Source organism: Serratia proteamaculans (assembly GCF_949794035.1).
GTDB lineage: Bacteria > Pseudomonadota > Gammaproteobacteria > Enterobacterales > Enterobacteriaceae > Serratia > Serratia proteamaculans.
In genome coordinates, this window is the sequence record NZ_OX461105.1 from 859,885 (window position 1) to 916,774 (window position 56,890).

The 56,890-nt window shown below is 53.7% G+C and carries 55 protein-coding genes, 6 tRNA genes, 3 rRNA genes, 2 pseudogenes and 1 other annotated feature (2 of these 67 running past the window's edge); of the genes and pseudogenes, 35 read left to right on the top strand and 31 right to left on the bottom strand.

From position 1 onward, the window contains the following. A protein-coding gene (locus tag QOT07_RS03890) for an MFS transporter (RefSeq protein WP_099062798.1) crosses the window boundary here: on the bottom strand, positions 1–579 show its beginning. It extends 816 nt beyond the left edge of the window; the window shows 579 of its 1,395 coding nt (coding positions 1–579); its start codon is at positions 577–579; the stop codon falls past the left edge of the window. Positions 580–829: 250 nt separating this feature from the next. On the opposite strand from QOT07_RS03890, the gene pncC reads away from it, so the two are divergent. The 13 genes from pncC to luxS all read left to right on the top strand — a co-directional run bounded on the left by pncC (position 830) and on the right by luxS (position 10,501). Beyond that, positions 830–1,318, top strand: a complete 489-nt coding sequence (pncC, locus tag QOT07_RS03895) for a nicotinamide-nucleotide amidase (RefSeq protein ID WP_283602592.1) — start codon at positions 830–832, stop codon at positions 1,316–1,318. Between the two features lie 112 nt (positions 1,319–1,430). Continuing rightward, entirely contained in the window at positions 1,431–2,492 is a 1,062-nt protein-coding gene (recA, locus tag QOT07_RS03900) for a recombinase RecA (protein WP_085120306.1), read from the top strand. A gap of 63 nt (positions 2,493–2,555) precedes the next feature. After that, a complete protein-coding gene (gene recX, locus QOT07_RS03905) occupies positions 2,556–3,062 on the top strand; it encodes a recombination regulator RecX (RefSeq protein ID WP_099062800.1) in 507 nt (168 codons plus the stop codon). Between the two features lie 132 nt (positions 3,063–3,194). Continuing rightward, on the top strand, positions 3,195–5,822 hold the full coding sequence (gene alaS, locus QOT07_RS03910; RefSeq protein WP_099062801.1) for an alanine--tRNA ligase: 2,628 nt from the start codon (positions 3,195–3,197) through the stop codon (positions 5,820–5,822). 252 nt (positions 5,823–6,074) lie between these two features. Beyond that, the gene (gene csrA / locus QOT07_RS03915; RefSeq protein WP_004950328.1) at positions 6,075–6,260 is read left to right on the top strand and encodes a carbon storage regulator CsrA; all 186 of its coding nucleotides are present in this window, start codon (positions 6,075–6,077) and stop codon (positions 6,258–6,260) included. A 310-nt stretch (positions 6,261–6,570) separates the two neighbouring features. Next, a tRNA-Ser gene (locus QOT07_RS03920) sits at positions 6,571–6,663 on the top strand. 3 nt (positions 6,664–6,666) lie between these two features. Further along, positions 6,667–6,743 (top strand) — tRNA-Arg (locus tag QOT07_RS03925). Between the two features lie 61 nt (positions 6,744–6,804). After that, a tRNA-Arg gene (locus QOT07_RS03930) sits at positions 6,805–6,881 on the top strand. A 50-nt stretch (positions 6,882–6,931) separates the two neighbouring features. Then, positions 6,932–7,008: transfer RNA gene (locus tag QOT07_RS03935), tRNA-Arg, on the top strand. 174 nt (positions 7,009–7,182) lie between these two features. Further along, a complete protein-coding gene (gene yqaB, locus QOT07_RS03940; RefSeq protein WP_099062803.1) occupies positions 7,183–7,749 on the top strand; it encodes a fructose-1-phosphate/6-phosphogluconate phosphatase in 567 nt (188 codons plus the stop codon). Continuing rightward, complete coding sequence (locus QOT07_RS03945; protein ID WP_012005293.1) at positions 7,746–8,174, top strand: YqaA family protein; 429 nt, start codon at positions 7,746–7,748, stop codon at positions 8,172–8,174. Before yqaB ends, QOT07_RS03945 begins: the two co-directional genes overlap by 4 nt. An 82-nt stretch (positions 8,175–8,256) precedes the next feature. Then, on the top strand, positions 8,257–9,819 hold the full coding sequence (gshA, locus tag QOT07_RS03950; RefSeq protein WP_099062804.1) for a glutamate--cysteine ligase: 1,563 nt from the start codon (positions 8,257–8,259) through the stop codon (positions 9,817–9,819). Positions 9,820–9,985: 166 nt separating this feature from the next. Further along, complete coding sequence (gene luxS, locus QOT07_RS03955; protein ID WP_004950350.1) at positions 9,986–10,501, top strand: S-ribosylhomocysteine lyase; 516 nt, start codon at positions 9,986–9,988, stop codon at positions 10,499–10,501. Between the two features lie 68 nt (positions 10,502–10,569). Here the strand turns inward: luxS and QOT07_RS03960 are convergent, their stop codons facing one another. Continuing rightward, on the bottom strand, positions 10,570–11,859 hold the full coding sequence (locus tag QOT07_RS03960) for an HlyC/CorC family transporter (RefSeq protein ID WP_219015433.1): 1,290 nt from the start codon (positions 11,857–11,859) through the stop codon (positions 10,570–10,572). A 40-nt stretch (positions 11,860–11,899) separates the two neighbouring features. Continuing rightward, the gene (locus QOT07_RS03965; protein ID WP_017891659.1) at positions 11,900–12,691 is read right to left on the bottom strand and encodes a cytochrome C assembly family protein; all 792 of its coding nucleotides are present in this window, start codon (positions 12,689–12,691) and stop codon (positions 11,900–11,902) included. A 169-nt stretch (positions 12,692–12,860) separates the two neighbouring features. On the opposite strand from QOT07_RS03965, the gene ffh reads away from it, so the two are divergent. The 5 genes and pseudogenes from ffh (at position 12,861) to rplS (ending at position 16,485) form a co-directional block, all read left to right on the top strand. Beyond that, complete coding sequence (gene ffh, locus QOT07_RS03970) at positions 12,861–14,222, top strand: signal recognition particle protein (RefSeq protein WP_283602593.1); 1,362 nt, start codon at positions 12,861–12,863, stop codon at positions 14,220–14,222. Positions 14,223–14,438: 216 nt separating this feature from the next. Then, positions 14,439–14,687, top strand: coding sequence for a 30S ribosomal protein S16 (rpsP, locus tag QOT07_RS03975; RefSeq protein ID WP_004932501.1), 249 nt, complete (start codon positions 14,439–14,441; stop codon positions 14,685–14,687). 18 nt (positions 14,688–14,705) lie between these two features. Continuing rightward, positions 14,706–15,254: a ribosome maturation factor RimM gene (gene rimM / locus QOT07_RS03980; protein ID WP_099062806.1), complete on the top strand. Its 549-nt coding sequence runs from the start codon at positions 14,706–14,708 to the stop codon at positions 15,252–15,254. Between the two features lie 38 nt (positions 15,255–15,292). After that, positions 15,293–16,050: pseudogene (trmD, locus tag QOT07_RS03985) on the top strand (tRNA (guanosine(37)-N1)-methyltransferase TrmD). A 78-nt stretch (positions 16,051–16,128) separates the two neighbouring features. Beyond that, positions 16,129–16,485, top strand: coding sequence for a 50S ribosomal protein L19 (rplS, locus tag QOT07_RS03990; RefSeq protein WP_012005300.1), 357 nt, complete (start codon positions 16,129–16,131; stop codon positions 16,483–16,485). A gap of 156 nt (positions 16,486–16,641) precedes the next feature. Here rplS and QOT07_RS03995 read toward each other — a convergent pair whose 3' ends face one another. The 22 genes and pseudogenes from QOT07_RS03995 to QOT07_RS04100 all read right to left on the bottom strand — a co-directional run bounded on the left by QOT07_RS03995 (position 16,642) and on the right by QOT07_RS04100 (position 34,889). Then, positions 16,642–16,860, bottom strand: a complete 219-nt coding sequence (locus QOT07_RS03995; RefSeq protein WP_017891661.1) for an ogr/Delta-like zinc finger family protein — start codon at positions 16,858–16,860, stop codon at positions 16,642–16,644. A gap of 88 nt (positions 16,861–16,948) precedes the next feature. After that, the gene (locus QOT07_RS04000; RefSeq protein ID WP_283602594.1) at positions 16,949–18,040 is read right to left on the bottom strand and encodes a phage late control D family protein; all 1,092 of its coding nucleotides are present in this window, start codon (positions 18,038–18,040) and stop codon (positions 16,949–16,951) included. Further along, positions 18,037–18,510 carry a phage tail protein gene (locus tag QOT07_RS04005; RefSeq protein WP_261097044.1) on the bottom strand — a complete coding sequence of 158 codons (474 nt, stop codon included), beginning with the start codon at positions 18,508–18,510 and terminating at the stop codon, positions 18,037–18,039. The genes QOT07_RS04000 and QOT07_RS04005 overlap by 4 nt, the downstream gene beginning before the upstream one ends. A 16-nt stretch (positions 18,511–18,526) precedes the next feature. Continuing rightward, positions 18,527–20,548: a phage tail tape measure protein gene (locus QOT07_RS04010; protein ID WP_283602595.1), complete on the bottom strand. Its 2,022-nt coding sequence runs from the start codon at positions 20,546–20,548 to the stop codon at positions 18,527–18,529. Positions 20,549–20,624: 76 nt separating this feature from the next. Beyond that, positions 20,625–20,759 (bottom strand): GpE family phage tail protein, encoded by a 135-nt coding sequence (locus tag QOT07_RS04015; protein ID WP_099062810.1) that lies wholly within the window; start codon positions 20,757–20,759, stop codon positions 20,625–20,627. 20 nt (positions 20,760–20,779) lie between these two features. Then, on the bottom strand, positions 20,780–21,067 hold the full coding sequence (locus tag QOT07_RS04020) for a phage tail assembly protein (protein ID WP_017891666.1): 288 nt from the start codon (positions 21,065–21,067) through the stop codon (positions 20,780–20,782). Positions 21,068–21,131: 64 nt separating this feature from the next. Continuing rightward, positions 21,132–21,641, bottom strand: a complete 510-nt coding sequence (locus QOT07_RS04025) for a phage major tail tube protein (protein ID WP_085120322.1) — start codon at positions 21,639–21,641, stop codon at positions 21,132–21,134. Between the two features lie 13 nt (positions 21,642–21,654). Next, positions 21,655–22,824, bottom strand: coding sequence for a phage tail sheath protein (locus QOT07_RS04030; RefSeq protein ID WP_283602596.1), 1,170 nt, complete (start codon positions 22,822–22,824; stop codon positions 21,655–21,657). A gap of 143 nt (positions 22,825–22,967) precedes the next feature. After that, positions 22,968–23,396, bottom strand: coding sequence for a tail fiber assembly protein (locus QOT07_RS04035; RefSeq protein WP_283602597.1), 429 nt, complete (start codon positions 23,394–23,396; stop codon positions 22,968–22,970). Continuing rightward, positions 23,396–25,048: a phage tail protein gene (locus QOT07_RS04040; protein ID WP_261427586.1), complete on the bottom strand. Its 1,653-nt coding sequence runs from the start codon at positions 25,046–25,048 to the stop codon at positions 23,396–23,398. The genes QOT07_RS04035 and QOT07_RS04040 overlap by 1 nt, the downstream gene beginning before the upstream one ends. A gap of 2,768 nt (positions 25,049–27,816) precedes the next feature. Then, positions 27,817–28,338, bottom strand: a pseudogene (locus QOT07_RS25850) (phage tail protein I); the annotation flags it as partial. Then, positions 28,331–29,239 carry a baseplate assembly protein gene (locus tag QOT07_RS04050; RefSeq protein ID WP_207979204.1) on the bottom strand — a complete coding sequence of 303 codons (909 nt, stop codon included), beginning with the start codon at positions 29,237–29,239 and terminating at the stop codon, positions 28,331–28,333. The gene QOT07_RS04050 and the pseudogene QOT07_RS25850, both read right to left, overlap by 8 nt. Positions 29,240–29,243: 4 nt before the next feature. Next, positions 29,244–29,594, bottom strand: a complete 351-nt coding sequence (locus QOT07_RS04055; protein WP_085120328.1) for a GPW/gp25 family protein — start codon at positions 29,592–29,594, stop codon at positions 29,244–29,246. Continuing rightward, positions 29,591–30,226 (bottom strand): phage baseplate assembly protein V, encoded by a 636-nt coding sequence (locus tag QOT07_RS04060; protein WP_261416021.1) that lies wholly within the window; start codon positions 30,224–30,226, stop codon positions 29,591–29,593. Before QOT07_RS04060 ends, QOT07_RS04055 begins: the two co-directional genes overlap by 4 nt. Before the next feature lie 88 nt (positions 30,227–30,314). Continuing rightward, entirely contained in the window at positions 30,315–30,779 is a 465-nt protein-coding gene (locus tag QOT07_RS04065; RefSeq protein ID WP_099062817.1) for a phage tail protein, read from the bottom strand. A 57-nt stretch (positions 30,780–30,836) separates the two neighbouring features. After that, positions 30,837–31,349, bottom strand: coding sequence for a lysozyme (locus QOT07_RS04070; RefSeq protein WP_283602600.1), 513 nt, complete (start codon positions 31,347–31,349; stop codon positions 30,837–30,839). Continuing rightward, complete coding sequence (locus tag QOT07_RS04075; RefSeq protein ID WP_012005317.1) at positions 31,333–31,551, bottom strand: HP1 family phage holin; 219 nt, start codon at positions 31,549–31,551, stop codon at positions 31,333–31,335. The genes QOT07_RS04070 and QOT07_RS04075 overlap by 17 nt, the downstream gene beginning before the upstream one ends. Positions 31,552–31,554: 3 nt before the next feature. Then, positions 31,555–31,758 (bottom strand): tail protein X, encoded by a 204-nt coding sequence (locus tag QOT07_RS04080; RefSeq protein WP_099062820.1) that lies wholly within the window; start codon positions 31,756–31,758, stop codon positions 31,555–31,557. 204 nt (positions 31,759–31,962) lie between these two features. Next, complete coding sequence (locus QOT07_RS04085) at positions 31,963–32,157, bottom strand: hypothetical protein (protein WP_099062821.1); 195 nt, start codon at positions 32,155–32,157, stop codon at positions 31,963–31,965. Between the two features lie 63 nt (positions 32,158–32,220). Next, complete coding sequence (locus tag QOT07_RS04090) at positions 32,221–34,284, bottom strand: replication endonuclease (RefSeq protein WP_283602601.1); 2,064 nt, start codon at positions 34,282–34,284, stop codon at positions 32,221–32,223. A 3-nt stretch (positions 34,285–34,287) separates the two neighbouring features. Then, positions 34,288–34,509 carry a TraR/DksA C4-type zinc finger protein gene (locus tag QOT07_RS04095; protein ID WP_283602602.1) on the bottom strand — a complete coding sequence of 74 codons (222 nt, stop codon included), beginning with the start codon at positions 34,507–34,509 and terminating at the stop codon, positions 34,288–34,290. 74 nt (positions 34,510–34,583) lie between these two features. Beyond that, positions 34,584–34,889, bottom strand: a complete 306-nt coding sequence (locus QOT07_RS04100) for a hypothetical protein (protein ID WP_099062823.1) — start codon at positions 34,887–34,889, stop codon at positions 34,584–34,586. 247 nt (positions 34,890–35,136) lie between these two features. On the opposite strand from QOT07_RS04100, the gene QOT07_RS04105 reads away from it, so the two are divergent. Then, the gene (locus QOT07_RS04105) at positions 35,137–36,033 is read left to right on the top strand and encodes a helix-turn-helix domain-containing protein (protein WP_099062824.1); all 897 of its coding nucleotides are present in this window, start codon (positions 35,137–35,139) and stop codon (positions 36,031–36,033) included. A 54-nt stretch (positions 36,034–36,087) separates the two neighbouring features. Here the strand turns inward: QOT07_RS04105 and QOT07_RS04110 are convergent, their stop codons facing one another. After that, positions 36,088–36,852, bottom strand: coding sequence for a DUF481 domain-containing protein (locus QOT07_RS04110; RefSeq protein WP_146751348.1), 765 nt, complete (start codon positions 36,850–36,852; stop codon positions 36,088–36,090). Positions 36,853–37,435: 583 nt separating this feature from the next. On the opposite strand from QOT07_RS04110, the gene QOT07_RS04115 reads away from it, so the two are divergent. Together QOT07_RS04115 and tyrA are read left to right on the top strand one after the other, a co-directional pair. Then, on the top strand, positions 37,436–38,509 hold the full coding sequence (locus QOT07_RS04115; RefSeq protein WP_099062825.1) for a 3-deoxy-7-phosphoheptulonate synthase: 1,074 nt from the start codon (positions 37,436–37,438) through the stop codon (positions 38,507–38,509). Between the two features lie 6 nt (positions 38,510–38,515). Further along, positions 38,516–39,637 (top strand): bifunctional chorismate mutase/prephenate dehydrogenase, encoded by a 1,122-nt coding sequence (tyrA, locus tag QOT07_RS04120; protein WP_283602603.1) that lies wholly within the window; start codon positions 38,516–38,518, stop codon positions 39,635–39,637. Positions 39,638–39,680: 43 nt separating this feature from the next. Here the strand turns inward: tyrA and pheA are convergent, their stop codons facing one another. From pheA to bamD, 4 genes are all read right to left on the bottom strand, one after another. Beyond that, the gene (gene pheA, locus QOT07_RS04125; RefSeq protein WP_099062827.1) at positions 39,681–40,838 is read right to left on the bottom strand and encodes a bifunctional chorismate mutase/prephenate dehydratase; all 1,158 of its coding nucleotides are present in this window, start codon (positions 40,836–40,838) and stop codon (positions 39,681–39,683) included. 42 nt (positions 40,839–40,880) lie between these two features. Then, positions 40,881–41,007 (bottom strand) — a sequence feature (Phe leader region). Continuing rightward, complete coding sequence (locus QOT07_RS04130; protein ID WP_197724615.1) at positions 40,959–41,006, bottom strand: hypothetical protein; 48 nt, start codon at positions 41,004–41,006, stop codon at positions 40,959–40,961. It overlaps the preceding feature by 48 nt. Positions 41,008–41,129: 122 nt before the next feature. Then, on the bottom strand, positions 41,130–41,471 hold the full coding sequence (gene raiA / locus QOT07_RS04135; protein ID WP_012005327.1) for a ribosome-associated translation inhibitor RaiA: 342 nt from the start codon (positions 41,469–41,471) through the stop codon (positions 41,130–41,132). 312 nt (positions 41,472–41,783) lie between these two features. Further along, on the bottom strand, positions 41,784–42,515 hold the full coding sequence (gene bamD, locus QOT07_RS04140) for an outer membrane protein assembly factor BamD (RefSeq protein ID WP_099062828.1): 732 nt from the start codon (positions 42,513–42,515) through the stop codon (positions 41,784–41,786). 131 nt (positions 42,516–42,646) lie between these two features. On the opposite strand from bamD, the gene rluD reads away from it, so the two are divergent. The 8 genes from rluD to QOT07_RS04180 all read left to right on the top strand — a co-directional run bounded on the left by rluD (position 42,647) and on the right by QOT07_RS04180 (position 52,934). Beyond that, a complete protein-coding gene (gene rluD / locus QOT07_RS04145) occupies positions 42,647–43,624 on the top strand; it encodes a 23S rRNA pseudouridine(1911/1915/1917) synthase RluD (protein WP_099062829.1) in 978 nt (325 codons plus the stop codon). Beyond that, entirely contained in the window at positions 43,624–44,355 is a 732-nt protein-coding gene (gene yfiH, locus QOT07_RS04150) for a purine nucleoside phosphorylase YfiH (RefSeq protein WP_099062830.1), read from the top strand. Before rluD ends, yfiH begins: the two co-directional genes overlap by 1 nt. Positions 44,356–44,486: 131 nt before the next feature. After that, a complete protein-coding gene (clpB, locus tag QOT07_RS04155) occupies positions 44,487–47,060 on the top strand; it encodes an ATP-dependent chaperone ClpB (protein WP_085120345.1) in 2,574 nt (857 codons plus the stop codon). A gap of 579 nt (positions 47,061–47,639) precedes the next feature. Beyond that, positions 47,640–49,182 (top strand): 16S ribosomal RNA (locus QOT07_RS04160). A gap of 145 nt (positions 49,183–49,327) precedes the next feature. Beyond that, a tRNA-Glu gene (locus tag QOT07_RS04165) sits at positions 49,328–49,403 on the top strand. Positions 49,404–49,637: 234 nt separating this feature from the next. Then, positions 49,638–52,547 (top strand): 23S ribosomal RNA (locus QOT07_RS04170). Positions 52,548–52,647: 100 nt separating this feature from the next. Next, a 5S ribosomal RNA gene (rrf, locus tag QOT07_RS04175) occupies positions 52,648–52,763 on the top strand. Together the 16S, 23S and 5S rRNA genes with 2 tRNA genes alongside form the textbook arrangement of a ribosomal RNA operon. A 94-nt stretch (positions 52,764–52,857) precedes the next feature. After that, positions 52,858–52,934: transfer RNA gene (locus tag QOT07_RS04180), tRNA-Asp, on the top strand. Between the two features lie 189 nt (positions 52,935–53,123). Here QOT07_RS04180 and QOT07_RS04185 read toward each other — a convergent pair. Then, the gene (locus tag QOT07_RS04185; RefSeq protein ID WP_207976460.1) at positions 53,124–53,513 is read right to left on the bottom strand and encodes a hypothetical protein; all 390 of its coding nucleotides are present in this window, start codon (positions 53,511–53,513) and stop codon (positions 53,124–53,126) included. A 286-nt stretch (positions 53,514–53,799) separates the two neighbouring features. On the opposite strand from QOT07_RS04185, the gene QOT07_RS04190 reads away from it, so the two are divergent. The 6 genes in view from QOT07_RS04190 to QOT07_RS04215 are tightly spaced (at most 42 nt apart) and all read left to right on the top strand, a layout consistent with a single transcriptional unit that may run on beyond the window. Beyond that, a complete protein-coding gene (locus QOT07_RS04190) occupies positions 53,800–54,516 on the top strand; it encodes a beta-ketoacyl synthase chain length factor (RefSeq protein ID WP_283602604.1) in 717 nt (238 codons plus the stop codon). After that, a complete protein-coding gene (locus QOT07_RS04195) occupies positions 54,516–55,334 on the top strand; it encodes a lysophospholipid acyltransferase family protein (RefSeq protein ID WP_085115276.1) in 819 nt (272 codons plus the stop codon). The genes QOT07_RS04190 and QOT07_RS04195 overlap by 1 nt, the downstream gene beginning before the upstream one ends. 4 nt (positions 55,335–55,338) lie before the next feature. Then, complete coding sequence (locus QOT07_RS04200; RefSeq protein WP_017891685.1) at positions 55,339–55,599, top strand: phosphopantetheine-binding protein; 261 nt, start codon at positions 55,339–55,341, stop codon at positions 55,597–55,599. A gap of 9 nt (positions 55,600–55,608) precedes the next feature. Beyond that, the gene (locus QOT07_RS04205; RefSeq protein WP_012005336.1) at positions 55,609–55,860 is read left to right on the top strand and encodes an acyl carrier protein; all 252 of its coding nucleotides are present in this window, start codon (positions 55,609–55,611) and stop codon (positions 55,858–55,860) included. A 42-nt stretch (positions 55,861–55,902) separates the two neighbouring features. Further along, positions 55,903–56,460 (top strand): COG4648 family protein, encoded by a 558-nt coding sequence (locus QOT07_RS04210; protein WP_283604293.1) that lies wholly within the window; start codon positions 55,903–55,905, stop codon positions 56,458–56,460. Continuing rightward, positions 56,427–56,890 carry the start of an AMP-binding protein gene (locus tag QOT07_RS04215; RefSeq protein WP_283602605.1) on the top strand. Its footprint extends 910 nt past the window's final position, so the window shows 464 of its 1,374 coding nt (coding positions 1–464); it begins with the start codon at positions 56,427–56,429; the stop codon falls past the right edge of the window. The genes QOT07_RS04210 and QOT07_RS04215 overlap by 34 nt, the downstream gene beginning before the upstream one ends.

Below are 56,890 nucleotides of genomic sequence, written 5' to 3' on the forward strand. Positions count from 1 at the left end.
TAGCTCCATTGGAGCCGGTGACATATGGCGTGCATTGGTGCGGGTGGTGAGGGCGATAGGTACCAGGCAGAGTGCAAAGCACAGGGCGATCACCAGCAGGGTGGTGATGCCGAGATTGCTTTGCAGCATTAACACCACCTGACCCAATGACATACCCAGATAGGTGGCCGCCATATAAAAGCCGAAAACCGTTCCGCGCTGATTGGATTCCGCCTGATCGTTCAGCCAGCTTTCCAGCACCATGAATTGACACATCATGCACATGCCGATAATCAGCCGCAGCACCACCCACACGGGAATATATTCCGTCAGGCCATGTCCCAACACCGCGGCGGTGATAATACCGGCGCAGGAAACGTAGGCGCGGATATGACCGACGCGGGCAATCAGAAAATGGCCGACTTTGCCGCCGATCACCAGGCCGATGTAGTTGGCGGCGATAATGGCGCCGATCAGCGCACCGGTCACGTGGATAGAGGTTAAACGCAGGGAGACGTAAGTGGTGAGCAACCCTGAACCCAGCAGCATCAGCAGGGTGGTGGTATACAACGGAAAGAAGACGCCTAACGTTTTTTTCACTCTATCATCCTAATCTTTTATCCTGGTTTGCCCTGGGGCTGACCCTGCCGGTGGCAAACGCAACCCGGTGAGATCCCTCGTGCAAAACACCGCCCGTTAACCCGAGCATTACATTCGATACTAGCAGTTTGGTTTGCCGCTTAACACCGCCTCGCCTGCGAAGCGCCGCGCATTTCTGTCATCACGCCGTCAGGCAAGCTTGATAAATGCTACTATCGGGCGCATATACCTGATTCGCTAAGGAGAGGTTATGAGTGAAAATCAACTGCGTAAACTCAGCATTGCGGTGGGCGAAAAACTGAAGGCCAACGGCCAGTGGATCACCTGCGCAGAGTCCTGCACTGGCGGCGGCATTGCCAAAGCCATCACCGACATTGCCGGGAGTTCTGCCTATTTCGACCGTGGCTTTGTCACCTACAGCAATACGGCGAAACATGAATTGTTGGGCGTGGCAGAAGCCACCCTGACAGCCCATGGTGCAGTGAGCGAAGAGGTGGTGCGTGAGATGGCTCAGGGGGCATTACACGCCGCACGGGCCAGCCTGGCGCTGTCGGTGAGCGGCATTGCCGGGCCAGACGGCGAGAGTACGGAAAAACCGGTGGGCACCGTTTGGTTTGGCTTTGCCGACCGCTCCGGAAGGGTAGTGGCGCACAAGAAGCAATTTAGCGGCGATCGCGATGCAGTGCGGCTTCAGGCGACGATTTTTGCGCTGCAAACCGCGCTTGATGATTTTTTGTAAAATTAGGCTTGATACTGTATGACCATACAGTATAATTAGTGGCATTTCCTGCACAACATACAATCAGTGGCAGTGTGGGGTAACACCGACATTGCGTAACGAAGGAGCAAAAATGGCTATTGATGAGAACAAGCAAAAGGCGCTAGCTGCGGCACTGGGCCAGATTGAGAAACAGTTCGGCAAAGGCTCCATCATGCGTCTGGGTGAAGACCGTTCTATGGACGTAGAAACGATCTCCACCGGCTCACTGTCACTGGATATCGCACTGGGTGCGGGCGGCCTGCCAATGGGCCGTATCGTTGAGATTTATGGCCCGGAGTCTTCAGGTAAAACTACCCTGACGCTGCAGGTTATCGCTTCGGCACAGCGCCAGGGTAAAACCTGTGCGTTCATCGATGCCGAACACGCGCTGGATCCGATTTATGCGAAAAAGCTGGGTGTTGATATCGACAACCTGCTGTGTTCTCAGCCGGACACCGGTGAGCAAGCGCTGGAAATCTGTGATGCCTTAACCCGCTCTGGCGCGGTTGACGTGATCATCGTTGACTCCGTAGCGGCGCTGACGCCAAAAGCGGAAATCGAAGGTGAAATCGGTGACTCACATATGGGCCTGGCGGCGCGTATGATGAGCCAGGCGATGCGTAAGCTGGCGGGTAACCTGAAAAACGCCAACACGCTGCTGATCTTCATCAACCAGATCCGTATGAAAATCGGTGTGATGTTCGGTAACCCGGAAACCACCACTGGCGGTAACGCACTGAAATTCTACGCTTCTGTTCGTCTGGATATCCGCCGTATCGGCGCGGTAAAAGAAGGCGATGAAGTGGTCGGCAGCGAAACCCGCGTAAAAGTGGTAAAAAACAAAATCGCTGCGCCGTTCAAGCAGGCCGAGTTCCAAATCCTGTACGGTGAAGGCATCAACAGCCGCGGTGAACTGGTTGATCTGGGCGTTAAGCACAAGATGATCGAGAAAGCCGGCGCCTGGTACAGCTACAACGGCGACAAAATCGGTCAGGGTAAGGCGAACGCCTGTAACTTCCTGAAAGAAAACCCGGCGGTGGCTGCTGAGTTGGATAAACGACTGCGTGAACTGCTGCTGCACAGCAACGGCGAACTGGTCGCTGCCACCAACGAAGGCTTCGATGATGAAGCTGAAACCAGCGAAGAGTTTTAATCGCTGCTGACGTTCGTGAGCACCATTGAGGGTTCACGAACGTTAATTAATCAGGCTTGAATAATGAATGATTTGCTAAGCCGCGCCATGCGCCTGCTGTCGCAACGCGATCATAGTGAAGCTGAACTGCGCCGCAAACTTGCGGCGCAGCCATTTATGGCGAAAGCCAGATTTGGCACCAAAACTCCCTCGTCCTCTGCTCCGCCCCCTGAAGAACCCATCGATCCTGCCGTTATCGAGCAGGTGATTGCCTATTGCTACCAGCATAACTGGCTGGACGATGAGCGCTTTGCCCGCAGCTACATCGGTAGCCGCAGCCGTAAAGGCTATGGTGCGCAGCGCATCCGATCTGAACTGATGCAAAAAGGCGTGGATAAAGAGCTGACACAGGCAGCGTTGGCGGACTGTGAGATTGACTGGTGTGAACAGGCCAAACAGGTGGCACAGCGTAAATTTGGCGACTCATTGCCTACGGACTGGAAAGAAAAAGCCAAAGTGCAGCGTTATCTGCTCTATCGTGGCTTTTTCCAGGAAGAAATTCAGTCAATTTTCCGTGATTTTGCGCAATGAACGCACACGGGGTTTTACTTCCCTCTGAAGAAAATTTATCTTATCCCCACTTTTTGTTCGTGAGTTAGATGCATCGTCAGGATGTCGCGTATCTTGCTCACGTGTCGTTATTCTAGCCTTTCCGGGAAAATTATGAGCAAGAGCACCGCTGAGATCCGTCAAGCGTTTCTCGATTTCTTTCATAGTAAGGGCCATCAGGTTGTAGCAAGCAGCTCCCTGGTGCCTGACAATGATCCGACATTGTTGTTTACCAATGCCGGCATGAACCAATTTAAAGATGTTTTCCTGGGGCTGGACAAGCGCGCCTATTCCCGAGCCACTACCTCACAGCGTTGCGTACGTGCGGGCGGCAAGCATAACGATCTGGAAAACGTCGGTTATACCGCACGTCACCACACCTTCTTCGAAATGCTGGGTAACTTCAGCTTCGGCGACTACTTCAAACACGATGCCATCAGCTACGCGTGGGAACTGTTGACCGGTGAAAACTGGTTTAACCTGCCGAAAGACCGGCTGTGGGTGACCGTCTATGAAACCGATGACGAAGCCTTCGACATCTGGCAGAAGCAAATTGGCGTACCGGCAGAGCGTATTATCCGCATTGGCGACAATAAAGGCGGCGCCTTTGCTTCCGACAACTTCTGGCAGATGGGCGATACCGGCCCATGTGGCCCGTGCACCGAGATTTTCTACGATCACGGCGATCATATCTGGGGTGGCCCACCGGGCAGCCCGGAAGAAGACGGCGATCGCTACATTGAGATCTGGAACCTCGTATTCATGCAGTTCAACCGTCAATCCGACGGTACCATGCTGCCACTGCCAAAACCTTCGGTAGATACCGGTATGGGACTGGAGCGTATTGCCGCAGTCTTGCAGCATGTGAACTCCAACTATGAAATCGACCTGTTCAGCAAGCTGATTGCCGCGGTGGCCAAGGTGACCGGCGCCACAGATTTGGATAACAAATCCCTGCGCGTTATTGCCGACCATATCCGTTCTTGCGCCTTCCTGGTGTCAGACGGTGTGACACCGTCAAACGAAGGCCGTGGTTATGTGCTGCGTCGCATCATTCGCCGCGCGGTTCGTCATGGCAACATGCTGGGTGCGAAAGACACCTTCTTCTACAAGCTGGTCGCACCATTGATCGAAGTGATGGGGCCGGCAGCCGATGAGCTGAAGCGCCAGCAGTCACTGGTTGAGCAAGTGCTGAAAACCGAAGAAGATCAGTTTGCCCGTACCCTGGAGCGTGGTTTGACGCTGCTGGATGAAGAACTGGCCAACTTGCAGGGCGATACCCTGGATGGTGAAACTGCATTCCGACTGTATGACACCTACGGTTTCCCGGTCGATCTGACGGCAGACGTGTGTCGTGAACGTGGCCTGAAAGTGGATGAAGCCGGTTTCGAACAGGCCATGGAAGCCCAGCGCCGTCGTGCGCGTGAGTCCAGCGGTTTCGGCGCAGACTACAACAGCATGATCCGTGTTGATGGTGCCAGCCAATTCAGCGGCTATGACCATGAACAACAGCAGTCCACCGTGACCGCGCTGTTCCGTGATGGTCAACCTGTGGACGAGATCCACGCCGGTGAAGAAGCCGTGGTGGTACTGGACGAGACCCCATTCTACGGTGAGTCCGGTGGCCAGGTCGGCGATAAAGGCGTGCTGAAAGCCGCCGGCGCTGATTTTGTGGTGAGCGATACCCAGAAATACGGTCAGGCGATCGGCCATCAGGGCAAGTTGTCTCAGGGTTCGCTGAAAGTGAATGACCGCGTTGATGCGCAAATCGACACTGTTCGCCGCAACCGCATTCGTCTGAACCACTCCGCGACCCACCTGCTGCACGCTGCACTGCGTCAGACGCTGGGCGAGCACGTGGCGCAGAAAGGCTCGTTGGTTAACGATAAATACCTGCGTTTTGACTTCTCGCATTTTGAAGCGATGAAGCCGGAGCAAATTCGCATTGTGGAAGACTTGGTAAACCAGCAGATACGTCGTAACCTGCCGGTGCAAACCGAGGTCATGGCGTTGGATGATGCCAAAGAGAAGGGCGCTATGGCGCTGTTCGGTGAGAAGTACGACGACAACGTGCGCGTACTGACCATGGGCGACTTCTCGACCGAGCTGTGTGGCGGCACCCATGCCAGCCGTACCGGCGATATCGGTCTGTTCCGCATTCTGAGTGAGTCTGGCACCGCCGCCGGTATCCGCCGTATTGAAGCGGTAACCGGTGAAGGGGCGATTGCTACCTTGCATCAGCAAAACGATCTGTTACAGGACGTTGCTCATCTGGTTAAGGGTGACAGCAATAACCTGACGGACAAAGTGCGAGCGGTGCTCGATCGTACCCGTGCCTTGGAAAAAGAGCTGCAGCAGTTGAAGGACCAGCAGGCGGCGCAAGAAAGCGCTTCATTGTCCAGCAAGGCGAAAATGGTTAACGGCGTACAGCTGTTGGTCAGCCAGTTGGATAACGTTGAGGCCAAAATGCTGCGAACCATGGTTGATGACCTGAAAAATCAACTGGGTTCTGCGATTATCGTGCTGGCCACCACGGCCGATGATAAGGTGAGCCTGATTGCCGGCGTGACCAAAGATTTGACCGACCGGGTGAAAGCCGGCGAGCTGATCGGTAACGTGGCGCAGCAGGTTGGCGGCAAAGGGGGCGGACGCCCTGATATGGCGCAGGCCGGGGGGACTGATGTCAGCGCCCTGCCAGCGGCATTAGACAGCGTAGAAGCCTGGGTGGCCTCGAAACTGTGAATATAAATAAATAGCACTTACAAACGCCATAACTCATTACTGATTATGGCGTTTTTAAACTGTGCTAACACAATTTGGTTACAATTACGGGAACAAAGTTTTTCAGGTCGGCTAAACTTATCATTATCTGAGGTGAGACCAAGTCTGCTTACATTTATTGTGGGTTACATGACTTACGTTTTCGCAGCATATGATGGATACTGACGGGGAAACTGAGAGACCCGACTCTTTTAATCTTTCAAGGAGCAAAGAATGTTAATTCTGACTCGTCGAGTTGGTGAAACCCTCATGATTGGCGATGAGGTCACTGTCACAGTGTTAGGGGTCAAAGGCAACCAGGTTCGTATTGGTGTGAATGCCCCTAAAGAGGTGTCAGTTCACCGCGAAGAAATCTATCAGCGCATTCAGGCCGAGAAGTCTCAACAGACGACTTTCTGATTTCGAAGCAGCGTCTCGTTGCTCAGCGAGACGCTACTGCGCTTTTTTGTGCCCGCCACCGACCTTTCCCAGACTTCCCCTGCAAAATCTTTCTGCCGCTTCTTTCGCTTTGTTTGCTAATTCACTGTTATTGCCTGTTGATAAAACACTCTTTTTGACGTGAAATCGCCCATGTTGAGCGTGAATTGTGCAAACACGCATGAGATGGGAAAAATTGTTTGACTTAAAAGTCGGAGAAAGTAATATGTGCGCCACGCAGTGCCGATGAGCTTCTCCAAAGCAAGTTAGGCACAATTCGCAAGAAGCGTATGGTGAGGTGGCCGAGAGGCTGAAGGCGCTCCCCTGCTAAGGGAGTATGCGGTCAAAAGCTGCATCCGGGGTTCGAATCCCCGCCTCACCGCCATTTGCATCCATAGCTCAGCTGGATAGAGTACTCGGCTACGAACCGAGCGGTCGGAGGTTCGAATCCTCCTGGATGCACCATATTTTGCAGTATGGTGGGGTAGTAACAACGTACCATACGGTATCAAAAAAGAATTCCTGTGCATCCATAGCTCAGCTGGATAGAGTACTCGGCTACGAACCGAGCGGTCGGAGGTTCGAATCCTCCTGGATGCACCATTCTTTCTGTCAAACTTGTTTCTTCAAGCAGACAAACCAAAAATAGTAATGCATCCATAGCTCAGCTGGATAGAGTACTCGGCTACGAACCGAGCGGTCGGAGGTTCGAATCCTCCTGGATGCACCATCTAAGAAAAACCCGCCTTGGCGGGTTTTTCGCTTTCTGGCATTCGGCGATACGCTACTGTAATCCCACCATCTTTACTCTTGCGCACAGCACATTCCGCTATTACGCGATCAGCGACAACCTTCCGGCTTTACGCTAAAGTAGTTTTCTTTCCACAACGATCATGGAGTAACGATGTACGACCGCTATCAGGGTCTTATTTTCGACATGGACGGCACCATTCTCGATACTGAGCCGACGCACCGTAAGGCGTGGCGTGAAGTGTTGTCCCGTTACGGTATGACGTTTGATGAGCCAGCGGTGATGGCGTTGAGCGGTTCTCCGACCTGGCGCATTGCCCAGGCGATTATTGCCAGCCATCAGGCCGATCTTGATCCTCACCATCTGGCTGCAGAGAAAACCCGTGCGGTAGAAGCAATGCTGCTGGACAGCGTACAGCCCTTGCCATTGATCGAGGTGGTGAAAGCCTACCATGGCCGCCGCCCGATGGCAGTGGGTACCGGCAGTGAGCATCGTATGGCCGAAACCCTGCTGCGTCATCTGGGCCTGTTCCACTGTTTTGATGCGATCGTGGGTGCTGACGACGTGCAGCGTCACAAGCCGGAGCCGGACACCTTCCTGCGTTGCGCCGAACTGATTGGCGTACCGCCAGAGAAATGTGTGGTGTTTGAGGACGCAGATTTCGGCATCCAGGCGGCGAAAAGCGCCAATATGGCTGTGGTAGATGTCCGCACGCTGTGAGTAGTACGCTGGCCGTGATGTCGTTATTCGGCGGCAGCTTTCTCAGTGCGACGTTGTTGCCGGGAAATTCAGAAATTATTTTGGTCGCCTTGCTGACCAACAGTCGTGTCTCACCGGAATTGCTGGTGCTGGCCGCGACGTTGGGCAATACGCTTGGTGGGCTGACCAATGTCATTATCGGGCGCCTGTTACCGGCGTTGAAACCACAGCGAGGGCTGGATACAGCACTGGGGTGGATGCAACGCTTTGGCCCGGCTGCGCTGTTGCTCAGTTGGGTGCCGGTGGTGGGCGATTTGTTGTGCGTGTTGGCAGGCTGGCTGCGCATGCCCTGGGGCCCTGTCGCGCTGTTTCTGTGTATCGGAAAGGCGCTGCGTTACATCATTTTGACTATGATAACGTTACAGGGAATGGCCTGGTGGCATTAACGACGTGAATATAACTCAATATTCTCTCGGGTGCAGATTCAGTATGCTTACGAGTTCTTGTTTTTAGAAGCGGGAGGTCAATTTGATCCCGGACGTATCCCAGGCGCTTTCTTGGTTGGAAGCCCATCCCCATGCATTAAAAGGCATTCGTCGCGGCATTGAGCGTGAAACGCTGCGTGTCACCGAAGACGGAAAGCTTGCAACAACCGGACATCCGGAGAAGTTGGGGGCGGCATTAACGCACCACTGGATAACCACAGACTTTGCCGAGGCGCTGTTAGAGTTTATTACGCCGGTTGACGACAACCTCGATCACCTGCTGACGTTCTTGCGTGATATTCATCGTCACGTAGCGCGTAATCTGGGCGAGGAGCGCATGTGGCCGCTCAGTATGCCGTGCTTTATTGAAGCCGAGCAGGACATTGAGCTGGCGCAGTTCGGCTCGTCGAATATTGGCCGCATGAAGACGTTGTACCGTGAGGGGTTGAAGAACCGCTACGGCGCGCTGATGCAGACCATTTCCGGCGTGCACTACAATTTCTCCCTGCCGCTGGAATTCTGGCAAGCATGGGCTGGTGTTAAAGATGCCGAAAGCGGTAAGGAGCAGATTTCAGCGGGCTACTTCCGTCTGATCCGTAACTATTATCGTTTTGGCTGGGTGATCCCGTATCTGTTCGGCGCATCGCCGGCGATCTGTTCTTCGTTCCTGAAAGGGCGTGAAACTGCGTTGCCGTTTGAGCGTACCGAACAGGGTATGTGCTATCTGCCGTATGCCACTTCACTACGCTTGAGCGATCTGGGTTACACCAATAAATCGCAAAGTAATCTGGGCATCACCTTCAACGATCTGCAAAGCTATGTTGAAGGCCTGAAGCGGGCGATTGTCACGCCTTCAGAAGAGTTTGCCAAGTTGGGTGTGAAAGACGGTGATCGTCATCTGCAGTTGAACAGTAACGTACTGCAGATCGAAAACGAACTCTATGCGCCGATCCGGCCGAAGCGTGTGACTAAAAGCGGTGAGACACCGTCAGATGCGCTGCTACGGGGCGGTATCGAATACATTGAAGTTCGCTCGCTGGATATCAACCCGTTCTCGCCAATCGGCGTAGATGCGGTGCAGGCGCGTTTCCTGGACCTGTTCCTGGTGTGGTGTGTACTGGCCGATGCGCCGGAGATGAGCAGCGATGAATTGCTGTGTACGCGCAAAAACTGGAACCGGGTGATCCTCGAAGGGCGTAAACCGGGTCAGACCATTGGCATCGGTTGTGATGACAGCCGTGAGCCGTTGGCAAAAGTAGGCAAAGCGCTGTTTGACGATTTGCGCCGCGTGGCGGAAGTGTTGGATAGTGAAGCCGGCGATCGCCAGTACCAGCAGGTGTGTGACGAACTGGTCGCGGCATTTGACGATCCGGAACTGACATTCTCTGCCCGTATTCTGAAAGCGATGAAGGAAGAGGGGACTGGTCGTGTAGGCCTGCAACTGGCTGAGCAATACCGTCAGATGCTGATGGAAGAGCCGTTGGAAATCCTGACTGAAGCCGAACTGGCGAAGGAGCAGGAAGCCTCATGGCAGCGTCAACGCAACATAGAAGCCAGTGATACGCTAAGCTTTGAAGAGTTCCTGAAGCAACATGGCGGGAGCTGAAAAAGAAAAAGGCCACATCAATGTGGCCAAATATGCATCTCTGATGACAGGGATGATGATAACAAATGCGCGTCTTTCACATATTCAGACTCGCTGAGTTGGAAAAGGTTTCCTGGATAGATAAAAAAGTTTCGAAATAAATACACTTTTACGAGGAGGTAACGAAATGCCACTGCTGGATAGCTTCACCGTAGACCATACCCGCATGGCAGCCCCGGCTGTCCGCGTTGCGAAAACCATGAAAACTCCTCATGGCGATACCATCACCGTATTCGATCTGCGCTTCTGCCGTCCGAATCTGGAAGTGATGCCTGAACGCGGCATTCATACGCTGGAACACCTGTTTGCCGGCTTTATGCGTGACCATCTGAATGGCCAGGGCGTTGAGATTATCGATATCTCCCCAATGGGATGCCGTACCGGCTTCTACATGAGCCTGATTGGCGTGCCGGAAGAGCAGCGTGTTGCCGATGCCTGGAAAGCCGCGATGAGTGACGTGCTGAAAGTGACCGATCAGCGCAAAATTCCTGAGCTGAATGAGTTCCAGTGCGGGACTTACCACATGCACTCGCTGGAAGAAGCACAGGAAATCGCCAAGCACATTCTTGATCACGACGTGGTAGTGAACCACAACGAAGAGCTGGCGTTGCCGAAAGAGAAATTGCAGGAACTGCACATCTAGTTCGTCACCTGGCTACAGCGATAAAAAAAGACGCGATGTTCGCGTCTTTTTTCCTTTCGGGCAGGCGGTCAGTGTTGCTGGACGCTGGATTGCAGCGATTTTATTGGCGTGACCCGCACCTGTTTGATCATATTGTCCTGCACGTCGAGGATATCAACGTCGTAATGGCCTACCCGAACCCGGGTGCCAATCTCAGGGATCTCTTCCAGCTCTTCCAACAGCATGCCGTTAATGGTGCGTGCATCGGTGGCCGGCAGTGTCCAGTTGAATGCCTTGTTCAACTCGCGCACGTTGGCGGTGCCGTCGATCAGGACCGAGCCATCGCTCTGCGGATTGACCTCTTCCGCCAGCGTTGGCGACATCGAGGTAGTGAAATCACCGACGATCTCTTCCAGGATATCTTCGACCGTCACCAAGCCCTGAATATCGCCGTATTCGTCTACCACGATGCTGACTTTCTCTTTGTTGCGCTGAAATTTCACCAGTTGGACGTTCAGCGGCGTGCCTTCCGGCACGTAGTAAATCTCATCGGCGGCGCGCAACAGGTTCTCTTTGTTGAACTCTTTTTTCTCGGTCATCAGGCGGTAGGCTTCACGCACCCGCAGCATGCCGATGGCATCGTCCAGCGACCCGCGATACAGCACGATGCGGCCGTGTGGTGAGTGGGTGAGCTGACGCATGATCGACTTCCAGTCATCGTTTACATCGATGCCGACGATCTCGTTGCGGGGCACCATGATGTCGTCAACCGTCACCTTCTCCAGATCCAGCACTGAAATCAACATGTCCTGATTGCGACGAGAAATCTGCGAGTGGGATTCATTCACGATAGTGCGTAGCTCGTCTTTGCTGACGGCGTCGCTGACGCGCACGTTGGTATGGATGCCAAACAGGCGCAAGACCAGCGTGGTGATGCCGTTGAGCAGCCATACCAGTGGGAACATGACCTTCTGCAGCGGTGCCAGCAGAACGCTGCTGGGGAATGCGATGCGCTCTGGATAAAGTGCGGCGAAGGTTTTTGGCAGCACTTCGGCGAACAGCAGCACGGCAAACGTCAGGATACCGGTGGCGATGGCTACGCCGAGATCGCCATACAGACGCATACCGACGATGGTTGCCAGCGCGGAGGCCAGAATGTTGACCAGGTTATTGCCGATCAGCACCAGGCCAATCAACCGATCCGGTTTTTTCAGTAGCCTCTCGACCCGGCGGGCAGAGCGGTTGCCCTGCTTGGAAAGATGACGGAGACGATAGCGGTTTAGCGTCATCATGCCGGTTTCGGATGCTGAAAAGTAAGCGGAAACCACGATCATAACCACCAGGACAATGATCAGGGTTCCTGTCGAAACGTGCTCCAACGCGGTATTCCTTATGTATGGAGAAAGATAGCCTGAGGGCTTAGCGAACCATCACTTGTTGGATCAGACGGCTGCCGAAGTAGGCCAGCGTCAGCAGAAAGGCGCCGGCAAAGCTGAACCACACGACACGGCGGCCACGCCAGCCTTCATGGTAATGGCCCCACAACAGAACGATATAGACAAACCATGCCATGATCGACAGGACGGCTTTGTGCACGTTTTCTTTGCTGAACAGGTTATCCATATACAGCAGGCCGGTGCACAGCGTGAGCGTGAGCAGCACGACACCGATCTGGGTGATGTGGAACATTTTACGTTCGATGCTCATTAACGGCGGCATGTCGGCGCTGAACGACAGCTTTTTGTTTTTCAGCAGATAGTCCAGCCAGGCCAGTTGCAGCGCATACAGCGCGGCAATAATCAGCGTGGCGTAGGAAAACAACGCCAGGCCAATGTGCACCATCAGTTCCGGGCTGGCTTCCAGATGGGTAATAAATTCACCTGGCATAAAGCTGGCGAAGGCCAGATTGATCATCGCGAAGCTGTAAACAATGGGCAGCAGGAACCAGCCGCGGTCACGTGAAGCAACGAAGGTCATGACCGAACAGATGATCAGGCTGACTATCGAGCCGATGTTCAGCAAGCTGAGGTTTTGCCCGGCGCTGACATCAAAAATACGTTGCTGCAGTGCGATGGCGTGGCAAACCAGCGCCACCACTGCTGAGACGAGAGCAAGCCGACGGTATGCGCTATTCTTCCGCAACAAGCTGGGAATAATCAGTCCAAGGCTGAGCAGGTAGGCGATCAAAGCCACAATGGAGAAAACTGGCATAGCGTTTAATTTTGCTTCGGCGTGGTGAATGGGATTGTCAGTATAGCGTCGAGCGCGTCCCACTCCAACCGATCTCCAACGCTGAGGCAGAGATCCTTTTCGCTTCGTGTTATCATCGCCGTAATTATGTCGCCAGAGCGGCCTGTTATTACACGTTGAGCAAGAGACGATGTTTGAAAATTTAACCGATCGTTTGTCGCGCACCCTGCGCAATATCAGCGGCCGTGGGCGGCTGACCGAAGAAAATATCAAAGAAACCCTGCGTGAAGTGCGTATGGCATTGCTGGAAGCGGACGTTGCGCTGCCGGTGGTGCGGGACTTTATCAACTGCGTAAAAGAGAGCGCGGTAGGTCATGAAGTCAACAAAAGCCTGACGCCGGGGCAAGAGTTCGTCAAAATCGTCAAGAACGAGCTGATTGCCGCGATGGGCGAAGTGAACACCGAGCTGAACCTGGCGGCACAACCGCCGGCCGTGGTGCTGATGGCGGGCCTGCAGGGCGCCGGTAAAACCACCAGCGTCGCCAAGCTCGGCAAGTTCCTGAAAGAAAAACAGAAGAAAAAAGTGTTGGTGGTTTCTGCCGACGTTTATCGCCCAGCGGCGATCAAACAGTTGGAAACGTTGGCGGAGAGTGTCGGCATCGACTTTTTCCCGTCCGATGTTAAAGAAAAGCCGATCGATATCGTTAACCGTGCGCTGCAACAGGCCAAGCTGAAGTTCTACGATGTGCTGATCGTCGATACCGCCGGCCGTTTGCACGTTGATGAAGCGATGATGGACGAGATCAAGCAGGTGCACGCGGCGATTAAGCCGGTGGAAACCCTGTTTGTGGTCGACGCCATGACCGGCCAGGATGCGGCCAACACCGCCAAGGCCTTTAACGAAGCGCTGCCGCTGACCGGTGTGGTGCTGACCAAAGTGGACGGTGATGCGCGCGGCGGTGCTGCGTTATCCATCCGTCACATTACCGGCAAGCCGATCAAGTTCCTCGGTGTCGGCGAGAAAACCGAAGCGCTGGAGCCATTCCATCCGGACCGCGTAGCATCGCGTATTCTCGGCATGGGCGACGTGCTGTCGCTGATCGAAGATATCGAAAGCAAAGTTGACCGTGAACAGGCGGAAAAACTGGCTAACAAGCTGAAGAAGGGTGACGGTTTCGATCTGACCGACTTCCTGGAGCAGCTGAAGCAGATGCGTAACATGGGCGGCATGGCCAACATGCTGAGTAAACTGCCCGGTGCCGGCCAACTGCCGGACAATGTGAAATCGCAGATGGACGACAAGGTTTTGGTGCGTATGGAGGCGATGATCAACTCGATGACGCTCAAAGAGCGCGCCAAACCGGAAATCATCAAAGGTTCGCGCAAGCGTCGTATTGCGGTGGGTTCCGGCATGCAGGTGCAAGATGTTAACCGCTTGTTAAAGCAGTTCGACGATATGCAACGCATGATGAAAAAGATGAAGAAAGGCGGAATGGCGAAGATGATGCGCGGCATGAAAGGTATGATGCCGCCGGGCTTCCCAGGCCGCTGACAGCCGCTTGCCCTCTGGGGTGAGCGCGTTTAAGCATTTGCCGTTCGCGGTGAAAACCGCCCGAAATATTACTGGCTATAAAAAGTAGTTGACGACGATCTACGCTTTCGATTGCTTTTTGCGCCAAAATGAGTAAAATTTTCGGGCTTTTTATATTGCAACCGGGCCCCGTTCCCTCAATGGGGCCCGGCTGTTTTATTAACTAAAGAGGATGTTATGGTAACAATTCGTTTGGCACGTGGCGGCGCAAAAAAGCGTCCGTTCTATCAAGTAGTAGTGACCGACAGCCGCAATGCTCGTGATGGTCGTTTCATCGAGCGCGTAGGCTTCTTCAACCCGATCGCATCTGGTCAGGCTGAAGCACTGCGTCTGGACCTGGACCGCATCGAACATTGGGTCGGCCTGGGTGCAACTGTTTCTGATCGCGTTCACGCGCTGATCAAAGACGCTAAGAAAGCAGCTTAATCTGTCGCGGTGGTGGCAATGAGCAAGCAACTCAAACCGGTAGCACCTAAGCAGCCGATTGTACTCGGTAAAATGGGGTCTACTTACGGCATCCGTGGTTGGCTCAGAGTATTTTCATCCACCGAGAACGCCGAAAGCATTTTTGACTATCAGCCGTGGTTTATCCAGCAGGCGGGTCAATGGCAGCTTGTCGAGTTGGAAGACTGGAAGCGCCACAGTCAGGACCTGATCATCAAAGTCAAAGGCGTTGACGATCGGGATGCTGCGAATCTACTGACCAATCGCGAGATCCTGGTGGATTCGGAACAACTTCCTGAGTTGGTGGGTGATGATTACTACTGGAAAGACCTTATGGGCTGCCAGGTAGTCACAACCACCGGCTACGAACTGGGTAAAGTCATCGATATGATGGAAACCGGTTCGAACGATGTGTTGGTTGTTAAAGCTAACCTGAAAGATGCATTCGGCATGAAGGAGCGGTTGGTCCCGTTTCTTCATGGGCAGGTTATCAAGAAAGTCGATCTCACTGCTCGCGTGATTGAAGCAGATTGGGATCCTGGTTTTTGACCTCCGAATTAAACGGTCGAAACAAGTGGAATGACAGTATGGGGATTGGCTTGTGTTCATTGGTATTGTAAGCCTGTTTCCTGAGATGTTCCGCGCGATCACCGATTACGGGGTGACTGGCCGGGCAGTAAAAAATGGCCTGCTGAGCGTGCAGTGTTGGAGTCCACGTGACTTCACCTACGACCGGCATCGTACCGTGGACGAGCGCCCTTATGGCGGCGGCCCGGGAATGTTGATGATGGTGCAACCCTTGCGGGAAGCTATTCATGCAGCAAAAGCAGCGGCAGGCGAGGGAGCAAAGGTGATTTATCTGTCACCTCAGGGGCGCAAGCTGGATCAAACTGGCGTGTGCGAACTGGCGGCCAACCCGAAGATGATTCTGGTGTGCGGTCGCTATGAAGGGGTAGACGAGCGCGTAATCCAAACCGAAATTGATGAAGAATGGTCAATCGGCGATTACGTTCTCAGCGGCGGGGAACTGCCGGCAATGACCCTGATCGATTCAGTCGCCCGCTTTATACCGGGTGTGCTGGGCCATCAGGCTTCAGCAGAAGAGGATTCTTTTGCCGATGGATTGCTGGACTGCCCGCACTATACCCGTCCTGAGGTGTTGGAAGGGATGGAGGTTCCGCCAGTTCTACTGTCGGGCAACCATGCCGAGATACGTCGCTGGCGCTTAAAGCAGTCGCTGGGCCGTACCTGGCTTAGAAGACCTGAACTTCTGGAAAGCCTAGCTCTGACTGACGAGCAAGCGGTGTTGCTGGCTGAGTTCCAACGGGAACATCAGACCAAGTAGCAGGACTATGAAGGGAACGTCTGAGCAATTGGCTCGACGGGACCGATATATCAGTTTACCTAGGGTAAGAGACATATTATGAGCAACATTATTAAGCAAATTGAACAAGAGCAGATGAAGCAAGACGTACCTGCATTCCGTCCGGGTGATTCCGTGGAAGTGAAGGTATGGGTCGTTGAAGGTAGCAAAAAACGTCTGCAGGCATTCGAGGGCGTGGTTATCGCTATCCGTAACCGCGGTCTGCACTCTGCATTCACTGTTCGTAAGATTTCCAACGGCGAAGGTGTTGAGCGTGTATTCCAGACTCACTCACCAGTAATTGACAGCATTGCTGTTAAACGTCGTGGTGCCGTTCGTAAAGCCAAACTGTACTATCTGCGTGAGCGTACTGGTAAGTCTGCTCGTATCAAAGAGCGTCTGAACCGCGTCGGCTAACGCTGCATCCAAAAGTTAATAACTGTGAAGGGGTTGGCAATATGCCGACCCCTTTTTTTTATGCTTAAAATCCAATAGTCGTATTTGCAAGATTTTATTCTTGTAAAAGTAAGTTACGACAGGCATAAAAAAGCCTGCGGAGGCAGGCTCTTTGCATTACAGCGCGGCGGCGCGCGGCTTGGCTTTTTCCGGGTGCGGCTGAGCCGGAATAATATCGCCAGGCTTTACAATCACTCGCGCGACGGACTCATGCGTGGCGAAGGTGCAGCTACAGTTAATGTTCTGGCATTGGTGATAGCGCTCTTTGGTCGCTTCACTCAGGTACCGACTGGAGCGAGTATGGGCCACGCTACCGCAAAGTGGACAGTGCATCATAGTTGAATCCCTCTTTCGACTGCATCAAGTTATATGACTTATAATAGCTCAATAACTTGCAAAAGCAAGATTAAAACTCAAATGAAAATCAGGAATCGATGATGGCGAATTCAACCCGCTGAGTCAGCACATCAAGAGCGATTTTGGTGACATAACCACTGCCGTTTAACGTGTGAACTACCGTATTGATTATCCAGCTTTGCTGGTCGATGGCCTCTTTGAATCCACGTACCTGAATGGGCATCTCCGGATAAAGTTCGGGTCGCCCCATTGCCAGATTAATAGAAAACTGCACGCTTCCCTGCTGGATGCGTTCCCACTTTGCCTTTGCTGCCCGCATGGCGCTCTCTTTGTTGGCATAGACCCTGGGCAAGGTGAAAACGTTGTCGCTGTCCCCCTCAAGATAGCTGGAGCTCTCTGCGCCGTCGGCGGCACCATGTTGACGTTGTACCGTCAGCTGCTGCGGCTGGGCGTTCTCGGTATCCTGCCATTTGGCGCGAACGCCGGTGTAATTTCCGCGATCGGCCAGGTTAAAATAGTGCTGGTCGCCGTCGTTACGCTGCAGGATAAGCGGTGCTATGGGTTTGCCTGAAACTGTTTGCCCTGAGCCAGGGATGAGAAACAGCAGACGCTCATCCTTGATGGCTGCCACTGCGCCATTCATGGTGGCTAGTCGAGTCATAAATGCGGCATCTGTTTCTTGAGCCTGGTCTATGTGGGATATCTTTATTTCGGCCAGTCCCGCCGCCAGCGTATTGCCCATGCGGTTGCGATTCGCTATCTCATTGACGATTTCCCCCAGGGTTCTGTCATGGTAAGAACGATCGCGAGCGGTATTCATCGAACCTCTAAAGTCGACGCTGCGGGCGCGTAGGGTGAGTTTGTCCGGCGCACCCTGATGATCGACTTCATCAATGATGAACTTGCCCTTATTGACTAACCCCTGGCCCTTCCAGCCCAGCTTCAGGGTAATTACCTGATTACGCGCCGGCATCACCACCTGGCCATCGGCGTCGTCAAGCTCAAGAACCAGTTGGTCGGCAGTAAAGCCCCGATTATCAGTCAGAGTCAAAGATAGCAACCGGTGTCTGAAGGTTTCCGTCACGTCCTGCTGTTGCAGAAATAGGGCATAGTCCGGGGCGACTTGCGCCCCTATAGGTAATGGCGTTTGGGTGATCACGATAGCAGCCCTCCAATGCGTTGTATGCCATTCCCTGCCTTATCCGCCAAATCCAGCGCCTGCTGGCGCAGATCGCCAAACATACTGATCAGTGACTCATCAACGCGCATCAGGTTGATGGTGAACTCAATCTGCCGGGCGCTGCCGTTAGAGAAAAGCTGGGTTTTGGTTTCAGCGATGCTCTCAATGACATACATGCCATAAATAGTGCCGCTGCCTTCAATTAGCGGCCAGGCTCGTCCCTGAGAAGCCATCAGTTGCAACGTCATCAACGACAGTGCTCCGCCGGTGACTTCCGGCATCAGCACCCCTGTCAGGGTGATTTTTTCGCTGTCGGCACCCAAAAACTGCGCGGAAGGGCGCTGGCCGATGCGTGCGTTGGTTGGCCAACGGAAACTGCTGCTGCGCTGCATGCTCTGGTAGGGCACGGTTTTTAGCATAAAAACAAACATGCCGAGGGTAAGCATCATGGTTTTTTCTCCTCAATTAACTCATTCGGCTGCGAGCATCTGCGGCCTGACGTCGCGTCAGCAACTCAAATTGCCGCGCGACTTCACGACCGATATCTTGCTCACTCTGGCCGGGGCTGGAGGTAACATTGATGGTGACTGACGGGATTTGGATCTGCGTTGTGGGTGAAACCGGTGTCGGTGAGGCCGCCATCACCGGGGCACTGAGCGACAGCAATGCCGCTGACATCGCTGCCGTACGGCGACGACTGGTCACCTGCACCGGACCACCGATCAGTTCCGGGCCGTTTTCACCCACAAGGCCAAATTGCCCGGCAGGAATACTCCCGCCGGAATCAAACTTGCCGGCGAACGAGAATCTATCGTCGTCATCTTGATTTTCGGTATAGCCTGCATCGCTGCTTTTATTGCCAAATGACATCCAGTCGGGGAGCATGTCAGTCAGCGACATGAATTTTTTTATCCAGCTATCAATGGTGTCCGTAATGTACTTCTCCATTGCTTTGCATCCAGCAGAGATGCTCTCCCACAGATTGCTAAAGAATGGTGCCAGCTTGTCCCAGTTTTCGATCACCGCAAAAGCCGCAATGGCAATCAAGCCGACAATGGCCAGCAATGGGTTGGCCATTGCCATGCGCCCCAGCCAAATCATGGCCTGCCCGGCTTTGAGGATTGCACCATTAATGATGGTGAACCCCTGGAGTACCTGAGTGGCGACCAGGCTGACGCCGCTAAGCCCACCAAGCAATAACGTGAGTCCGCCGGCGACCTGCAACAAGGTGCTGGCCAATGCGGGGTTACTGGTCACCCAGGAGTTCAGTTGCACCAACCATTGCGTCGCCGTTTGGGTCAGCTCCCGCAGGGCGGCGCTTTGGCCGGAAAACAAATTGATCCGCAGGCTGTCCCAGGAGGCAAACAACTTTTGGATGTCCCCATCCAAATTGTCGCCTTTGACGGTGACCAAATGCTGCGCGGCACCGCCAACCTGATTGGCCTGCAGTTTTTCCCTGCCTGCTGGGGCAATTTTTTGCGCAGCAGTGAACAGGTCGCTCCCTGGGCCTGCTTTGCCTTTCAAGGCTGCACCGATGGATTGTACCGACATACCATATTGGCTGCTGGCTAGTGCCAGCACATCGGCAATCCGATCGAACTGGTCGGCGGGCAGATTAAAAGCATTCTGCACCGCGGTCATCGCCTCCACAGTCTCATTGACGCCGCTGTCTGTGGCATTCGACAGCCTGAGCGCGGCAGGTGATGCCCCCATGATTTCATTGGCACCCAAGCCTTTTTTAGCTAGTGCCGTTTGCGCCTGGATTGTTTTATCCGGTGACGTGCCAGATTGGCCAATATTGCGTGCCTGCTGACTCAGTGCGGCAAGTTGCGGATCGGATTTATCCAGCTTTAGTTGCACCTGCAATTGAGAAAGCTGTTTTTCGAAATTAACACCTGGCGCCAGCAGCCTGGCTCCGCCGACGGAGGCTGTTTTGGCTATGTTGAAGCCTGCGGCGCTAGCGTTGTTTATTTTGCTGAGGTTTTCACGACGTGTCTGATTGGCGGCATGTGCAGTGCTGAATCTCTGGCCGGTCATCACCTGCCGTTGGTTTTTCATCGAGACAATAGCGGCATTGGCATTGATTTTTTTGTCGCGAAGCTGTCGTTGCTCGTTGCTGAGTGACTTAAGATTAATGCCTTGCCTGGTCAGGCTATCGCGCTGGTTACGATCGATGGTTTTGAGCAGTCCGTGCTTTTTCTCCAAAGCGCTAATGGTTTCCGCCACCAGCGCAACTTCGTTATTCATCTGTTGGGAATGTTGACCCGGCGAGCTACCTTTTGCCAACGTTTCAAGTACGGAATATTTTTTCCGCGATTCTGTTAATAATTTATTGGTTCTAACCAGTTCCTGATTATTTTTCCTAAATGAATCGATGCCATTTTCCTGCTGATGCAGGATTTTCAGGTTTTTCTCCGCACGTCGAATATCATTACCCAGCATGTTGTATAGACTTTTATTACCAAGGGGTTGACGCAACTGCTTCATCAGAGCGTTGGTCTGTTTTTCGATCGCTTCGAGCCCTTTAATTATCTCGTTTTGTGACTCCAGTTCCTGCCCGTTGCTACTCATCTGTTTTTACTCCACTACGTTGAAGGGCCTTATAGCGCCAGTCCATCAGCTCGGTCAGCGTCATGCCGTTCATCTCCGATGGCGGCCAGTGAAAAATCACTGCGATGTCCGCCATCAGGTCGTCCACGGTCAGAACGGGGTCGATGTTTACTCGGCCGATTTCGGTGACAAAAAACCGATCACCTGGCCGGCCAGCGCAATCAGGTCCGGCAGTTCCAGGCGCGCGCACTCTTCTTTGGTCAGGTTTGGATAGGTCACGCGCGGCAGGATGGTGATCAGGGCGTCGACGTCGGCGTTGGCCAGTGCCGCCAGGCCGATGCCGCGCAGGCTGCCGGCGTTCGGTTTGGTGACCTGCACTTCACGGATCTCGCTGTCGCCGCGTTTGATCGGGGTTTCCAGCATTACGGTGTTTTCTGGGGAGGCATTCAATTCCATGGGATATCCAATGATTGTCAGGGGAAACAGGGCCAGCACTGCGGCTGGCCATTGAAGTGATAAATTACAGACCGATAGCGCGGCGATGGGCCGCCAGTAGATCCACGCCGTCGACTTTTTCGATCATGTTGACGGTATCGATCTCGATCAGCTCTTTGCCGTCGATGCTCAGCTTGAAGTAGGTACAGTCGGTAGAAACCTTGGTCTCGGTGTCTTCGCCTTGCTTAAAGTCGCCGCTGTCGATTTCTTTGTGGCGACCGCGCATGACCACTTCGAGCGCCGATACTTCACCGGTGTCGTCACGTTGGAAAGAGCCGGTGAAGCGCAGTGGTACCGCATCGACGCGGCCCCATTGTTTCAGCACCAGTTCATCGATGCCGCCCATGGTCCATTCGACCACCAGCGCATCGTCGTCCAGGCCGAAGTCGACCGACGCTGCGCCGTTCATGCCGCCGCCACGGAATTTTTCCAGTTTGCGAGTCAGTTTTGGCAGGGTCATGGCCGAGACCACGCCCATATAATTGAAGCCGTCATTAAACAGGTTCAGGTATTTCAGTTTTTTTGGCAGTGCCATGATTCGGGTCTCCTTAGCTGTTCACGGACGCGGCGAAATTCGCCAGGTAACGGTCGGTGATGCGCTGGCGCAGGGTTAAATCTTCCAGCGGCGGTACTGGGGTGTAGTCGTAATCGATAAACAGCTTGCCGGCCTTCAGGGTCTCTTTATCGTTGGCGCTCTCGTCATACCAGCAGTCGCCGTCAATGATCAGCCCGGCGGATTTCAGCTCGCGGAACTTGGCTTTGATGCCGTCGATCATGTCGCGGATCAGCGTTGGCGTAACCGGGCGGTCAACTGCCCACAGATGAGCTTCAGCCATGGTGTCAGCCAATACCTGCGCGGTGCGGGTATAGTTTTCGAACTGGAATAATGGATCGTCGGAACAGGTGCGTGAGCCCCAGAACTTGAAGCCATCTTTGCGGATCAGGGTGGTGACGCAGGCTTCGTTCAGCAGGTCAGCATCGGTACCGACGGTTTGCAGATCCCAAAATACGCTGGCTGAAATACCGCTGACGCCGTTGACGCCGACGTTGGACAGGGTTTTATGCCAGCCAGTATCCTGGTCAATCTTGGCGCGCAGACCGAGTGCACGAGCGGTGGCATATGCGATGTCGCTGCTGTTGGTGGTGGTGTTCCAGTTAACAAAGTCCGGCCAGATCAGCATCAGTTCGCGTTGGCTGAAGCCTGCGCGGTACTTGATGGCGTCGGAGACGGTCTTGCAACCGTAAGCGCTGATATAACCAAAGGCGCGCAGTTGTTGGCAGATACCGGCCAGTGCGGTTGCCACCTCCAGATTGTCGTGGCCCGGTACACCCAGGATACGTGGCTTCACGCCCAGTTCGGCCTGTGCCGCCAGCAAGGCTTTCATGCCGGTGTATTTACCGTTTTCATCGGCGCCGCCAATGATATTGGAGGTGGTTTCAGCCTCGTCTTTGCCTTCTGCCACACGTACCACGACGGTGACCGGTTTGGCCTGCTCAGCGATCGCCAGCAGCGAGCGTGCCAGGGTGCCATTTTTGCCGGCCTTGCCGCTGGCGGCCAGAACGTCAGTGATCAACACCGGAGTGTTGAGAGGGAACAGGCTTGCATCGGCATCTTCTGCAGTACAAACCATGCCAATAATCGCCGTCGAGACGGTGGAAATTACGCGGGTGCCTTCATTGATTTCGAGGACACGCACGCCGTGGTGATAATCACCCATAGCATTACTCCGTTTGTGGTTGGTAACAACAGAATGCCCTTCGCGATGGGGTCGCGCATCTCATTGGGTATGTATGAGAACTGGTACAACAGCAGGAAAATCAAGATAAAAAAAACGCCCCGGGCGGGGCGCTGATAATGCGATTATTGCGGTGGCTGCGGCCAGTCGATGTCTGGGGCATCTTCTGTCTTTATCCGACTGAGTTGCACGGAGTATTTCTCCCAGGCGATAAGTTTTGTTTTTTCATCCTGGGTCGCTTCATTGTATTTAACTGCACGTGATAATGGGGCAATAATGGCTTCAGCTTTTTCAACTTGCAGGTGTTTTCTGGTTATAGCCATCATTATTAACTGCTCCTGAGTGGGCTGAGGCGCCTCGACCCAAGCGGGGAGACCCGATTTATCGGCTCCCCTAATTTTGCCTTCAGGGGGAGACAACACGAACGTGTTATAGACTTCATTATCTACGCTTACCAAATCGTCAGGTAAGGTGCCTGCTTTGCGGTAATCATCCAACATTTCTGCAGGGTAGAAGCTGCTTGTTGTAGAACTGAATTTATATGTAGTCATCATTAGTATCCTACGGCCATCCAATAGACATCGCGCTCGGCGGCTCCATGGAACCAGGTAAAAGCATCTCGTGCTCCGCTTAAATCACTCACTTGTGGGTTCCAGGTGGTTTGATACCCCTGTGCAAAGTTCTTGATAGTGACTGAAACATGCAGCAGGCGATTAGGAACGGAGATATTTAAGGCGATCCGATAGGCTTCTCCACTATCAGTATTATTACCGATCGCGTGCCCACCTTGAAAATAGATGCCTGTGCGGTGATCTTTGTACCACCAGTTGTCGCCGTTAACTGACAGTTGACCACTTTCACGTACCCGATCGTTGATCCAGTTGTTCAGATAACCTCCCCAAACGGGGCCGCCAATATTGCCATCTGTCTGGAATGTAGTGCCACCAACATACAAATTAGCGCCTAAGTGACTTTCTCCTGCGACATATAATGTGCGATCAATGTAAGCATCAACACCGACAGAAAGATTTTCATTGGCTCGAACGGTTTTAGCTCCCAGAGTGAGCTGCCCTTGTTTTTCGTTGATAATACGGACGTCATAATCCGTATTGGTATTGCCGTAATGAAAATCAATAAAAGGGGATGCTCCGAACAGTTCGACACCGGCTTTAGCTGTCAGTTGACCTGAAATAACCGAGTTACCATTCACCGATAATGACGGAGTGGTCAGCCCAGATTTTGTTTCGATGGCGCCATTCACCGTCAAACCACCGATAATGGTGTCGCCGCTCTGTTTGACAAACCTGCCGTCGGCCTCGGGCTTACTGTAGGCGCCAACATCCGCCGCCGTAGGTTTATAACCCGTGTGAAAAAACGTATAAGGCTTACCGGCTACCAGTGTTTGTGGATTGGTTTGCGATATGATAATTGAAGGTACGTTGCTGCCTCCCAATAAAACGGCATTCGGATAGGTTTGATTGCCAAGCATGACCATATTATTCTGAGCTCCGGCTGCATCCAGTCCATAGATGCCGGTTTTATAGCTCATTCTTACCAAGCCGGTTAGATCACCCCCGCTCAGTGGCAGACGTTTTTTGACTTCATCATTCACCACCTTCAGCGCTTTTGGCGTCGCCGCCAGGGTTTCGCTGTTGCTGTTGATGTCGCTGCTCAGTTGGGTGAAACCTTTGGCCAGCAGGGTGGCATCTGGGTGGTTACGTGAGCGCGCATGCTCGGCGATAGCGGCATCCAGCGTATCGCGGGAAACCAGTACGGCGGTTTTGTCCGCCACAATCACCGCGCTGGCATCGCCTTTGACCAGCAGGACCATACGTACCACCTGGGTGCGGCCGGCCCCTTCGGCCAGTAGCGGTTTGTAGGTGTCTGGCGTATTGGCCACGGCCACCAGTACACCGTTTTTATCATACAACCCCAGTTCGCGGATCCACCAGCCGCCGGTATCTTCCGGGATCACCTGCTCGGCGATCACCTGATTGCTGCTGTTAGCGTCAACCTGTAGGGAGTTCAGCGCGGCGCGTCGCTTTTCGTTCACCAACCTGGTCTGGCTTTCGCTGGGCAGGGTGGCTGCACCGCCGCCGTCGCCGACGGCCATCTGGGTGATTTCCAGCTTCTGGCCGGTTGCCGCGGCGTTAGCCAGCAGCGCTTTGCCCTGATCGGTGAGCAGGGCGCGGTATTTTGCTGTCATGTCGTTGCTCTCTTTTGTTTGTCGGCCGGATAGTTGAGGCCGCTCTTGTACATCACATACAGGCTCAATCCGCGCAGGATTTCACCCGACCAAAAACCGAAGAACATCCCGTTGTCCGTGCCGGTACGCGGTGCCGGCGACCAGGCGCCATCCATCACATCCCCACCGGTGAGATAATTCTTCTGTAACTCTGTAACGCATTGTTCGATAAAGTGTTCTGTACCCACGACCTCACTGCCGGCCATTTTTGCCAGCACGGCGCCGGCCAGCCACAGACCACACATATGGCCGGTGAAGTCATGTTTGTCAGGTTGCGGGATCCCCGTCATCGGGAAATCGGTCGGCGTAATACCGCCGGAATCCTGGGTAAAACCGATCAGCCAGTGCAGCCAGTTTTCGACATAGCTGACCAATTTGGCAGGTGGTGTTTTACCCGCCAGTTTCAGCTCATGCCAGGCGCGTGCAGCGCCAAAGAAAGCTCGCGGTTGATAACCGGACCAGGCCGTCCCATCGCCCCAGTGGTACATGGTCCAACTGTCTGCTTTGCCATAGCTCAGGTTGTCCCAACGATTCCAGATATAGGCGGAAGCACCGGGCCCCAATACGCCAAACTGCTGCTGGTACCACTGTTGCGACTGCCATAAGAACTCGGTCATGTTGTTGAGCATCAGGCCGTCGGCATCGGCGTCGGCATGCACGAAAATGAAGGGGTATTGGTAGCCTGGATAAGGCATGCCGTGCCAGCCGTCGAATTGCTGGCTGTCCGCCTGATAGATATTGGAGAAAGGGATCACTCCAGGGGTACAGAACAGGTTGTCCTGGCGGTGGCCCAGCAGGGTGCAATCACCCAATAGTGCGGTATAAGGGTTTTCTGCCTGCAGTGTGACGCGGTATTTGATGGTGTAGCCGTCGTCGGCGCTGAAGGTTGGCGGTATATCATTCAGCACGTAGTAACTGAAGTTGGCGTTAGCCACATTCCCATCCTGCAGGATAGTGACCTGATCAACCGTACTGAAATTAGGACGGGCAGGTTTCTCATCAGTATCCTGATGGTCCGGTTGATAGCCGCTCAGCACCGCGGCAGCCGGGTCAAAGGTTGCCGACTTCCATTTACCCTCGGTGGCGGGCAGCATCCAGTACCAGCGCCATTTATCGTCGTCCTCAAGCCGCAGATTGAAGTCGGCATCAGCACGATAAACCAGTTGGTTTACCGGAAAACGTTCCTCTGTGGTTAGCCAGGCGCCGATCACCATGCCAGCGTCATCGTTGGGGTAGCTGGCGTTGATTACCGTTGCGCTGCGTTGATCGTAAACCTGTTCCTCAAACCGACTGCCAATCACGCAACCGCCGTAATCGGTCACCGCCCGCAGATCGGCCAGTAGATAATCGCTGCCATCCTCGCGAGTCAGTGCTGCCAGGCTGGTCAGTGCGATATCGTAAGTTTTTACCTGCGCCTGGGTAGACTGCGGCAGACCGATACCCCAGTCGGTGGCTTGTTCAGCATCCTTTTCAGGTGCTATGGCCAATTGTAGCCTGCAGGAAATAGGCTGGTTTTGATCATCAACACCACCGAAAGTGGTGCGAACTTTGGACTGATTGCTCACGCGGAACCACACCGATTGCTGTTCCAACGATTGTTGTGACGCAACGTCTTTGCGCAGTGTAATCATGCCTTCGGCATTGCGCGCATAGCTGACGGATGCATCGGCAGGATATGACCAGTCATAGGAGATGCCGTCGGTGAACGGCGTATTGGCATGCAGGCTCTGACGGAAAAATTTATCCTGCGCATCAATATCGGTGTATTCCATAGCGGTGAATTCAACGCTTTTCCAGGCATTGAAATAACGCTGCTCACCGGTGATTTTATACAGCAGGTAACAGGCATCGGCGAACCACAGCTCGGCGTCAGCCGCATTGCCCATGGCATTGTGCGGGACCGGCACGTGCAGTGGGCGGTTATGCTGGATCTGATTACGTTCAATCATGACTCCGCCGTGCTCGACGGGCTGACGATTGGCGAAGTTCAGTTTATGACTACCGCTGAGTGTGGTGTCTTTCAGTTGAACGGTACCAAACTGTGCGAGGGGCAGCCCTTTGGCCAGAATGTCACCGTCGGCGTTAATCTGATAACCCTGCCAGTTAATGATCCACTCGACGTCGTAGCGCTTGCCGTCACTGTTCCAGTCCACGTTGCCGGTGGCGTCGACCGCACGCACCTGCGCATTGATGGCGTCCCAGGCCAGAGTGCCGTCAAAGGCGAAAGTAGCGATATCCAGATACTCTCCCCAGTAAGGTGCACCCTGTGGGACCTGCGTCTTGCCTTTGGTGAAGGCCATCGGTACGCCTTTGAAACCGCTATGTGTAGGATCTTTGTTATCCACTGGCCAGTTGGCAGGTACCGGCTCCTTGGCGTTGACGATCCAGTTGGCGACCCACCGCTGAGGGGTTTCCGGAATAGGGGTAGCGTCGTAAAAATGAGTTACGTAAGCGTCAAAGCAGGCAATGGCCTGATCCAGATACTTCTGTTGTTGGGTCGCCAGATAGGCATGGGCATAACCGAGGATTTGTAACGCCTGTCCCTCGGTGGTGGCGTCATTGGGTAATCCCGCCATGCGGGAAAGCTCTCGTTCATGGCGCGAGTCGGCCAGTATATGTTCTTCATTGAGAACAAAATGCTGTTGGGTCGAATCCAGAGTGGTACCGGTATTACGTTGTAAAAATTGATAGTGGCCCTCCAGCATCTGGCGAGCAAACTCAACGTAATCCGGATATACGGTGGTGATCTCGGCGTCGTAATGGCCACCGGCCACCTCGATGCTGCCAGATGCCTCCAGGTTCAGCGCCAGGCCGGTCAAGTGGCGGCTGACCGGCTTGGCGTCGGCGATCATTCGTTCCATTTCCAGGTACATTTCTTCGGTGATGCCATTTTCCAGCACGCCGATATCCAGGGAAAAGGTGCCGGGTTCCGCGTTGGTTTCCCACCATTCACGCAGTTTGATCAGATAGCCCAACGGCTCTACCACGCGGCGGATGGCGCCAATAGTGCCTTTATGGCGATGCACGAAGAAGGCAGAGGAGACGACGCTGCGTTTGCTTTCTTCCGTCCAGCCCTCATCCCAATGATCGACTGAAAACGCCCAGGCCAGATACGGCAGCAGGTTGACCGGGCAGGTCGCGGGGTTCCACAACTCGCGCAGCGGTACCGGCATTGCAGCCAGCTCGGCGCAGGCGGCCGCTGCCGCAACCTCCAGAGGCGAAGAGCCGACTGGCAACAGACGGTTACTCATCGGAGCCTCCTACGGTCAGAAGATAACTGGCGCAGTACGAGGCCTGGGTTTTATCCAGCACGATATCGGCCTGTGGGCTTTTCAGTTCCACCCGCTGTACCCCTTCGGCATGCAGAGCGGCATAAATTGCCGACAAACGGATATCACGGCCCAGGCGGTGTTGTGCGCTGATGTAGCTTTTCAGCTTGGCTTCGGCAGCACGGCGGATTGGCTCGGCTTCCGGACCTGGGTAAAGATAAAGCAGCGCATCGATACTGTAATTGACGATAGTAGCGGAACGAACGATGACCCGATCCGCCACCGGGCGTACGTCTTCATCGTTCAATGCTTTATCGACAATCGCCACCAGTTCGGCGCTGGCGGTGCCATCACCTTCACGAGATAGCACGGAGATCAGTACGTTAGCCGGGCTGGGACTGGTGGCAGAAACGTCGGCCACCCGACCATCGGCGGAGCGGCCGTGGTATTCGTAGGAGCCACTGGAGCCGGCAACGCTCAGTCCTTCGAATGCCTGCTGGATGCGTACGCGGAAATCGCTGTCGGACTCCATAATTGCCGCTACCGGTGGAATGACCGTCGTGTCAGGTTGCTGAACCACCAGGCGTTCAACCTGGAAGTTACCGCCAAGCTGATCGAGATCGCTGCCACCGGCATAGCCGAGCATCACCGCCTGGGCGGCCTCGTTAATGCGCTGACGCAGGATCAGTTCGCGGTAAGCATTTTCCTGCAGTAGCTTGACGATCGGTTCCGATTCCAGCGTCAGCGTGCGTGCAATCGCTTCACGCTGCTCCTCCGGATAAAGGGAAATCAGCGTGGCCTTGCGATCGGCCAGCAGCGACTCGTAGTCGAGGGGATCGACTACCGTGGGGGCGGGTAATAAGCTCAGGTCAATGGTTGCCATGGTGTCAGCTCACTGAAACAGAAAGAGAAAAGGTATCCGGCGTATCGGTACGGTTGCCGGTAATGTCGACCACCATTTTTCCGTCGATGGTGGTGTTAAAGGTGATGCCGCTTAGTTGAATGCGTGGCTCCCACTGCAGCAGCGCGCTGTAGCAGGCGGCCATGATTTGCAGCCTCAGTACGTCGTTTTGCGGCTGATCCAGCAGTTCGGACAGCAGCGAACCGTAATTGCGGCGCATGATGCGTGAGCCGATCGGGGTGATTAAAATGTCACTTACCGATTGACGGATATGGTCAAGGTCGGTGATCGCGCGGCCGGAGCCGCGGTTCATGCCGAAATATTTCGCGTTATTCATGCTGGTTTATCCGTTTGGCCTCCGCCGTTTTGCACGCCGCCGTGGGTGTGGGTATGCACCACTACGCCGTTAGAACTGATGCTGCCGCCGGAGTGGTTGAGATCGCCGGTCATCGAGCCGCCTTGTCGGATGGCAATGGTGCCGGTGGTTAATAACTGGGTGCATTCCACTTCAGGGGCATCCAGCGTGATCTTGCTCGTTGCACGACAGGTGATGGCCGGTGCGGTGACGTTTACCTGCTCTGTGGCTTCAATGGTGGCACTTTTGATGCCCATGACTTTCAGCGCACCTTCTGCCGGTTCGTACTCGATCACTGCGCCGTCAGGGAAGGTGATGTGTGCCGCCTGGGCCGAGGTTGACGGCGCCGGATGGGCATCGGAAAAAATACCGGGTAGCACGAAGGCGGTGTCGAGCTCTCCCCCCAGCGACAGCACCAGCACCTGTTCGCCTACGCTGGGCGCCCACCAGCAACGAGCATCACCGGCGCGGCCGGTCAGCCAATTAAGCCAGTCGGTGAGGTTGCCACCGGTGGCTACGCGGCAGCGTCCGCGATCGAGGTCGACCTCGCTGATGGTGCCAATGCGTATCAGGTTGCGCACCAGGCGCTGAATATCGAAGTTGTCTGTGTTCATCTCTTAAGAATGCCGCCGTGTTAGGGGGGCGACAACGCGGCGGCGTTTAGCTGGCGCCAGCACAACCGAAGCCGTCCCGCAGGTCAGTTTATGGTTGCTGAAATTGGCTTATCAGCTCGCCGTGCAGGTAAACCTGGGTGAAACGAATGACGTTTTCCGGCAACGGTGGCTCGGTCAAGGGTGTGATATGCAACGCGCCGTCGCGCTGTTCCACCTGAATGCGTTCGGTCAGTTGCAACTGCAGATCAAGCTGGCCGGCGGCACTGATATCGCGTTTGAAGGTAAAGCCATTTTTTCGTTTTTCCGCGTTGGCGAGAATGTCGGGCTGGTGACTGCGCAGCCAGGCCAAGACGGTGACCATTACCAGATCTTCTTCATTGACCTGATCGCTCAGCGTCAGGTTGAGTTGGTATTGATATTCGAAAGACAGTGAAGGGCCTAATGTAGAGACCACGCGCCCGTTATCCAGGCTGATGTGTAGCTTATCGGGATGTGTCTGTAGGTCTGGTAGCGCGTTGGCCAGTGCAGTACGCAACTGCTCGGGTTTTAACATGATGTCTCTCCTGGCAGGCAGTGCCTGCTGAGTGGTTGAATTGAACAAACAGGGATATCAGCGCTGGACACCCTGCAGGCACAGTGCCTGTTCGGCATTGCGGCGGCGTTCAAGCCCTTGGTTTTTAACGCTGTTGACATAGACCCAGCGGGGGAGCTGATCGCAAGCTTCCTGCCATTGTTGGCGCTTGATAAAGGTGGCCAATGTGGAATTGCAGGCCGCGCTAACTCCTACGTTGAAAGCAAAGGCGCTGACTGCGTCATAAACCGGCTGCGGCATCTCTACCGCCATACAGCGGGCGATACCGCGTTCGACGGTGCGGACATCGTCGATCAGATTGGCGGCCGCCTGACGTTCGTTGATGACGGTGCCGGATTTCACCCCAGCGGTATGGCCGATGCCGTTGGTCCAGACGCCGGCACTGCACTGATAAGGTGAAAGCCGGCAGCCTTCGAAATCGGCAATCAGACGCAATCCCTGCTCAGAGGTGTGCAGGGTATTGAACTGTGGCAGCAGGGCGGCGAGGGCCAAAATAGCCGCCACGCTGCAGCGTTTAGCGAGTGAGCTCATCGTAGACTCCGCGTTTCAGACCGTTTTTTTTTAACGATTTCAACAGCTGGTAGCTTTTACGCCGGTAGTACCAATTCACCGCAAAAGTACCAACACCGACCGCAGCACCCACCAAAAGGGCAATGTCCTGTGTAGAGTGCCGCCCCATCCAGGCCAGGCAGGCCGCCGTGAGATAGGCAAGCGTTGAGGTGAGTTTCTCCATCGTTTAGTCCCACAGTTTGACGGTTTCTCGTTGAGCGGCCGCCGGCAGATCCGGCAGTTCGATCGGATGACCGTGGGGAAGAATTGGGCCTGCATCGGCCAGGCCGCGATTGGCGAGATAAACCTGCTCCACCAGACGCTGAGTGCTGCCGTAATAGCGCCAGCAAATTGCGTCGATGGTGTCGCCTTGTTGTGCATAAATTTTCATCATTAGGCTCCTGCTTGGGGGAAAGTGAGATGGGCGCGGGGGCCCTGGATATATCCCAGTTTCCCGTGCGAGGCAGGCGTCGGCAACGCGATGGGGTTGTGGATGCGCTGGCACAACGGAAGGGAGAAAATGCTGCTGGCAGAAACGAAAACACCCGCTGGTAGCGGGTGTTGGAAAAGGGGGTTAGCTTAAGCAAACGCTGATTTAGCGAGAGTCCTGTCGATCCGCCGGGTAAAATATTTCTTGATAATCATTGTCTGGCAGCACCTGGCTGGCCAGATCTGAAATCAGCGACATGGCGATCAGAAATTCGGCGGCATTGCACTGTGCGGCCTGCGAAACATCGGCGATGAACTGGATGCGGGACAGTGTTAGCTGTTGTTTATCCATAATTTCCACTGTTCTTGCCCTCTCTTAAGTATACTGTTTATTTATACAGTATTAAGCAAAACGCTAAAGGCGTCAATGGTTGGATTTATCATTTGTGCAGTAAAAATAGGGCCAGTCATTGATTAGCGGAAATTGTACAAGTTGTTCACCGAAGTGGATTTTGCCTCCCCTCACCAGCACTTCCAACTGCCAGCGTTCAGGATCGATGCCGATCTGCCGAAGATCGCAGGCAATCGTCAGGCAGCGCTGTTGTTGTGCCGGCGTCAGACGTGCGGAAGGCGCGGGTTTTGGGCGGTTAATCGACAGTAATCCACAGTTATTGGCAGAACTCCAAGGTGTTGCAGGCTCAGAGTTTTTAGCCACGATGCGCCACTGCAACGTACGGGTCCGGTATACCCGATCAGGGCCCAGGTGGGAGGCATAAATACCGACCACCTTTTGCACTCGTTCGTCATAGCTGTTCAATGTGGGTGCATCATCACGGGCTACACGCACCCACTGTTGGCTGCGCGGTACGTTGGCACCGCCCTGAGCGTTGATATAACCGGCAAAATCGCCAGCATCGGCCGCGGCGCGTACGGCTTCGGTTCGCTCATCGAACTGCTGCGACAGGCTATGTCCACGAATACGACGACATTCACGGTAGGCGCCTATGCTGGGTAGGCCAAAAGGGTGAAACTGCGGAATGCGCCAGGTACTGGCCCAGGCGCTGACCGCATTGGCGGTTTCGCTTAGTGGGGTGCCCGTCTCGTGATCCCGTTCTCCTTCCAGCGCATAGCCATCGAGGTTCTTGGCAACGTATTTGGCCATGTAAGCGGTCGCGCCTCCCCGATTCAGGTGCTTACAGTGGAGGCGATTCTCCTGCGCTCCGGGTTCCCCGGCATCTTGCTGCAGCGCATAGCGGCGCAGAATATTGATCACTTGCTGACGGTGGGGTTGGGGGGTAAACAGCATCAGGTGCCAATGCGGTGTGCCGTCGTGGTGCGGTTCGACCACTCGAACACCATAGACCTGCAACTGGTGATCTTTGAATGCGGTGCGCATTTTGCTCCATTGTTTCACCAGGTAGCCTTGGCCGTCTTTTGGGGTGAAATCTTCACGATCCCAGCGGTGATTAAAGCGTGCCTTGCCGTGGCCGCCGAAGGTACGAGTGGGATGAAAACGTGCGGGAGTCGTCAGGGTGATAAACAGACCGATGTGGCTGTTGTTTGCTGCGTAGGCTTCAATCCCTGTCAGAGTATTCATTAGTTCCATACGGCGAATGGCTGGATTGGCAATGCTGCCCAGCACTTTCTCCATCAGATCGATACGCTCCCCGGTAAGGGTATTCTCCAAATCGCAACGGCGCAGATAATCCAGGTTTGACTGGCGTCGAGCCTTCACGTCCCGAATGGCCTGTCGACTGGCATAGGGTGAAGTGTTGCGACTGACATTGCCGATGGCAATCAGTAGCGCCTCACGCCACTGCATGCGTTGCATTTTCAGGCGACGAAACCACCAGCGATCGCTGGTCAGTCTCGACAGTGCCGCTACCGCGCGGTGGCTGTCCAGCAGTCCCTTGCGGTAGCACTGCCAATGCATTGGCTGGATATTGAAAGCGCGTGCCATGCCGGCAATTTGGCCATACAGCCGTGATTGGAATTCGTTGCGTAGCAGTGCTGAAGTCTCTCCCGCATGTTTCACCAGTAGGGTGTCACACTCGCTTTGATAAAGCGCCAGTAACTGGCCGGCAATACGTTTTGCCAACTGTTCCAGCGCCTTGTCACCCAGCGTTGGCAGAGCATGATAGCTGTCTGCCTCATTGCCAAAGCGCATTGAGGCCTGCCGATTCAGGCCAAATTTGTCGTTCACTTGTTGAATACGCGGCCATATACGACGTTCGAAAACCAATACCAGATAGTGCCAGGCCGCTTTCGGGCCCTGCTGACTCAACAGATGTTGGTGGCGCTCGGTAAACTGTACGCGCAAATAATAGGGCAGGGTATTGACGCGCTGCAGCGCGGCCTGCCACTGGCGCAGCCGATCGCGGTTTAGCGTGGGTTCGCGGCCAATGGCTGGCCGCGGGATATTCCAGAGGTAGGCGCCTTCAAACAGGGGCGAGGGTTGGCGGCCTACATGATCGGGAGGAGCTGACATCGCTTAACGCCGGATGAAATGACGTTGCTGAGCCTCTGCGATCTCCTGGCAGGCCACGCAGCGGATTACGCCGGGAATAGCACGGCGCCGTACCTCCGGGATTGCCGCGTCACACTCGACGCAAAACAGCTCAGAGGCCTGGGTGATGACGGGTCTGGCGTGCGCGATTTGTTTCTCGAGCATCAGTGCCTGGCGCTCCTGCGCCATATCAATGGTATCAGCCATGGTGTGTTTTCCTGTTAGGGGGAATTTGGGCCGAACGGCATCCGGCGGGTTGCACGCCAGAAGTTGCAGAACGGCTATTTTTTATGATTCAGCAAGCAATCTTCTTCGCTGATATAGCGCGGCAGTGACTTGCCCAACTCAATGAATGCATTGAGCGCAGCGACAATTTGTTGTCGCTGGGGATAGCTCATTTCGTGGAACCGCAGCATCACGTGACGTTCGGTCAGGCCTGCATGAAAACAGAGCGTGTGACGTAGGTGCAGTGGAGCGGTGTTGTAGATCTCCTCGGCCTGATTTTTATTTTGGGCGAACAGCGTGCGGCGGATTTCACCAATGCGCCGTAGGCCGATAGCCCGTTGCTCTTCACTCGCCAGTAGCATGACAACCTCCCTGGATACGAATTGATGAGTAGGCTTGCAAAAGCGAGGTGGGTTCCTGGTCGGGTCACGGCCACTTTATAGGAGGCATGCCTGCTTTCTGTCAGGCGATTGTCGGTGTAACTCGCTATTGGATTACCATGGCGTTTGCATTTTCATCAATCATGTCGCATCATCTTAACTAAAGTGACATATGAGTCGCTTGTGCAACGTTGTGATGGCACTTTAGATCGCAAAATGCGACTTGTAAATGCAAATTTTGATTTTAATCGGTGATGATATGCGTGAAGAGACTGTGAACGATAACGCCTCCGTAGGCGCAGTGATTGAAAGGATCCTTTCATCTTATGGTGTTAGCACGCAAAAAGAACTGAGTGAAATCTTGGGGATAGCCCCTAATAACATCAGCAGCTGGCAACAACGCGGCAGTGTGCCTGGCTATGTGATTATCAGCTGCGCACTGGCGACGGGCGCTGATTTGGCCTGGTTGATGAGCGGTGAGCTTGCAAAAGCAAAAAATGAACGCAAGTCCATTCAACCCGCACAGGGCAAAGCGCTTTACGATCGGGTTCTGGCCTCTGGCGGTAAAGGCGTGCTACGCCGTATCCTAGATGCTTATGGTTTCAGTCTGCAGAAGGAACTCGGTGATTTGCTGGGCATTTCGTCAGGCACCATGAGTACCTGGGTTCGTCGTAACTATTTCCCAGGCGATATTGTGGTGACCTGTGCTCTGGATACCGGCGTCTCTCTGTTGTGGCTGGCAACCGGGCAGGGGGAGATGGGGAGTGGCAACACCACGGAGGCTGCTCCTGCGGGAGGACGTGCGTTGCCGAAGCACCGGCTCGTCGCCGGACAGTTGAAAGATGCGGGAGAATGGCTGGCGGACAGTTCACTGATCCCTGCTGGGGTCGCGAAGCCAGCTTACATTGATGGCGGCCGGCTATCCTGGCTGGTGGATTTGGCCGTGACTCACATTGCCAATGGCCGTTGGCTGATCGATATCGACGGCAATATCGATGTTTATGATATTGCGCGTTTACCGGGCAATCAGGTACAGGTCAGCGGGGGGAATGCAGACTTCCAGTGTTCTACCGATGCGCTGAAAGCCTTGGGCATGGTCTGGTTGACACTGACACCTCAGGCATAAAAAAAGCCCATCGATGATGGGCTTAGCGGCGTCATAAGTATTGGGACGGAAGGATTACAGGCCGTATACCAAACTGATTGAAGTGGTGGTGTCGGTGTTCTTCGGCGCTGACGCCGGCGGCTTGCTGTTGTAAGTCACGGTGTAAGCCAGACGCAGGGCGAACCTGTCGTTTATCGCAACGCTCAGCGCGGTTTCGGAGTTCAGCGTGGTTTCTTCGTTCGCCAGTGCGGAAACGCCTTCGGAGAACTTGGTATTATCGGTCAGCTGGTACGAATAGTTGGCTGCACCGTAAGCCAGTGCTTTGGTTGAGCGGCCACCGCCATGATACTCATCGTGACGCACACCTGGACCAAATTCGACCCGCAGATCGCTGAGTGGCCCGTTGAGAATTTGGCGACCATAACCGCCGGTCAGCGTGGAGCGAGAGTCATAACCGTTGAAGCGGTCGCTCAGCCAGCTTGCCTGACCGAACAGGTAGTTGCGATCGGACAGGTTATAACGGGTACGGCCACCGGCCTGATACTTTTCAGATGAGCGCACGTTGGAGGACGTGGTGTTGTTGGCGGCTCCCCACAGGCTGTAGGCGGCATCGCTGTTGAACCAGGTCATGCTGGTGTTGGCCAGCAGGGTCGAGCTTTGTGAGTTGCCAGACTGCGAGTTGTAACCTGCCTGGACGTTGCCTTCAAACGGCTTTTTAGCGGTGGCCGGATCGTCCATCGCGGTGAAAAGTGTATTGTCGGCAAGGGCTGAAACACTGGTGAAAGTCGTTAAGCAGCTAATGAACAGCGGAATAGCGCGGCGAGCGCGTAAAGAGAGCATTTTGGATCCAGTTGTTAAGAGTGATTATAAGTGATGTCAGTCACATTATATCGGTTCGTCATGGCGACCAAAATAGCTACGATTAGCTTAAGTTTTTAATTTCTCATCATCACTTATTCACTTTTCTTCTACTTAATTAACCCCTTCCTGCGGCATATCATGCTGAGTGTCCTTAGCGTTTGGCTGGGCTTTGGCTGCGGTTGTCGTTTGGTAGCAACAGTCGACAAAGATGCATGCCAGTTAATCCGGGTTCAACGGAGAGGCTTGCCCTAGTCTGGTGCACGGTTAAACAAAACAAGTGTACAGTTATGTTTACATTTTCTGGTGGCGGAGTGAATCAATCAAGATCAAAAAAGTTAAACGATATGTTTAATTCTTGATTGATTTTTGTAGTTATAAATCATGTTGTTGAGTTGTTTTATGCGTCTCCGTTCAAACTATTTTTTTGGGTCTCTAACGGATGGTAATTTTTTATTTACAGATATCGGATTGAAAACTTTACATCGCATGGTATGGTAAGGACCTGAAACGCTCAAGGTTGTATTAACGCTTACGCATAACGGCAAACGACAGGAACAGCATCATGCAAAAAGACGCGCTCAATAACGTTCATATCAGTGCAGAACAAATTCTGATCACTCCGGAAGAGCTGAAGAACCAGTTCCCGCTCAGCGGCAGCGATGAAAACGAAATCGCTACCGCGCGCAAAACCATCGCCGATATTTTACAGGGGCGCGATCATCGCCTGCTGGTGGTGTGCGGACCTTGTTCTATTCATGACCCGGATGCCGCGCTGGATTACGCCCGTCATTTGAAAACCCTGTCGGCTGAATTGAGCGATCAGCTGTATATCGTTATGCGTGTCTATTTTGAAAAACCACGAACCACGGTCGGCTGGAAAGGCCTGATTAACGATCCGTACATGGATGGTTCGTTTGATGTTGAAGCCGGTTTACACATCGCGCGTCGCCTGCTGCTGGATCTGGTGGGCATGGGCCTGCCGTTGGCCACCGAAGCCCTGGATCCGAACAGTCCGCAATACCTGGGCGATCTGTTCAGCTGGTCAGCGATTGGCGCGCGCACCACGGAATCACAAACTCACCGTGAGATGGCTTCAGGGTTGTCGATGCCGGTGGGCTTCAAAAATGGTACCGACGGCAGCCTGGGTACGGCAATCAATGCCATGCGTGCTGCGGCGATGCCACACCGTTTTGTCGGCATCAACCAGGCAGGGCAAGTATGCCTGCTGCAAACGCAGGGTAACCCGGATGGGCACGTGATCCTGCGCGGCGGTAAAACGCCGAACTACAGCGCCGAAGACGTTGCGGCTTGCGAAAAACAGATGCAGGAGGCGGGACTCCACCCGTCCTTGATGATAGATTGCAGCCATGGCAACTCGAACAAAGATTATCGCCGTCAGCCGGCGGTTGCCGAGTCCGTGGTAGAGCAGATTAAAGCGGGTAACCGTTCGATCACCGGCATCATGCTGGAAAGCCACCTGCACGAAGGCAGTCAGTCTTCTGAACAACCTCGTGCAGATATGCGCTACGGGGTTTCTGTTACTGACGCCTGCATTAACTGGGAAAGTACAGAGACGCTGCTGCGCCATATGCACCAGGAACTCGGCACTGCGCTGACGGCACGTACTGGAGAGTAGTAAGTTATGGTGGCTGAACTGACCGCGTTGCGCGATCAAATTGACGAAGTGGATAAGGCTCTGCTGGGGCTGCTGGCAAAACGCTTGCAACTGGTGGCGGAAGTGGGTGAGGTTAAAAGCCACCATGGTTTGCCGGTGTATGTTCCTGAGCGTGAGGCGGCGATGTTAGCCTCACGGCGTCAAGAAGCCGAGAAGCTTGGTGTGCCACCTGACCTGATCGAGGATGTACTACGTCGGGTGATGCGTGAGTCTTATGTCAGTGAGAACGACAAAGGCTTTAAAACCCTGCACCCACAGCTGCGTCCGATTGTCATTATCGGCGGTAACGGTCAAATGGGACGGTTGTTTAACCGCCTGCTGACGCTGTCCGGCTACCAGGTCAAGGTATTGGATCAGCAAGATTGGCCGCAGGCCGACACCTTGCTGGCCGACGCCGGCATGGTGATTGTCAGCGTGCCGATTCACGTGACAGAACAGGTCATTGAGCGGTTACCGCCACTGCCGGCGGACTGTATCCTGGTCGATCTGGCTTCAGTAAAAAATCGCCCACTGAATGCCATGCTGGCAGCACATCCAGGGCCTGTGGTAGGGCTGCATCCGATGTTTGGTCCGGACGTAGGCAGCGTGGCCAAGCAGGTAGTGGTCTACTGTGATGGCCGCCAACCGGAAGCTTACCAATGGTTGCTGGAGCAATTGCAGGTATGGGGCGCTCGTTTGCACGGTATCAGCGCGGTTGAACATGACCAGAACATGGCGTTCATTCAGGCATTACGCCATTTTGCGACCTTTGCCTACGGTCTGCATCTGGCGGAAGAAAACGTACAACTGGAACAGTTGCTGGCACTCTCCTCGCCAATCTACCGGCTGGAGCTGGCAATGGTCGGGCGGCTGTTTGCTCAGGATCCGCAGCTGTACGCCGATATCATCATGTCGTCGGAAGAGAACATTGCATTAATCAAACGCTACTACCAGCGGTTTGGCGAGGCAATAAAGCTGCTGGAGCAGGGCGATAAACAAGCGTTTATTCAGAGCTTCCAGAAGGTCGAGCATTGGTTTGGTGACTACGCACAGCGCTTCCTGGTGGAAAGCCGTTCTCTACTGCGTCAGGCGAACGACAGTCGGCAATAAAATATCCGGGTTCGGCAATGGCCGAACCCTTTTTTTATCTCAGTCAGGACGGATTAACCGGCACCACGTTGTCGCTTGGGTAGCAACCCAGTACTTTTAGCGAGCGGGTGATTGGCGTCAGATCCCTCAATGCTTTCTGCATTGATTCAGAACGCAGGTTTGCCTGCACATCGATATAAAACATTTCTTCCCACGGATTGCCGTTAATCGGGCGAGATTCCAGTTTGGTCATGATGATGCCGTTTTCGCGCAGCACCAACAGGGCTTCAACCAACGCACCTGACTGCTGGCCGGTCGCCATAATCAACGTGGTTTTAGCCGGAACCTGTTCGGACACTTCAATAGCCTTGCGCGCCAGTACGATGAAACGGGTGATATTCTGCTGCTGATTGGCCAGATTATGCTCCAGTACTTGCAGCCCGTAGAGGGCTCCACCGGCTTCGCTGCCTAGCGCTGCGGCTTTTGGCGAGTTCAATTTGGCCACTTTTTCCATCGCGGCGGCCGTGCTTTCACAGTATTCGATTTTCCAGTGTGGATAACGGTTAATGAACTGACTGCATTGCTGGAACGGCTGCGGGTGGCTATATACGGTTTCAATCTGGGCGAGATCGGTCTCACTGGCGACCAGGACACAGTGATCGATAGGGTTGGTCAACTCGCCGACGATCGACAGGCTGGTGTGTTGCAGCAGGTCGTAAACGTCGTTAATCGAACCGGAGCTGGTATTCTCGATCGGCAGGATGGCGTAATCCGCCTGGCCGGTTTCGACCTGGGTGAAGATGTCCTGGAATTTCTGGCAACCGCATTCGACCAACTGATCGAAGTGGCGAGCGGCATATTGGCGCGCGGCCAGATGTGAATAGGACCCCTTAGGGCCAAGGAAGGCGATGCGGGCGGAATGCTGGCTAACTTGATTGAGCTGGTTCTGCAGTAGTGACTGCTGGGTTAATACCGAGTCTTCGATAATCAGCTGGAACAGGCGGGTAACGTAAAAACCGTCCAGGTCGTAGGGTTTGGCGGCGGCGATCAGGGCGTCCAGCAGGTCGCGTTCGCGCTCTTTATCACGGATTGGCCGGTGAGAGTGCAGCTTGGTCTTTCCTACTTCTACCGCCAGCTCACGGCGTTCTGCCAGCAAGGACAGCAGTTTCAGATCCAGTGCGCTGATGCGTTTGCGCAGCACGAGTAACGGGTTGTCGGTCATAATCAGCTTCTGCCTTGTATTTTTATACGTCGTAAAATAGCCATAAAAAAAGCCCCCTGGTTTCAGGAGGCTTTGTTGTTCGTCTTCGCATTCTTTATCACACGACGAAACGCCTCCCAATCAGGGGAAGGTAAAAAAGAATGCGAAGAAAAACGGTTTACGGAACATGGGTTATCCAGAGTATGCATGAGACAGGTTTTAAAGTAACCGCAGGCCTTTATCTCGTCAATAAAAAAACCAGACAAAAAACGCGCCCTCAGGCGCGTTTGATGTGAAACAGCCGCTAAACGGTTATTCTTGTTCCGGCTCGACTTCTGGAATGATGTCTTTCACGCTGGTCGCGGCACGGCGTGCTTCGCCTTTGTGCTGCACCTTATTCAATTGGCGCTCCAGCTTGGCGATCAGATCGTTAACGGCGGTGTACATGTCTTCATGTTTTGCGCTGGCGACCAGCGGGCCGTTAGGGGTAGTAATGGTGGCATCGGCAACAAACCCTTTCGGCTCTTTGGATAAGACGATATGTGGGTTAATCAGTTGGGCCTGCCATTTTTCCAGTTTGGTGAGACGGTCTTCGACGTGACTGCGGATTGCGGGAGTGATATCCATTTGTTTGCTGGTAATGTTCAATGTCATATAACTTACCTCTCTGTCTTTCCGTCTTGGATGGATCCAGCATACCCCGCTTCTTGCTTAAATGCGTGATGAAAATCACGTATTTTTGTCACTTTTTGCAAAGTTAGTTCAATCTGTGATTCAGCATTTGAAATGGCTATCTAACGCTTGAGTCTTGTGAGCGGAACGCGCATGATTGAAAGGATAAGCGGTGGCGCAGTCTTGCTAACATCGTGTTTTTGCTTGTGTATTTATCCAGCCCTGGCTAAGTTCGCAGCAAATGAAAACGGCAGCCGAAGCTGCCGTTTTGTTTTTCTACCCTTGCCAATTCGGTTACGCCGGGTTGGCGGTAATCACTTTGGCCACTTTGTCGGCCTGACCGTTCAGTTGCAACTGCTTATATGCATTTTCCATCAGCGGCAGCGCGTCGCGCGTCGCTTGAGTATCTGGATATTCACGTAGCATCTGTTCGGCACGATTAACGACCGCGACGTAGGCACCGCGTTTAGTGTAGTATTCCACCACCGAAAGCTCATACTTGGCCAGGCGGTCTTTCAGATACACCAGACGCTTGTTGGCATCGGTCACATACTGGCTGTTCGGGTACTGCTGAATCAGCTGGCTGAAATCGCGAAACGCAGCGCGAGCATGCTGTGGATCGCGGTCTGAACGATCGACCCCGAAGAAGCCTTGCAATGCACTGTCATCCAACGCCATATCGGTCAGACCACGCATATACATCACGTAGTCGATGTTCGGGTGCGTAGGGTTCAGACGCATGAAACGATCGATAGACGCCTGAGCCAGCGGTAAATCGGCAGATTTGTAGTAGGCATAAATCAGGTCTAACTGAACCTGCTGGGAGTACGGCCCGAAAGGATAGCGGTTATCTAACGCTTCGAGTTGCGTAATCGCGCCCTTAAAGTTACCGTCCTGCAGTTTTTGCTGGGCAGTAGCATAGATTTCCGAAGGTGGGTTGTCGGGAACCGCATCCTTGGATGTGGAGCAACCTGCCAGCGCCAGGCTCAACGTGGCTGCCGCCACCAGATATTTCATACGCGTCATGACGTTTTGATTATCCTCAGGGTGTTATTCCGGGAGACTGTCCGTTAAGCTCCCGACAAAGACCAGTTACAATAGCACATTATATTAAACGGCATCGCCGTGAAAACCCAACGTTAACGAAGAAGCTGCATATGGCACAACAAGTACAACTCACCGCAACGGTGGCCGAATCTCAACTCGGACAACGTTTAGATCAGGCTTTGGCCGAATTGTTCCCTGATTATTCACGATCTCGCATAAAAGATTGGATCCTGGACAATCGGGTACAGGTTAATGGCAAAACGATAAACAAACCGAAAGAGAAGGTACTGGGGGGAGAGACGGTCGCCATTGATGCACAGATAGAAGAAGACGCCCGTTGGGAACCGCAGGACATCGCGCTGAATATCGTCTACGAAGACAGTGACATTCTGGTTATCAACAAGCCACGCGACCTGGTCGTGCACCCTGGCGCCGGTAACCCGGATGGCACGGTGCTCAATGCATTACTGCACTACTATCCTGAAATTGCCGATGTGCCGCGTGCCGGCATTGTGCACCGTCTGGACAAAGACACTACCGGCCTGATGGTCGTGGCAAAAACCGTTCCGGCGCAAACCCGGCTGGTCGAAGCGCTGCAGGCGCGTGATATCACCCGTGAATATGAAGCGGTTGCTATTGGTACCATGACCGCCGGTGGCACCGTCGAAGAGCCGATTTCGCGCCATTCGACCAAACGCACCCATATGGCAGTGCACCCGATGGGCAAACCGGCGGTGACCCATTACCGTATTATGGAGCACTTCCGCGCGCATACTCGTCTGCGTCTGCGTCTGGAAACCGGCCGTACTCACCAGATCCGCGTTCATATGTCACATATCAACCATCCTTTGGTGGGTGATCAACTGTACGGTGGCCGTCCACGTCCACCAAAAGGTGCGTCGGATGCATTTATTGCTGCGCTGCGCGGTTTCGATCGCCAGGCACTGCACGCCACCATGCTGCGTTTATATCATCCAATCAGCGGTATCCAGATGGAGTGGCATGCGCCGCTGCCACAGGATATGGTCGATCTGATTAACGCGCTGAAAGCTGATACCGAAGAATTCAAAGATCAGATGAACTGGTAATGGATCCGCTCATCCTGCCCGATTGGCCGTTGCCTGCGGGGGTAAAAGCCTGCAGCACCACTCGTCATGGCGGCGTTAGCCTGCCGCCGTATGACTCGCTCAACCTCGGAACCCATGTGGGTGATGAAGAGCGGGCGGTGGCGGATAATCGCCAACGGCTGGTGGTGGGTGCCAGCTTACCTCAGATGCCAGTTTGGCTGGAGCAGGTGCATGGTACCCGCGTAGTGCGGCTGGATGGGCAAACGCCAACCGATCTGCAAGCGGATGCGGTTTACAGCAATGTGCCGGGGCAGGTGTGTGCCGTGATGACGGCAGATTGCCTGCCTGTGCTGTTTTGCTCGCAGGCCGGTGATGAAGTTGCCGCAGCCCATGCCGGTTGGCGTGGGTTGTGCAATGGCGTGCTGGAACAGACTCTGGCCGCTTTTGCCGCCCAGCCAGGTAGCATCAGCGCCTGGCTGGGGCCGGCGATTGGCCCGCAGCAGTTTGAAGTCGGGCCTGAGGTCCGTGCGGCATTTATTGCTGTAGACGCCGTCGCAGCAGCGGCTTTTACCCCCCAGGGTGATAAATTCCTGGCCGATATCTATTTATTAGCTCGCCAACGCTTGCAACGTGCAGGCATTCACACTATCTACGGTGGCGATCGCTGTACGGTGAGCGAAATCAGTCATTTTTTCTCCTATCGTCGCGATGGAATAACCGGACGTCTGGCAAGTTTAATCTGGCTGATATAACCTATTGAATTAGGACGGTCCAAAGACGCATGATGTAGTACCGAAAATATACAGTCGAAATAACCTTGAATTTTTGAGGGATGACCTCATTTAATCTCCAGTAGCAATTTCGACCCAATCTTGGAGGTGTTATGCGTCTGGATCGTCTTACTAACAAATTCCAGCTTGCCCTCGCCGATGCCCAATCTTTAGCCCTTGGGCGCGACAACCAATTTATTGAACCGTTACATCTGATGAGCGCCTTGCTCAATCAGGAAGGGGGCACGGTTCGTCCACTCTTAACTTCTGCCGGTATCGATGCAGGGCGCGTGCGCACTGAAATCGAACAGGCACTGTCTCGTCAGCCTCAAGTCGAAGGCACCGGTGGCGACGTTCAACCGTCCCATGAACTGGTGCGTGTCCTTAACCTGTGCGACAAGCTGGCGCAAAAGCGGGCGGACAAATTCATTTCTTCCGAACTATTTGTGTTGGCGGTGCTTGAAGATCGCGGAACATTGACCGATCTGTTGAAAGCGGCCGGTGCGACTACCGATAAAATCAGCAAGGCGATTGAGCAAATGCGAGGTGGAGACAGCGTGGAAGATCAGGGTGCTGAAGACCAACGTCAGGCATTGAAGAAATACACTATTGATCTGACCGAACGTGCCGAACAGGGCAAACTTGACCCGGTTATCGGCCGTGACGAAGAGATCCGCCGTACCATTCAGGTATTGCAACGCCGTACCAAAAACAACCCGGTGTTAATCGGTGAGCCTGGCGTGGGTAAAACCGCCATCGTCGAAGGTTTGGCGCAGCGCATCATTAATGGTGAAGTACCGGAAGGCCTGAAGCATAAACGCGTGCTGTCCCTCGACATGGGGGCGCTGATCGCCGGTGCCAAGTACCGCGGTGAGTTCGAAGAGCGTCTGAAAGCGGTGCTGAGTGATTTGTCTAAACAGGAAGGCAGCGTCATTCTGTTTATTGATGAATTGCACACTATGGTCGGTGCGGGTAAAGCCGATGGCGCGATGGATGCCGGTAATATGTTGAAACCGGCGCTGGCACGTGGGGAACTACACTGCGTCGGTGCCACTACGCTGGACGAATACCGCCAGTATATAGAGAAGGATGCGGCGCTCGAACGTCGTTTCCAGAAAGTCTATGTGGCTGAACCCAGCGTTGAAGACACCATCGCAATTCTGCGCGGCCTGAAAGAACGTTATGAACTGCATCACCATGTGCAGATCACTGACCCGGCGATTGTTGCGGCGGCGACGTTGTCACACCGTTACATCTCCGATCGTCAATTGCCGGATAAGGCTATTGACCTGATCGATGAGGCAGCGTCCAGCATCCGTATGCAGATGGACTCGAAGCCGGAATCACTCGATCGTCTGGAGCGCCGCATTATTCAGCTCAAGCTGGAGCAGCAGGCGCTGAGTAAAGAGTCGGACGACGCCAGCAAGAAACGTCTGGAAATGCTGAGCGGCGAGCTCGAGCAGAAAGAACGCGAATATTCAGAGCTGGAAGAAGAGTGGAAAGCGGAAAAGGCTTCACTCTCCGGCACGCAGAATATTAAAGCGGATCTTGAGCAGGCCAAGATCACCTTGGAGCAGGCGCGTCGCGTCGGCGATCTGGGGCGGATGTCGGAACTGCAGTACGGCAAGATCCCTGAGCTGGAAAAACAGCTTGCCGCCGCCACGCTGGCCGAAGGCAAAACCATGAAGCTGTTGCGTAACCGGGTGACGGACGCAGAAATCGCCGAAGTGCTGGCGCGCGCCACCGGTATTCCTGTTGCCAGAATGCTGGAAGGCGAGCGTGACAAACTGTTGCGTCTGGAGCAGGAGCTGCATTCTCGGGTCATTGGCCAGGATGAAGCAGTGAGTGCGGTCTCTAACGCGATTCGTCGTAGCCGTGCCGGTCTTTCAGATCCAAACCGACCTATCGGTTCATTCCTGTTCCTCGGTCCGACCGGGGTGGGTAAAACCGAACTCTGTAAGGCACTGGCTTCGTTCCTGTTTGACAGTGACGACGCCATGGTGCGTATCGACATGTCCGAGTTTATGGAGAAACATTCGGTATCGCGGCTGGTGGGTGCGCCTCCGGGCTATGTCGGGTATGAAGAGGGCGGTTATCTGACCGAGGCAGTGCGTCGTCGACCTTATTCGGTGATCCTGCTGGATGAAGTTGAGAAGGCGCACCCGGATGTGTTCAACATCCTGCTGCAGGTATTGGATGACGGGCGTCTGACCGATGGTCAGGGCCGCACCGTTGATTTCCGTAATACCGTGGTGATTATGACTTCTAACCTGGGGTCCGATCTGATCCAGGAACACTTTGGTCAGATGAACTACGCGCAGATGAAAGAATCGGTGATGGAAATGGTCACACATCATTTCCGTCCGGAATTCATCAACCGTATAGATGAGGTGGTGGTGTTCCACCCACTCGGCCAGAAACACATTGCCGAGATCGCCAAGATTCAGTTGGCGCGTCTGTACAAACGTCTGGAAGAACGCGGTTACGAAGTCACTATGACCGAACCGGCGTTGGAGCTGCTGGGCAAAACCGGTTTCGACCCTGTGTATGGTGCGCGTCCGTTGAAACGCGCTATCCAGCAGGAGATCGAAAACCCATTGGCGCAGCAAATCCTTTCCGGCAAGCTGATTCCGGGCAAACCGGTGACGCTGGATGTAGAAAACGAGCATATCGTCGCCAGACAGTAACGACTATCTATAGTTATTACGATAAAAGGGAGCGGGAAACCGCTCCCTTTTCTTTATCTGTTTTCATTGGGTTTATAGGGTTTTCCGAGGCAACGACCTTAAAATCTCACTTTTCTGGCTAATAAATATCCTAAAATGGCTTTTTTGGTGGTTATTTGAACGCTTGAAAAGTTTTTTGCATTTAGGGGTTGCGACCTTCTGAGAACTCCCTATAATGCGCCTCCACTGACCGGGAACAACGACTCCTCTAACGAGAACCAGTCGCCCAGCCAGGAAGAAGCAAGCCGGTGAAAACACCGTTTCTTAATAAGAAAAAAGCTTGACTCTTCAGCGGGAAAGCGTAATATGCACCTCCCGCGTTACCGAGAGTTATCTCAGTAACGAACGCTCTTTAACAATTTATCAGACAATCTGTGTGGGCACTCCACAAGACGATATCCAGAACCTTCGGGTTCGAAAAAATATCAAGTCTTGAAGAGTGACCAAGCAATACGTTGTTTCGTTGGCTTGTCCAACAGAACGACTATTACGAAAGTTATTTTCGAGCATCGCTTCACGAGTTGAAGCAAATCAAGCTTTTAATTGAAGAGTTTGATCATGGCTCAGATTGAACGCTGGCGGCAGGCCTAACACATGCAAGTCGAGCGGTAGCACAGGAGAGCTTGCTCTCTGGGTGACGAGCGGCGGACGGGTGAGTAATGTCTGGGAAACTGCCTGATGGAGGGGGATAACTACTGGAAACGGTAGCTAATACCGCATAACGTCTTCGGACCAAAGTGGGGGACCTTCGGGCCTCACGCCATCAGATGTGCCCAGATGGGATTAGCTAGTAGGTGGGGTAATGGCTCACCTAGGCGACGATCCCTAGCTGGTCTGAGAGGATGACCAGCCACACTGGAACTGAGACACGGTCCAGACTCCTACGGGAGGCAGCAGTGGGGAATATTGCACAATGGGCGCAAGCCTGATGCAGCCATGCCGCGTGTGTGAAGAAGGCCTTCGGGTTGTAAAGCACTTTCAGCGAGGAGGAAGGGTAGTGTGTTAATAGCACATTGCATTGACGTTACTCGCAGAAGAAGCACCGGCTAACTCCGTGCCAGCAGCCGCGGTAATACGGAGGGTGCAAGCGTTAATCGGAATTACTGGGCGTAAAGCGCACGCAGGCGGTTTGTTAAGTCAGATGTGAAATCCCCGCGCTTAACGTGGGAACTGCATTTGAAACTGGCAAGCTAGAGTCTTGTAGAGGGGGGTAGAATTCCAGGTGTAGCGGTGAAATGCGTAGAGATCTGGAGGAATACCGGTGGCGAAGGCGGCCCCCTGGACAAAGACTGACGCTCAGGTGCGAAAGCGTGGGGAGCAAACAGGATTAGATACCCTGGTAGTCCACGCTGTAAACGATGTCGACTTGGAGGTTGTGCCCTTGAGGCGTGGCTTCCGGAGCTAACGCGTTAAGTCGACCGCCTGGGGAGTACGGCCGCAAGGTTAAAACTCAAATGAATTGACGGGGGCCCGCACAAGCGGTGGAGCATGTGGTTTAATTCGATGCAACGCGAAGAACCTTACCTACTCTTGACATCCACAGAATTCGGCAGAGATGCCTTAGTGCCTTCGGGAACTGTGAGACAGGTGCTGCATGGCTGTCGTCAGCTCGTGTTGTGAAATGTTGGGTTAAGTCCCGCAACGAGCGCAACCCTTATCCTTTGTTGCCAGCGCGTAATGGCGGGAACTCAAAGGAGACTGCCGGTGATAAACCGGAGGAAGGTGGGGATGACGTCAAGTCATCATGGCCCTTACGAGTAGGGCTACACACGTGCTACAATGGCGTATACAAAGAGAAGCGAACTCGCGAGAGCCAGCGGACCTCATAAAGTACGTCGTAGTCCGGATCGGAGTCTGCAACTCGACTCCGTGAAGTCGGAATCGCTAGTAATCGTAGATCAGAATGCTACGGTGAATACGTTCCCGGGCCTTGTACACACCGCCCGTCACACCATGGGAGTGGGTTGCAAAAGAAGTAGGTAGCTTAACCTTCGGGAGGGCGCTTACCACTTTGTGATTCATGACTGGGGTGAAGTCGTAACAAGGTAACCGTAGGGGAACCTGCGGTTGGATCACCTCCTTACCTAATGATATTGATTCGAGTGAAGTGCTCACACAGATTGTCTGATGAAAAAGTAATGAGCAAAAGCGCTACCTGTTGATGTAATGAGTCTCTGACTCATGCTGATACGAACCGATTAAGACGTTCAGTTTAATCGGATTTTCGTGTCCCCATCGTCTAGAGGCCTAGGACACTGCCCTTTCACGGCTGTAACAGGGGTTCGAATCCCCTTGGGGACGCCATCCGATAATGAGTGAAAGACATTATCACCGGTTCTTGCCGAACCGAAAACATCTTAAAGATGACTTTAACGAGTCGTGTTTAAGATATTGCTCTTTAACAATCTGGAACAAGCTGAAAATTGAAACATGACAGCTGAAACTTACTCCTCCGTAGACGTATTGGAGTAAGGATTAACCTGTCATAGAGTCTCTCAAATGTAGCAGCACGAAGGTGGAAACACTTTTGGGTTGTGAGGTTAAGTGACTAAGCGTACACGGTGGATGCCTAGGCAGTCAGAGGCGATGAAGGGCGTGTTAATCTGCGATAAGCGTCGGTAAGGTGATATAAACCGTTATAACCGGCGATACCCGAATGGGGAAACCCAGTGCAATTCGTTGCACTATCATACGATGAATACATAGTCGTATGAGGCGAACCGGGGGAACTGAAACATCTAAGTACCCCGAGGAAAAGAAATCAACCGAGATTCCCCCAGTAGCGGCGAGCGAACGGGGAGGAGCCCAGAACCTGAATCAGTTCTTGTGTTAGTGGAAGCGTCTGGAAAGTCGCACAGTAAAGGGTGATAGTCCCGTACACTAAAATGCATTAATTGTGAGTTCGATGAGTAGGGCGGGACACGTGACATCCTGTCTGAATATGGGGGGACCATCCTCCAAGGCTAAATACTCCTGACTGACCGATAGTGAACCAGTACCGTGAGGGAAAGGCGAAAAGAACCCCGGCGAGGGGAGTGAAATAGAACCTGAAACCGTGTACGTACAAGCAGTGGGAGCCTACTTTGTTGGGTGACTGCGTACCTTTTGTATAATGGGTCAGCGACTTATATTTTGTAGCAAGGTTAACCGTATAGGGGAGCCGTAGGGAAACCGAGTCTTAACTGGGCGAATAGTTGCAAGGTATAGACCCGAAACCCGGTGATCTAGCCATGGGCAGGTTGAAGGTTGGGTAACACTAACTGGAGGACCGAACCGACTAATGTTGAAAAATTAGCGGATGACTTGTGGCTGGGGGTGAAAGGCCAATCAAACCGGGAGATAGCTGGTTCTCCCCGAAAGCTATTTAGGTAGCGCCTCGTGAACTCATCTTCGGGGGTAGAGCACTGTTTCGGCTAGGGGGCCATCCCGGCTTACCAAACCGATGCAAACTCCGAATACCGAAGAATGTTATCACGGGAGACACACGGCGGGTGCTAACGTCCGTCGTGAAGAGGGAAACAACCCAGACCGCCAGCTAAGGTCCCAAAGTCATGGTTAAGTGGGAAACGATGTGGGAAGGCATAGACAGCCAGGATGTTGGCTTAGAAGCAGCCATCATTTAAAGAAAGCGTAATAGCTCACTGGTCGAGTCGGCCTGCGCGGAAGATGTAACGGGGCTAAACCATGCACCGAAGCTGCGGCAGCGACGCTTAGGCGTTGTTGGGTAGGGGAGCGTTCTGTAAGCCGTTGAAGGTGGCCTGTGAGGGTTGCTGGAGGTATCAGAAGTGCGAATGCTGACATAAGTAACGATAAAGCGGGTGAAAAACCCGCTCGCCGGAAGACCAAGGGTTCCTGTCCAACGTTAATCGGGGCAGGGTGAGTCGACCCCTAAGGCGAGGCCGAAAGGCGTAGTCGATGGGAAACAGGTTAATATTCCTGTACTCGGTGTTACTGCGAAGGGGGGACGGAGAAGGCTAGGCTAGCCGGGCGACGGTTGTCCCGGTTTAAGCGTGTAGGGGGAGTGACTTGGTAAATCCGGTTACTTATTCAACCCTGAGGCGTGATGACGATGCACTACGGTGCAGAAGTAGTTGATGCCAAGCTTCCAGGAAAAGCCTCTAAGCATCAGGTAACATCAAATCGTACCCCAAACCGACACAGGTGGTCAGGTAGAGAATACCAAGGCGCTTGAGAGAACTCGGGTGAAGGAACTAGGCAAAATGGTGCCGTAACTTCGGGAGAAGGCACGCTGGCGCGTAGGTGAAGAGACTTGCTCTCGGAGCTGAAGCCAGTCGCAGATACCAGCTGGCTGCAACTGTTTAATAAAAACACAGCACTGTGCAAACACGAAAGTGGACGTATACGGTGTGACGCCTGCCCGGTGCTGGAAGGTTAATTGATGGGGTCAGCCGCAAGGCGAAGCTCTTGATCGAAGCCCCAGTAAACGGCGGCCGTAACTATAACGGTCCTAAGGTAGCGAAATTCCTTGTCGGGTAAGTTCCGACCTGCACGAATGGCGTAATGATGGCCAGGCTGTCTCCACCCGAGACTCAGTGAAATTGAACTCGCTGTGAAGATGCAGTGTACCCGCGGCAAGACGGAAAGACCCCGTGAACCTTTACTATAGCTTGACACTGAACATTGAGCCTTGATGTGTAGGATAGGTGGGAGGCTTTGAAGCGTGGACGCCAGTCTGCGTGGAGCCAACCTTGAAATACCACCCTTTAATGTTTGATGTTCTAACTCGGCCCCATAATCTGGGGTGAGGACAGTGTCTGGTGGGTAGTTTGACTGGGGCGGTCTCCTCCCAAAGAGTAACGGAGGAGCACGAAGGTTAGCTAATCACGGTCGGACATCGTGAGGTTAGTGCAAAGGCATAAGCTAGCTTGACTGCGAGAGTGACGGCTCGAGCAGGTACGAAAGTAGGTCTTAGTGATCCGGTGGTTCTGAATGGAAGGGCCATCGCTCAACGGATAAAAGGTACTCCGGGGATAACAGGCTGATACCGCCCAAGAGTTCATATCGACGGCGGTGTTTGGCACCTCGATGTCGGCTCATCACATCCTGGGGCTGAAGTAGGTCCCAAGGGTATGGCTGTTCGCCATTTAAAGTGGTACGCGAGCTGGGTTTAGAACGTCGTGAGACAGTTCGGTCCCTATCTGCCGTGGGCGTTGGAAGATTGAGAGGGGTTGCTCCTAGTACGAGAGGACCGGAGTGAACGCACCACTGGTGTTCGGGTTGTCATGCCAATGGCATTGCCCGGTAGCTAAGTGCGGAAAAGATAAGCGCTGAAAGCATCTAAGCGCGAAACTTGCCTCGAGATGAGTCTTCCCTGGGGACTTGATCCCCCTGAAGGAACGTTTAAGACTAAGACGTTGATAGGCTGGGTGTGTAAGTGCAGCGATGCATTGAGCTAACCAGTACTAATGATCCGTGAGACTTAACCTTACAACACCAAAAGTGTTTTAGAGAGACAGATTTTCAGCGAATGTTCCGAGATTGGTTCTGATGGCTACGGGTAGTGGCGGTTGGAATGAAACAGAATTTGCCTGGCGGCCATAGCGCGGTGGTCCCACCTGATCCCATGCCGAACTCAGAAGTGAAACGCCGTAGCGCCGATGGTAGTGTGGGGTCTCCCCATGCGAGAGTAGGACACTGCCAGGCATCAATTAAACGTTATCGGTTTGACACCCGGTAATGAGCAGGATCGCCATGAGCGGTTTTGCCACATCGAAAGATGTAACGTGAAAGAACCGGTGGAGCGGTAGTTCAGTTGGTTAGAATACCTGCCTGTCACGCAGGGGGTCGCGGGTTCGAGCCCCGTCCGTTCCGCCACTAATTTGATAAGCCCTGAGTCTCTGACTCAGGGCTTTTTCATATGAAAAATTCAGAGAAATAGCCTATTGCAGCGTGATTTATGCGGTGAAAATCTATTTTGATAAATAATTATCTGAATTGAATGCCAATATAAAGAATAATATACCCGGCAGTAGGATCCCCACCGGGTAATCTACATTCTCGTCGTTATTTAATATTCTGACGGGCGAGTTCCAACTGAATATCCTTATCCAGATTGGCCACCCAGCGATTATAGTTTGGGTGAATCTTTCCGTCTTTGGCATCCATATTACCGCTGCCAATATAGTTAATCTGATAACTATTCGTGTTGTAAGTGATGCGGATGTCGGCACTGTGACCACGCAGCAAAATTTTGCCATCGATCACGCCGTCAGCGGTCGGGTTCATAATCCAGCCACGGTTCAAGCCTGCAGAGAGAATGGCCTGACGCACCTGTGCGTCACTGTGGCTACCAGCAACCTGTTGACTGACGTTTCTTACCGGGGCTGTGCCTGCGCAACCACTGACCAGAACCGCAGCGAATACGCCAGTTAAAATGAATTTTAATGGTTTCATACTCTTTTCCATGAGTGATGGTGAATAAGAAATGTATTAGCCACACACCGGGTGTAGTGTATGACTCTCCCCGATTAAGATACTCCGATGAAGCATTTTCGACAAATATTGCTGGTTTTCATTACGATAATTCCTTTTTCTCTCAAGTCTCATCAGGTTATGTCGATAAGTAAACCTAATCGTTTAATCGAATATTCCGTGTAAAAATAGGAATTTTGGGAATGCATTCTGAGGTTAGATATAATAAATTTACCCACGGAATTTTTCTGACCGGTAATACCCTTTAATGGCGGGCGACATGAATATACTCAGTTGGTGGGCGATGGCTCCCGATCGTGGAACGCGTGATGCATGGCGCCAATGGGCTACGGATGACTCTCTTGCCGCTGAATATCAGGGCGTATTACCCGGCTGTTCTCATATCCCCATGATGTCGCTGCGTCGGATGAGTATCGGAACCCGTTTGGCAGTAGAAAGCGGACTGATCTTGTTGAATGACTACCAGGCGGATATGGCGATCTTTACCAGTCGTCATGGCGAACTGGAGCGGACGCACAAAATTCTTCGGCATCTGCATCAGGAACAACCCTTATCGCCAACGGATTTTGCCATGTCGGTGCACAACACGGCGGCAGGCTGGTTGACTATTACGGCGAAGAATACTTTGCCGACCACTTCATTGGCTGCCGGGGCAGACAGCTTTCAGCAGGGGATGATTGAGGCCCAGGCGCTATTGGCCACGGGCAGTGCGGAGCGGGTGTTGTTAATCGATTTCGACGGTATTGTGCCGGAGGTTTATCGCCCTTTCGCGCAGGAAAATTCGGTTCCCTATGCTGTTGCCCTGTTGCTCGAAAGCGGTGGCACTCTGCATTGCCAGGCAACAACCACCGAACAGGCTAACCGCCATGAGCCGCAAGGTCTGGCATTTTTGCGGGGATGGCTGAGTGCTGATGATGAATTCACGGTACCGGGCCCACGGCACGACTGGTCGTGGAAACGCTGATGGCTACGACGATCCCTGCGGAAAGTACTCCCGAAAAATCATCCTGGTTTAATCGCTGTTGGCGGGTGGTGGCGACGGGCTTTTGCTTTTCACTGTTTGGCTTGGGCGGCCTGTTACTGTCTGGCGTCTGGTTTAATCTGATGCGTCTGGTGGTTCGTGATCCAGAGCGCCACAGTCGGTTGACACAGAACTCGATCCGTCACAGTTTCCGTTTCTTCCTGGCCACGACACGCTTTTTCGGCGTGTTGGATTACCATTTCGACAATGTAGAGCGCTTCAGTGAAGATCGTGGTTGCCTGGTGATCGCCAACCATCCCAGCCTGCTGGATTATGTGTTGTTGGCATCGCAGATGCCGCGCTGTGACTGTATCGTCAAAGAGGCCTTGCTGAGTAATGTGTTTGTCAGCGGGGTGATCAAAGCGGCAGGGTACTTGGCCAATGCGCAGTCGGATATCCTGTTGGAACAGTGTCGCCAACGTCTGGCCAGCGGAGGGACCATCCTGATCTTCCCGGAAGGCACTCGGACTACGCCGGGCAAGGCGCTGACATTGCAACGGGGGGCCGCCAATATTGCGCTACGAGGGCAGTGTGACATCCGCGTGGTGCATATTCATTGCCAGCCCCCCATGCTGACGAAGCAGGGCAAATGGTATAAGATCCCGGCGATAAAGCCGCAGTTCCATATCACCGTTCAGGATAAGATCGACGCCCGCGCATTCATTCATGCAAATGACGTTTCTCCCGCCCTTGCGGCAAGAAGATTAACCCAGCATTTAACTGACGCCTTACAGTCAGAACCTATAAATAATGAGAAATAGTGGAATGAATTTATTGAGCACCGAAATCAAGCAATTGATCATTGATACGCTCAATCTTGAAGGTATGACACCGGAGGAGATTGACGCTGAGGCACCGCTGTTTGGTGATGGACTGGGTCTGGATTCCATTGATGCATTGGAATTGGGCCTGGCATTAAAGAACCGTTATGGCGTGGTGCTGTCGGCTGAAAGCCAGGATATGCGCCAACACTTTTATTCCGTGGAAACGCTGGCGAAGTTTGTTTCTGCACAGCGTAGCAAATAAGGGGTTTTCATGGATAAGCAAGAAATTTACCTGCAAATTCAGGCGCTGTTGGTCAAGCTGTTCGAGCTGGACGCGGATGACATTAAGCCGGAGTCCCGCTTATACGAAGAGCTTGAGCTGGACAGCATTGATGCGGTGGATCTGGTTGTGCACCTGCAGAAAACAACCGGCAAGAAGATCAAACCGGAAATGTTCAAGTCGGTGCGCACCGTGCAAGACGTGGTTGATGCCATCGATGAGCTGCTTAAGTCAGACAGTTAAGGCCGCAGTATAAAGGTGAACACTGCCCCTTGGCTGAGTTCGATGTTGCGGCTGTTGCAGGCCGTGACCTGGCTGGTGTTGCTGCTTTATCCACTGGCGGTTTGGGTTGGCTTGACTCGCTGGGGAACCACTGTCCTGGCGCCGCTGTTGGTGACGGTGTTTACCTTACGCTTGCTGGTGCTGCGCGGTAAACTTCGTCAGCAAATGTGGTTAGGCAAAGCCCTGGCTATTGTCGGTATCTTGCTGGCGCTGGCCAGTTGGGCGCTGAAGCAGAGCCATTGGTTGCTGTATTACCCGGTATGGGTCAACGCATTACTGCTGTCGCTGTTTGCATACTCGCTGTTTTCGCCACCCACGGTGGTTGAGCGGTTGGCGCGTATAACCGAGCCGCAGCTGGATGCCGCTGGCGTGGCTTACACTCGCCGGGTGACTCAGGTTTGGTGTGGGTTCTTTATTGTTAACGGCGCGATAGCGCTGGCAACCTGCCTGTCCGGTGATATTGCACTCTGGACGCTGTATAACGGCGGCATCAGCTATCTGCTGATGGGGGCATTAATGGGTATTGAATGGATAGTCAGGAAAAGGATCAGGCGCGCCTGAGTTTGCCGATGAGCCAATGGCTCAGCCCGGAGCGTGATGATGGGCTGCTTATTGCCTGGCGTGGCGCTCAGGCGTTCTATCTCGGTCAGTTTCGCCGTGACGTTGCCGCATTGGCTACAAAGCTGGCGGGCAGGCAAGAGCGTCGTTGGGCGCTGTGTTTTGATGATAGCTATCGCTTTGCCGTTGCGTTGTTGGCATCCTTGTATGCCGCCAGGGTGCCGGTGATTTTTGGCCACCAGCGCGAAGCCATCCTCAAAGAGCAGCGGGCAGATTACGATGCGTTGCTGACCGATATGCCTCTCGATCCCGGCGTGCCGGTGTTGTCGGTATCCGAGGGGGCCAACGCGGGTAGCGTACTGCCCGCCTGGCCTCAGGATCCTCGTTTTATTCTTTACACTTCCGGCTCTACGGGCCAGCCGCAGGCGGTGAA

Bases quoted from the DNA above. Each gene is read 5' to 3' on its own strand.
- pncC (WP_283602592.1), top strand. From the start codon at position 830: ATGAGTGAAAATCAACTGCGTAAACTCAGCATTGCGGTGGGCGAAAAA.
- recA (WP_085120306.1), top strand. From the start codon at position 1,431: ATGGCTATTGATGAGAACAAGCAAAAGGCGCTAGCTGCGGCACTGGGC.
- recX (WP_099062800.1), top strand. From the start codon at position 2,556: ATGAATGATTTGCTAAGCCGCGCCATGCGCCTGCTGTCGCAACGCGAT.
- alaS (WP_099062801.1), top strand. From the start codon at position 3,195: ATGAGCAAGAGCACCGCTGAGATCCGTCAAGCGTTTCTCGATTTCTTT.
- csrA (WP_004950328.1), top strand. From the start codon at position 6,075: ATGTTAATTCTGACTCGTCGAGTTGGTGAAACCCTCATGATTGGCGAT.
- yqaB (WP_099062803.1), top strand. From the start codon at position 7,183: ATGTACGACCGCTATCAGGGTCTTATTTTCGACATGGACGGCACCATT.
- luxS (WP_004950350.1), top strand. From the start codon at position 9,986: ATGCCACTGCTGGATAGCTTCACCGTAGACCATACCCGCATGGCAGCC.
- QOT07_RS03965 (WP_017891659.1), bottom strand. From the start codon at position 12,691: ATGCCAGTTTTCTCCATTGTGGCTTTGATCGCCTACCTGCTCAGCCTT.
- ffh (WP_283602593.1), top strand. From the start codon at position 12,861: ATGTTTGAAAATTTAACCGATCGTTTGTCGCGCACCCTGCGCAATATC.
- rpsP (WP_004932501.1), top strand. From the start codon at position 14,439: ATGGTAACAATTCGTTTGGCACGTGGCGGCGCAAAAAAGCGTCCGTTC.
- rimM (WP_099062806.1), top strand. From the start codon at position 14,706: ATGAGCAAGCAACTCAAACCGGTAGCACCTAAGCAGCCGATTGTACTC.
- rplS (WP_012005300.1), top strand. From the start codon at position 16,129: ATGAGCAACATTATTAAGCAAATTGAACAAGAGCAGATGAAGCAAGAC.
- QOT07_RS03995 (WP_017891661.1), bottom strand. From the start codon at position 16,860: ATGATGCACTGTCCACTTTGCGGTAGCGTGGCCCATACTCGCTCCAGT.
- QOT07_RS04005 (WP_261097044.1), bottom strand. From the start codon at position 18,510: ATGATGCTTACCCTCGGCATGTTTGTTTTTATGCTAAAAACCGTGCCC.
- QOT07_RS04010 (WP_283602595.1), bottom strand. From the start codon at position 20,548: ATGAAGCAGTTGCGTCAACCCCTTGGTAATAAAAGTCTATACAACATG.
- QOT07_RS04020 (WP_017891666.1), bottom strand. From the start codon at position 21,067: ATGGAATTGAATGCCTCCCCAGAAAACACCGTAATGCTGGAAACCCCG.
- QOT07_RS04025 (WP_085120322.1), bottom strand. From the start codon at position 21,641: ATGGCACTGCCAAAAAAACTGAAATACCTGAACCTGTTTAATGACGGC.
- QOT07_RS04030 (WP_283602596.1), bottom strand. From the start codon at position 22,824: ATGGGTGATTATCACCACGGCGTGCGTGTCCTCGAAATCAATGAAGGC.
- QOT07_RS04035 (WP_283602597.1), bottom strand. From the start codon at position 23,396: ATGATGACTACATATAAATTCAGTTCTACAACAAGCAGCTTCTACCCT.
- QOT07_RS04040 (WP_261427586.1), bottom strand. From the start codon at position 25,048: ATGACAGCAAAATACCGCGCCCTGCTCACCGATCAGGGCAAAGCGCTG.
- QOT07_RS04050 (WP_207979204.1), bottom strand. From the start codon at position 29,239: ATGGCAACCATTGACCTGAGCTTATTACCCGCCCCCACGGTAGTCGAT.
- QOT07_RS04055 (WP_085120328.1), bottom strand. From the start codon at position 29,594: ATGAATAACGCGAAATATTTCGGCATGAACCGCGGCTCCGGCCGCGCG.
- QOT07_RS04060 (WP_261416021.1), bottom strand. From the start codon at position 30,226: ATGAACACAGACAACTTCGATATTCAGCGCCTGGTGCGCAACCTGATA.
- QOT07_RS04065 (WP_099062817.1), bottom strand. From the start codon at position 30,779: ATGTTAAAACCCGAGCAGTTGCGTACTGCACTGGCCAACGCGCTACCA.
- QOT07_RS04070 (WP_283602600.1), bottom strand. From the start codon at position 31,349: ATGAGCTCACTCGCTAAACGCTGCAGCGTGGCGGCTATTTTGGCCCTC.
- QOT07_RS04075 (WP_012005317.1), bottom strand. From the start codon at position 31,551: ATGGAGAAACTCACCTCAACGCTTGCCTATCTCACGGCGGCCTGCCTG.
- QOT07_RS04080 (WP_099062820.1), bottom strand. From the start codon at position 31,758: ATGAAAATTTATGCACAACAAGGCGACACCATCGACGCAATTTGCTGG.
- QOT07_RS04090 (WP_283602601.1), bottom strand. From the start codon at position 34,284: ATGTCAGCTCCTCCCGATCATGTAGGCCGCCAACCCTCGCCCCTGTTT.
- QOT07_RS04095 (WP_283602602.1), bottom strand. From the start codon at position 34,509: ATGGCTGATACCATTGATATGGCGCAGGAGCGCCAGGCACTGATGCTC.
- QOT07_RS04100 (WP_099062823.1), bottom strand. From the start codon at position 34,889: ATGCTACTGGCGAGTGAAGAGCAACGGGCTATCGGCCTACGGCGCATT.
- QOT07_RS04105 (WP_099062824.1), top strand. From the start codon at position 35,137: ATGCAAATTTTGATTTTAATCGGTGATGATATGCGTGAAGAGACTGTG.
- QOT07_RS04110 (WP_146751348.1), bottom strand. From the start codon at position 36,852: ATGCTCTCTTTACGCGCTCGCCGCGCTATTCCGCTGTTCATTAGCTGC.
- QOT07_RS04115 (WP_099062825.1), top strand. From the start codon at position 37,436: ATGCAAAAAGACGCGCTCAATAACGTTCATATCAGTGCAGAACAAATT.
- tyrA (WP_283602603.1), top strand. From the start codon at position 38,516: ATGGTGGCTGAACTGACCGCGTTGCGCGATCAAATTGACGAAGTGGAT.
- pheA (WP_099062827.1), bottom strand. From the start codon at position 40,838: ATGACCGACAACCCGTTACTCGTGCTGCGCAAACGCATCAGCGCACTG.
- raiA (WP_012005327.1), bottom strand. From the start codon at position 41,471: ATGACATTGAACATTACCAGCAAACAAATGGATATCACTCCCGCAATC.
- bamD (WP_099062828.1), bottom strand. From the start codon at position 42,515: ATGACGCGTATGAAATATCTGGTGGCGGCAGCCACGTTGAGCCTGGCG.
- rluD (WP_099062829.1), top strand. From the start codon at position 42,647: ATGGCACAACAAGTACAACTCACCGCAACGGTGGCCGAATCTCAACTC.
- yfiH (WP_099062830.1), top strand. From the start codon at position 43,624: ATGGATCCGCTCATCCTGCCCGATTGGCCGTTGCCTGCGGGGGTAAAA.
- clpB (WP_085120345.1), top strand. From the start codon at position 44,487: ATGCGTCTGGATCGTCTTACTAACAAATTCCAGCTTGCCCTCGCCGAT.
- QOT07_RS04185 (WP_207976460.1), bottom strand. From the start codon at position 53,513: ATGAAACCATTAAAATTCATTTTAACTGGCGTATTCGCTGCGGTTCTG.
- QOT07_RS04190 (WP_283602604.1), top strand. From the start codon at position 53,800: ATGGCGGGCGACATGAATATACTCAGTTGGTGGGCGATGGCTCCCGAT.
- QOT07_RS04195 (WP_085115276.1), top strand. From the start codon at position 54,516: ATGGCTACGACGATCCCTGCGGAAAGTACTCCCGAAAAATCATCCTGG.
- QOT07_RS04200 (WP_017891685.1), top strand. From the start codon at position 55,339: ATGAATTTATTGAGCACCGAAATCAAGCAATTGATCATTGATACGCTC.
- QOT07_RS04205 (WP_012005336.1), top strand. From the start codon at position 55,609: ATGGATAAGCAAGAAATTTACCTGCAAATTCAGGCGCTGTTGGTCAAG.
- QOT07_RS04210 (WP_283604293.1), top strand. From the start codon at position 55,903: ATGTTGCGGCTGTTGCAGGCCGTGACCTGGCTGGTGTTGCTGCTTTAT.